A 56,182-nucleotide genomic window follows, 5' to 3' on the forward strand; every position below is an offset into this window, starting at 1 on the left:
TGGTTGGACAGCTGGTTCCCCCATGGGGGGTCGGTGGGATCCCCCCCTCCCCCAAAGGGTGGGGGGTGTGGGTGGCGGCCCTCTCCCTTTGGGGTCCTCGCCCCGCAACCAGCCACAGCAAACCCGCACCAACCCACCCGCCCCGGGACCTGGGGGCGGAGCCCCAGGGATGGGACGGGTAGGGGCGGCGGGGGGGCGAGGAAACCCCCCGGCCCCCCGCGCCGCGTCACCCGTGCGGCAGCACCACCGCACGCCCGCTGATCTCCCCGGCGTGCAGGCGCTCGTACGCCACCGGTGCCTCCTCCAGCGAGAACGTCTCCACGTGGGAGGTGACCAGCCCCCGCCGGGCGAGTTCGACGACGTCCATGAGTTCCGCCCGGCTGCCCCAGTAGGGGAACGAGGCGGACACCTCGAACGGGAGCCCGCCGCCGAAGCCGACCGCCAGCGTCCCCCCGCCGAGCCCGACGATCGTCACGTCGCCCTCCGTCGCCACCGACGCGGCGGCCACCGCCAGTGTCGGCTCTGCCCCCACGAAGTCCAGCACCACCTCGGCCCCCACTCCACCGGTGAGTTCCCGTACCCGCGCCGCCGCCCCGTCTTCGGAGAGCAGCGCCTCGTGGGCGCCGACGGATTCGGCCAGCTCCAGCTTCTCCTTGCTCACATCGAGGGCGATCACCCGCGCGGGCGTCAGCGCACGCAGCAGCTGCACGGCGAGATGCCCCAGACCGCCGACGCCGATCACCACCGCGGTGCTGCCCGGCACCAGCTTGGGCAACGACCGGCTGATCGCGTGATACGGCGTCAGCCCCGCGTCGGTGAGCGGGGCCGCCTGCACCGGGTCGAGCCCGTTCAGGGGCACCAGGTGGCGGGGCGAGTCCACCAGCATGTACTCGGCGAGGGCACCGGGGGAGCCGAGCCCGGGCGGCATGATGCCCAGCCCGGCGGCGTGCGGACAGCAGTTCTCCTTCCCCTCGGCGCACTTGCGGCAGTGCCCGCAGCCCCAGGGGCCGTACACCGCCACCGCGTCCCCCTCCTCCACGCCGGTGACACCGCTTCCCACGCCCGCGACCGTGCCGACACCCTCATGACCCAGTGTCATCGGCAGTGCGTAGGGAAACGACTCCTCGGGCCAGCCCATGACCGCCAGATCGGAGTGGCACAGCCCCGCCGCCGTCACCTTCAGCAGTACCTGGCCGGGGCCGGGGCGGGGCTCGGGCACCTCGACGACCTCGGGGGCCTGTCCCACCCGCCGGTATTGCACAGCCTTCATTTCTGAACCTCCTGCAGAGAGACGGGCACCGGGTTTTCAGTCGGCGGTGGAAGCACCGGTGCCGGTGGTCGATGAATTGACCTTCCGGCGGCGCAGCGATGCGGGCAGGGCGATCCGTCCACCCGTCAGGACCAGCGCGATGATGAGGACCGACCCGGTGAACAGGTTCGCGGCCCACTGCGCGCTGGTGGCGAGCCCGAGCCCCGTGATCCCCGTGCCGAGCAGCAGCACCGCCAGCACCGTGCCCCAGGCGTTGAACCGGCCCGCCCGTAGCTGGGTGGCCCCGACGAACGCCGCCGCGTACGCCGACAGCAGGTACGGTGTGCCGGCGGTCGGCGACCCGGACCCCACCGAGGACGCGAAGACGACGCCCGCGAATCCGGAGAGCAGAGCGGACGCCACGAGGGTCAGGAAGCGCAGCCGGTCGGTGCGCACACCCTGCAGACGCGCCGCGTCGGTGTTGAAGCCGGTCGCGTACAACCGGCGCCCGGTGGCGGTGTGTTCCAGCAGGAACCAGATGGCCACCGTGGCGAGCAACAGGTACAGCACCGGCAGCGTGATGCCGCCCGCGTCCAGCTGGGCGATGTTCGCGAACGGCTTGGCGAGCAGTTGGACACCGGTGATGGAGCTGTCGTTGGTGACCATGGTGATCAGGGACTGGATCAGCGCCCCCGTGGCCAGGGTGGCGATGAAGGAGTCGACCCGCAGCAGCACCACCACGACGCCGTTGACCACCCCGATCAGGAGTGCGGCGGTCATCGCCAGGGCAATCGCGGTACCGGGCCCGAGCCCGGCCGAGACCAGGAAACGGGCGGTCAGCACGCTGGTGAGCGACATGGTGTAGGCGACCGACAGGTCGAAGACGCGCGCGGCGAGCGGCGGTACGACGCTGAGCGCGACCAGACCCGCCACGGCGTTGCCGTTGAGTACCTGCTTCACCGTCGTGACGGTCGGGAACGTCTCCGGAACCCAGACGGAGAAGAGCACGACGATGAGCAGCCACACGTAGACGGCGCCGATGTTCCGGAACGACAGAGTGGCCGCCGTGCGCCGGGCCAGGGCCTTCGGGGCGGACGGCGCGGGCCCGTCCGGTGAGGACGGGCGGAGCTCCGCGGCCCGGGTCGGGGTGGAGGTCATGTCATTCGGTCCCTTCCATGGCGTGGACGAGCGCGCGCTCGGTGATCTGCCGGCCGCTGATCTCGCGGACGATCCGGCCGTCCCGCACCACCAGGACACGGGTGCACAGGGCGAGCAGGTCCTGGGTGTCGGACGAGGAGACGATGACGCCCATTCCCTCGGCGGCCTGGCGCTCGATGAGGTCGTACAGCTGGAGCCGGGTGCCGATGTCGACACCCGCCGTGGGTTCGCAGAGCACCAGCACCTCGGGACGCTGGGCCAGACAGCGCGCCATGACGACCTTCTGCTGGTTGCCGCCACTCAGGGTGGTGATGCGGGCCCCGCGCCCGGCCGCCCGTACCGCGACCCGCTCGATCCACTCGTCGGCGAGTGCGGAGTCGCGGCGCCGGCGCAGCCGTCCGGAACGGCCGCGGAACCGGTCGAGGAGAGGGAGGGTGAGGTTCTCCCCGACCGAGAAGTCCCCGATCACCCCCTCCCCGGCCCGGTCCGCGGGGACCAGGGGGAGACCGAGCCGGTGGGCGTCGCGCACGTCGGCCCACCGCTCGGACCGCTCCGGCAGCCGCAGCGTGCCGCGCACCGGCCCGGGGTACGCCCCGCACACGGCGTACGGCACGATCTCGTGGCCGGAACCCACGAGCCCGGTGATCCCCAGCCGTTCGCCCGGGGCGAGGTCGAAGCCGACGCCGCGCAGAGGGCCGGCCCACAGGCCGCGGACCTCCAGCACGGGTCCGGCGGAAGCGGACACGGCCGAGGGCGGCCGGTGGTCGGTCTCCATCTCCTCGCCCGCCATCAGCTCCGCCAGTGAGCGCGGAGTGAGTTCGGTGACCGGGCGGGTGGCGATCCGGCGTCCGCCGCGGATCACGGTGACCCGGTCGGCGAGCGCGAAGATCTCGTCCATCCGGTGCGAGACGTACAGGACGCTCGCCCCGGCGTCGCGGATCTCCCGCACGATGTCGAAGAGCCGGCCCACCTCGGCCGGTGGCAGAACGGCGGTCGGCTCGTCGAGGACCAGGACACCCCGCCGCCCCTCCCAGCCCTGCAGCGCCGCGGCGATCGCCACCACGGCGCGCTGGACGGGGGTGGCCAGGGACAGGGGCCGGCGTACGTCGATGCCGAGGCCGAAGCGCTCCACCAGCGCGCTCGTCCGCCGTTCCATCTCCGACCAGCGGATGTTCCCGAGAGCCGTACGGGCGAAGCCGCGGCTGAGCGCGAGATTGTCCGTGGCGCTGAGCTCACCCACCAGCCCCAGCTCCTGGTGGACGAAGCGCAGCCGGTCGTGCCGTGAGCCGGTGACCTGACCCAGGTCGAACGGCTCGCCGTCGAGTTCGGCGACCGCTCCCGGCTCGGCGTGGTGGTATCCGGCGAGCACCTTGATGAGGGTGGACTTGCCGGACCCGTTGGGCCCGATCAGGGCGTGGATCTCGCCGTGGGCGATCTCCAGGTCGACGTCCTTCAGCGCCTGGGTCCCGCCGAACCTCTTCGACAGCCCGGCCACGCGCAGCACCGGCCGGCCGGGGTCCGTCTCGTCGTGTTCCTGCCGTGTCTGTGTCGACGTGTCGGCACGCACCGTCTTCCCCTCCTTGTCCTCGGATGCGTCCATGACGCGGGAAGGGCCCGCCGGTGACGGTCGCCACCGGCGGGCCGGCCGGGTCAGCTCAGGCCCCACAGCGCCCTGAACTGCGCCTCGTAGGCCTCGACCAGCGGGAAGTCACCGTCGGCGGACGGGAGGTTGTCCTTGGTGACGAGCATGTTGGGCAGCACCGCCTTCTGGTCCACGGCCATCGACTGGCCGGTGAAGTGGCGGGCCAGCGCGTCGGCCTGGAGCCATGCCAGCTCGTGGGAGTTCAGTGCCATCGCGCCGTCGGTGAGACCGCTCTGGATGTACTGGTAGTTCTGCGCGTCACCGACGTTGACGGCGATGCTCTTGCCGGTGATGCCGGCGGTCTTGAGCGCCGCGGGGACACCCACGTTGAGCAGACCCAGCGAGAAGACGACGTGGGTCACCTTCGGGTGCGACCTGAGGTACGACGTCACCCGGTCCGGCATGTCCTTGCCGACCGCCGTGATCGGCACGTCGACGGTGTCCAGCGGGCAGCCGTCGCACCACTCCTTGTACTTGGCCGCGAACGTGTCCTTCACGGGCTTGAGGATCGTGTAGGCCGGCAGGTCGAAGTACACGGCGTTGGCCTTGGCGCCGCTGTCGGCGACGACCCACGAGGCGATCATCTCGCCCTGGATGGCGACGTCCTTCGGCCCGTTCTTCAGCAGGGAGACGCCGCCGCCCGTGATGTCGTCGGCGTTCGACTGGATGACGGGGATGCCGGCCTTCTTGAGCTTGGCCAGCTGCTTGGCGTACACGGCGCGCGGGAAGCCGGAGCCGATGACGGCGTCCGGCTTGTCGCGCACGGCCTGCTCGTAGGCGGCCTGGACGGACTCCGGCGTGCCCTGGGTGGCGATCCGCTTCACCTTCCAGCCCAGTTCCTTGGCGGCGGCCTCGAAGAAGTCGGCGAGGTCCTTGCAGGACTGCACGCCGCACAGAATGAAGTCGATCTCCTTGCCCTTGGGGATCTTCTTGCCCACGGGCTCGGTGACGGGTATCTGGGCCGGGCGCTCGGCGTACTTCTCCAGAGCCGCACGAGCCGCCGTGAGCCCGGGGGAGTCGGCCGCCGCCTGTGACGCGTCGGCGGCGGGAGTCGCGTCGCTGCCGCACGCCGCCAGGGAGAGCAGGGCGGTGACGGGGACGAGGGCGGTGAGGGCGCGGCGCACCGCGCGGCGGGGTCGGAAACTCATCGTCGAGTACTCCCGTGGTGTGGCGCCTGCGTGGCCGCGGGACCGCGTCGCTGGCGCGTCCGCGGCCTTCGGGATTCAGGCGGATCCGGTGCCGCCCCGGCCGGGACGGCACCCTTCGACATGTCAGAGGTCGGGTGAACCGCCGTCGTGGGGTACGGCGCGGGCCGCCGGTGTGACCGTGCGGCGCTGATGCTGGCGCGGGAGATCTCCGCGCCAAGGGCAGATACTTTTGAGGCACTACAGTCTCAAGTGGGTCGGAGTGTGACACGCTCCGGCGTGATTGGGGAGGGGGGAGTCGCAATGAATTCAAGGATGAGATGCGTACCTTCACGAGGGCCTCGGGTGGTGCGGGGTCCGGTCGTCGTCGTGAGTGTTGCTCCGGCCGGGGGCTGCTAACTACACTCGCTCTAAAGTTTCTGCCGGAGGAGAGATGATGGACGAATCGTCGGAGTGGGGCACGGCGCGGTGCCCGGGGCCCAGCGTCCAGGACTATCTCGACCAGGACAGCCGCCCCGTCCCCGCCGCCTTGCGGTACGACAGGAACGATCACCTCGGCAGCGAGGACATCGACGCGGCACGCTTCACCTCCCGTGAGTGGGCGGAGCGCGAGATGCGGCAGGTGTGGCGGCGTGTCTGGCAGTTCGCCTGCCTGGAGAGCGAGATCCCCGAGGTCGGCGACCACGAGATCTACGAGATCGGCGACGACTCGCTCATCATCGTGCGCACGGCTCCCGGTGAGATCCGCGCCTTCGTCAACGTGTGCCTGCACCGCGGCCGCAAGCTGCGCACCGGCGGCGGCAACGTCCGCGAGTTCCGCTGCGCGTTCCACGGGTTCGCCTGGAACCTCGACGGGACCATGCAGTCCCCGCCGTGTGCCTGGGACTTCCCCCATGTCAGCCCGGAGAAGTTCACGCTGCCGGAGGCCAAGGTGGCCACCTGGCGCGGCTTCGTCTTCATCAACATGGACCCGTACGCGGAGTCCTTCGACAGCTACCGCGGCACCTTCGACGACTACTACATCTGGCCGCTGGAGAACCGCTACAAGTCGCTGCACATCGCCAAGGTGCTGCCCTGCAACTGGAAGGTCGCCCAGGACGCGTTCATCGAGTCCTTCCACGTGATCGCGACCCATCCGCAGATGCTTCCGTGGCTCGCAGACGCCAACTCGCAGTACGACGTGATGGCGGACCAGCCGAACTGGAGCCGGATGATCAACATCCAGGGCGCTCCCAGTCCTCACGTGGCGGAGTCGGTCACGGAGGAGGACGTCCTGGAGACGTTCTACGATTCGCGTGCCTTCTACTCGGCGGCCCAGGGCCGTGACCTGGTGATGAGCGAGGGCGACGAACTGCCCGCCATTCCCCCGGGAGGCACCGCCCGCCAGGTCCTCGCCCAGCGGATGCGCGAGCAACTCGCGGCCGGCTCGGGCCAGGACTTCTCCCAGACCGCCGACACCGAGCTGCTGGACGCGATCAACTACCTGCTGTTCCCCAACTTCAACCCCTGGGGCGGAGCGAAGTCCAACATCATCTACCGGTTCCGGCCCAACGGCCTCGACCCGGACTCCTGCACCGCCGAGATCATCTTCATGTCGGCGCCGAAGGAGCCCGGTGAGATGCCCCCACCGGCGAAGATCCGCTGGGTTCCGGAGGACATGCTCTTCGCGGACATCCCCGAACTCGGTGTGCTCGGGCCCGTCTTCGACCAGGACTGCGAGAACCTGCCGTACGTCCAGCAAGGACTGAAGGCCATGCGCAAGCCGGGCATCACCCTGGCCAACTACCAGGAGAGCCGCATCCGTCACTTCAACCGGACGCTCGACGCGTGGATGAACCGGTGACCGTGACCCACCGGGTGGCCGTACGGCCCTCAGGCGCCGAGATCGACGTGCTCGACGGCGAGGACCTGTTCAGCGCCGCCCAGCGGCTCGGCTACCGCTGGCCCACCGTCTGCGGCGGCAAGGGCACCTGCCGTACCTGCTACGTCCAGGTCGAGGAGGGCGTCGAGAACTGCTGCCCGGTGGGCCCGTTGGAACGCGAGGGAATCGAAGCCCTGCGCAAGCCGGTGGACGGCCTGACCCGGCTCGCCTGCCGGCTCCGGGTCGCCGGTCCGGTGACCGTGACCAAGCGCGGCGTACGCCGCCCAGTGCAGGAGTGAGCGCCCATGTCCAAGCAAGTGATCCACCCGCTGACCGGGCACGTGTACCGGCTCACCGAGGACGGCCTGGTCGAGGTGACCGACCCCGCGACCGGCGCGCAGGGCATCTTCGACTTCCAGGCACGGTGGCAGTCGGGCGAACTGCGCCACGCCGACCTCCAGATGGCCGGCTGGGTCGGCAGACTCGCCCAGCGGCGCACCACCCGGCAGCCGGAGGAGTGACCGGTGGGACCGCGTACCACCCGCGTGGTCTGTCTGGTGCGCCGCCCCGACGGAGAACCGGCCCCCGGTGACTTCGCCGTCGAGGAGCGCCCGTTGCCGCCGCTCGGTGAGGGGCAGTTGCTCGTCCGCAACCTCTACATGAGCGTCGACCCGTCCATGCGCGGCCGGCTGGAGAGCACCGAGAAGCACTACACGCACAACTTCACGCCCGGATCACCGCTCGACGGCCGGGCCCTCGGCGTCGTCGAGGAGAGCCGCTGTGCCTCCGTGCCGCCGGGCACGTACGTACGCCACCAGCTCGGCTGGCGGGAGCGGGCCGTGCTCACGGCCGCGGACACCGACGGCGCGGGCCGCATCGACCCACGGCTCGCCCCGCTGCCCACCTGGCTGGGGCTGCTCGGCCAGACCGGCTTCACCGCGTACGTCGGCCTCACCAGGATCGCCGAACTCCGCGCCGGCGACACCGTGTTCGTGTCGGCGGCGGCCGGGGCGGTGGGCGGTGCCGCCGGACAGTTCGCCCGGCTGCTGGGGGCGCAGCGCGTCGTGGGCACCGCGGGCGGACCGGACAAGTGCGCCCTGCTGGTGAAGGAGTTCGGCTACGACGCCGCCGCCGACTACCGGGCCGAGCCCGTGCGGGAGGCGCTGGCCCGGCTGGCGCCCGAGGGCCTCGACGTGTACTTCGACAACGTCGGCGGCGAGCAACTGGCCGCCGCCCTGCACGCGTTGCGGACCGGCGGCCGAGTCGCCCTGTGCGGCATGATGTCGCAGTTCGGCGCCGAGCGGCGGTCCGCCGACATCAACCAGCTGATCCAGGCCGTCCTCAAACGCCTCACGCTGCGCGGCTTCATCGTCCGCGACCACGACGACCTGCGGCCGGAGTTCGAGCAGCGGGTCGCCGCCTGGCTGCGTGAGGGCCGGATCACCGCGCGCGAGACGGTCGTCGACGGCCTGGAGAACGCCGCGGGCGCGCTGCTGTCGCTGCTGGACGGCGGCAACGTCGGCAAGATGCTGGTCCGCGTGGGCGACTGACCCCGCTGAACGGCGCCCGGCCGGCGCCTGCCCGACGATTCCCGTCTGCCTCGCGACGCCCGGCACGCCGAGAACACGCACCGGACGCCGCTCCTTCTCCCGCGGAGATCCAGCGGAGGAGATCCATCAGAAGGGCCCTGGGCCCGAGGGCGCCGTTCAGCGCATGGGACGCGACACCGCGACCGTGTGGGCCTCCAGCGAGACCCCGACCCGGGTCAGCCCGGCCGAGGCGGCCCGGAAGTCCTTGATGTGCGGGGTGGCGAAGTGCTCGTCGAGGGCGCGCTGCGACGTCCACCGCTCGTACACCCGGATCCGCCGCTCGTCGGCGGGGTCGGCCGTCATCGCGTAGTCCAGGCAGCCGGGTTCCTCCTCGCGGGTGCGCCGGCCGAGCTCGACGAGATGCCGCAGCATCGTGTCGCGGTCGCCGGGTGCGTAGTCCATCCAGCCGGCGACAATGATCTGCTCCGACACGTCTGTCATGGTGTTCCCTTCCACAGGTCATGACCGCGGGCCCGCCGCTCCCGGGCAGGGGGAGCGACGGGCCCGCGGCGTTCTCAGACGCCCAGTGCCGCCGGGACGCCGTCCACGGTGACCGTGCCGTTGTCGCCGTCGACCGTGATCACCATGCCGTCCCGCAGCCGCTGCGTCCCGCCCTCGACGGAGATGACCGCCGGGATGCCCAGCTCGCGGCAGACCACCACGGCGTGGCTGTTGAGCGCGCCCACGTCCACCACGGCCGCCCCGGCGACCAGGAACAGCGGGGTCCAGGCCGCGTCGGTGATCGGCGCGACCAGCACCTCTCCCGGCTCCAGGGCCTCGCACGAGGCCGGGTCGGTGACCACCCGCACCCTGCCGGTGTACGTGCCGTGGCTGCCGCCCACACCGCTGAGCACGTCGCCCTCCACGGCCGCCTCGGTGCGCCCTCCGGCGCGCCGCGGCCAGGCGTCGATCTCGGTCTGCGCGTCCTCGGCCACGAAGAACGGCGGTTCCAGCTCGTGCAGTCCGGCGTACTCCGCGAGCCTCTGCGCGATGACCGGGCCGAAGGACTCCGGGGCGGCGACGTAGTCGTCGAGCTCGGTGTCCAGCAGCATCATCACGTCCTCGGGCCGTGCGAAGCGCCCCGCCTCGACCCCGCGGCGGCCGAGTTCCCGGATCGCCATGCGGATCTCGTTGACGACGGTCACGCAGTTCGCCTTGGTGCGCTCGCGGGCCGGGATCCACACCTGGGAGGCGTGCATGCCGGCGTCGAACATCGGCTGGGTGTCCTCGGGCAGCGCGGCCCGGATCTCCTGCGCCGTCCGCTCGCGCCGCTCAGTCAGCCGGGCTCGCCTGGCGGCCGGCGAGTCGTCGTCCGGGCTGTGCCGGATCCGGTCGACCAGGGTCAGCGCCTGGAGGGGAGCCGCCTCCCAGGACAGGGCGTGGATGTCCCACTCGTTGGGGCCGCGGTCGCCGGACTCGGCCAGGAACTCCTCGAAGGAGTCACGGAACGCCTTCACGTCCCCGATCGCCCCGTCGAGCGCCGACTCCACCGCGGCCGCGCCCTGGTCGAAGAGCGCGGTGAGCTCCGCCGAGGCCGCGACCTGCCGGGACAGCGTCCACAACCCGGCCGACGGGGACGCCGAGTCGACGTCACCGAGGCCGCCGATGAGGTCGAGCATGGCGTCGGGACGGCCCACGCTCGCGCACAGCGGGCCGAGGATCGCCGGCCCGACGGACGCGGGCAGCGACGACTCGACGTGCCGCTGGAAGGTCGTCTCCACCTCGTCGAGCAGGGAGCGCGCGTGGGCCACCAGCTCGGCGTCCGGCAGACCCGTCAGGTCCGGCCGGTCGCGGCGCAGCCGCCGCAACCGCTCCTGGTCGGCATCGGCCTCGGGGAAGTTGCTCTGGCCCAGCATCCGCTGGAGCGTCGCGCCCGCCTTGGCCGTGAGTTCCCCGTCCTGGTCGTCCGGGTGCGCCACGTACGCGGGGGTGTCGGAGCGCTGGCCGACGAAGGCCGCGTCGATCTGGTCGGCCGTCTGGCCCATGCGGATGCCGAACAGCCGCATGTGCGACAGGTTGAGGTAGAAGTAGCCGCCGAACATCCCGACGAACGGCGGGCGGGGGCCGGCCACCTCCTCGTCGCGGTAGATGCCGAAACCGACGAAGCCCTTGCGCCAGCCCTGCAGACCGCGCCCCCAGACCAGGGTCCAGCCCAGCGGGCTGGCGGGGTCCGGCAGGGTCTCGCCCGCGTTGGCGCGGGTGTAGTGCGGCAGGCGCTCACTGCGCTGCCAGTCCGTGATCCAGCTCTTCATGGCCGAAGGTCTCCCGCTGTCCGTCCCGGCGTGGCCGGGGCCTACCACTGTGCCGTTCCGCCGTCGACGCTGATCAGCGTGCCCGTGATGCCGGCGCCGGCGTCGCTCGCGAGCAGCGAGGCGACGGCCGCGATCTGCTCCACGGTGGTGATCTGCTTGGTGGCCGCGTGCTCGGCGAAGCGGTTCAGCCACACCTCGTAGGAGATGCCCTCGGCCTCCGCCGCGGCCGGGCCCGCGGCCCGCATCAGGTCGGTGTCGACTGCGCCGGGGCAGATGGCGTTGCAGGTGATGCCCTGGGTGCCGTACTCGAAGGCGGTCGCCTTGGTCAGTCCGTGGATGGCGTGCTTGTTGGTGATGTAGTGGCTGATCGCGGGCTTGTTGGCCTGCTTGCCCTCCACCGAGGAGATGTTGATGATCCGGCCCCAGCCGCCCGCGAGCATCTTCGGCAGCGCCCGGCGGGTGCCGTAGAAGTAGGCGTTGAGGTTGAGTCTGAGGGCGTCGTGCCAGGCCTCGTCGCTGAGTTCGTGGACCGGGGCGAAGCCCGAGGTGCCGCCGACGTTGTTGACCCAGATGTCGAGCCGGCCGAAGCGCTCGGCGGCGAAGTCGGCGAGGCCCTCGATGTCCTCCTGGCTGTTGGAGTCGCAGGGGTGGAAGACGGCCCGGTCCCCGGCGCCCATCTCCTCCAGGGCCTGCTTGCCCTTGACCTCGGAACGGCCGCTGATGACGACCGTGGCACCGTCGGCCAGGAACTGTTCGGCGATGGCGCGGCCGATGCTGCGCGTGCTGCCCGTGATCACCGCGACACGTCCGTCGAGGCTGCCCGAAGCCACCATGTTGTTCTCCCGCGAGTGTTGTTGGCTGGTCACCTGGCGGCTCTGGGTGCGCTTGTGTCCAGGTGCTGGTGAATGGTGCGGTGGAAGTGCTGGAGTCCGGGCTCGTTGCGTCCGAAGACGAAGTCGGTCCCGTTCAGGGCGGCGAGGCCCTGCTGGACTCCGTAGGTGGTCGCGTAGTCCTCGTCGCGGACCACCTCGTGGAACCACTCGCCGAACCGGTCGGCGGCCCGGCGTTCCTCCTCGGTGACCGCCGGCTCCCGCAGCAGGATGATCTGCTGCGTCACCGACTCGGTGGCCGTCCGGGGAAGGACCAGGGAGACAGCGATCTTCTGGCGCCAGCCGCCGGCGATCGCCAGCCCGGGGAAGAGCCAGTAGATGGGGCCGACGCAGTCCCCGGGGTCGCGCTGGTCCGGGGGCAGGTCGACGGCCTGCGCGATGGGGCGCAGGGCCGGTGCGATGCGCTGGTGGGGGCCCCAGGTGTCGTGCGCCATCATGTTGGAGAGGTTCGTCTCGAACACCGTCTTCGGGTGCAGCGAGGCGAAGTGGTACGTCTCCAGGTACCCGTCGAGCGTGACCTTCCAGTTGGGGCTGGTCAGCTCGCTGGTGGAGTAGTGGTGGCAGTCCGCCAGCCGCAGCCCCTCCAGCAGCGGCCCCAGGTCGCCGAGCCAGGCGTCGAGGTCGGGTTCGGCAGCCGGGTCGAGGGAGACGAACACGATTCCGGCACGCTCCCCGGCCGGGAGCCTGACCAGGCTCCGGCCCTCACGGGGCACGTCACCGAAGGTCTTCTCGGCGTACACGCCGCGCAGCTCCCCGGCGAGGTCGTACGACCAGGAGTGGTACGGGCAGGTGAGCCGCCTGGAGACTCCGCAGCCGGGTTCGAGGAGCTTGGCCCCCCGGTGCCGGCAGGCGTTGATCATCGCGTGTACGGCGCCCTGACGGTCCCTGGTGATCAGAACGGGGACGCCGAGGACGTCCATCGCCTTGTAGGTGTTCGGTCCGGGCAGCTCGCAGGACATGGCGAGCGGCAGCGGGACGCTGCGGTGGACGGCGTCCATCTCCCGTTGCCAGCGGTCGGCCTCGAGATAGTGCGCGACGGGCTCCGTCCACTGGCCGTCCGCCTCGTGCGTCGTGTTGTCGCGGTAGTGCGCCACCACGCGCTCGACGAGTTCGGCCGCCTCGCGCCGCATGGTCACGGATGCGGCGTCGGTGGACCGGTCCTGGCTGATCCACGAGGAGTACTCGGGGGCCGAGGGCGGGGTGCGCTCGGCGTCCGTCTCCCGGATCGCCGGCGAACTGGTCTGGACCACGATGTCCTCACAATCCTCCCAGCCGCGAGCCGGTTGAAAGGGCTTCGGATGCGACAGCTGGGCTGTGTCCGAAACTGCAACAGGACTTAGTGTTGTCTGTCAATAGAAAGTGTCGAAGTTGCCGCTCGGTGTCCCCTGGGGGTGGGTGCGATGGTCATGACCCGGCCGTTCGAGGCGGGTGTGGTGGTGCGGGACCTGGGGCTGATGGAGCGCTTCTACCGCGAGGGGCTCGGCTGCCACGCCGTGCACCGGTCGCTGGTGCCGGAGTCCGTCGGCGGTCCGGCCGGGCTGGGCGGCGAGCTGACCGTCGTCTGGATGCGGGTGCCCTCCGGTGGGTGCGTCAAGTTGATCCTGCCCTCGTCGGCTCCGGTGCCGGCGCACGGGGCGGCCTGGTCGGCGGGGCGCCTCGGGCTGTCGTACCTCACCTTCCACTACGACGACGTGGACCCGGTGGTGGCGGCGCTGCCGGCCGCCGGTGCGCGGCCCCTGTCGGTCCCCGTCGTCGTCCCCGCGCGCGGTCGGCGGATCAGCTTCTGGGCCGACCCGGAGGGCAACGTCGTGGAGTTGGTGGACGAACGGGGACATGGCTGAGTCAGAGGCGTAGTAATTAGAGATTCCCTTCAGTAAGGTGCCCCCACTGGTTACTGTAGACCGGCACTAGAAAGTCCGATTGGTTGACAACCTCCCTCGGGCGAAGGGGCGGACGATGGCTCAACGAGCATCAAGGGCTTCACAGACATCCTCGCAGGTCATCAGGGACCTGCACGAGCGCATGGTGCGCATCCGGCTGTTCGAGACCGAGGCGGGAAAACTCATGGAGGCAGCGAAGCTGCCCGGTTTCCTGCACCTCTACGTCGGCCAGGAGGCCGTGGCCGCCGGCGTGATGGCGGCCCTGCGCGACGACGACCAGATCACCTCAACCCACCGGGGACACGGGCACGCCGTGGCCAAGGGCGTGGGCTTCCGCGAGATGTACGCCGAGCTGTACGGCAGGGTCACCGGCGCCTGTCTCGGCCGCGGCGGCAGCATGCACATCAACGACGTCGGCGTCGGCATGCTGGGTGCCAACGGCATCGTCGGCGCGGGCGTCCCGATCGCCGTCGGCGCGGCCTTCGCCGCCCGGTACAAGGGCGAGGACAGCGTCGCGGTGACCTTCTTCGGCGACGGCGCCACCAACATCGGCGCCTTCCACGAGGCCGCCAACATGGCCGCCGTCCTCGGCCTGCCCGTCGTCTTCGTCTGCGAGAACAACGGTTACGCCGAGTTCACCCCCCAGTCCCGGCACATGCTGCTCACCGACGTCGCCGACCGGGCCGCCGCCTACGGCATGCCCAGTGTGATCGTCGACGGCATGGACGCGGTCGCCGTGCACGGTGCGGCCGTCGACGCCGTGAAACGCGCGCGGGCGGGCGAGGGCCCGATGATGATCGAGGCCAAGACCTACCGCTACTTCGACCACCAGGGCGTCAAGGGGCTGCGGCACCCGTACCGCTCCGAGGAGGAGGTCGCCGAGTGGAAGGCCCGCGACCCCATCGACCTCATCGAGGCACGGGCCGTGGCCGACGGCACCGTCACCCGCGCGGAGCTGGACGAGGTGTGGCAGCGCACCCGCGACGAGATCGCCGACGCCATCGCGTACGCCGAGGCGAGCCCGCTGCCCGACCCCGCCGACCTCCTGCTCAACGTCTACTCGGGATGACCGCCATGACCACCATGACCCCCGCCACCGGAGCACCGGTCGCCGCCCCGGACGGCACGGCCCGCAAACTCACCTATGTCAAGGCCTTCAACGAAGGACTCGCCCAGGCCATGCGCGAGGACGAGAACGTCTTCGTGGCCGGCGAGGACGTGGCCGGGTACGGCGGCGTCTTCCGCATGTTCGACAACCTGCTCGACGAGTTCGGTCCCCGCCGCATGATCGACACCCCCATCTCCGAGGCGGCACTGGTCGGGCTCGGTGTGGGAGCCGCCGCACGCGGCCTGCGGCCCGTCGTCGACCTGATGTTCATGGACTTCATCGGCGTCTGCCTCGACCAGATCGTCAACCAGGCCGCCAAGATGAAGTACATGTTCGGCGGCGCCGTGTCCGTGCCGCTCACCATCACCACCGCCTCCGGCGCGGGCCTGGGCGCGGCCGCCCAGCACAGCCAGAGCCTGGAGGCCTGGCTCGCCCACGTGCCCGGCCTCAAAGTCGTGATGCCGAGCGACGCGTACACCGCGAAGGGCCTGACCGTCGCCGCCATACGCGACGACAACCCGGTCGTCGTGATGCTCAACAAGGTCCTGCTCGGCAGCGCCGGCGAGGTGCCCGAGGAGATCTACGACATCCCGCTGGGCCGGGCGCACACCGCGCGGCCGGGCTCCGACGTCACCGTCATCGCCCTGGGCCGCATGGTGGGCGAGGCCCTCGCGGCGGCCGACGACCTGGCGGCGGAGGGCGTGGAGGTCGAGGTGATCGACCCCCGCACCGTGCAGCCCCTGGACACCGCGACCATGATCGCCTCCGCCCGCCGCACCAACCGGGTGCTCGTGGTGCACGAGGCCGTCACCTTCGGCGGGCTCGGCGCGGAGATCGCCGCCCAGATCCAGGACGAGGCCTTCGACTACCTGGACGCGCCCGTGCTGCGGATCGGCGCCCCCTTCTCCCCGGTGCCCTTCTCACCCGTCCTGGAGAAGGCGTACGTCCCCGATCGCGCCCGCATCGCGCAGGGCTGCCGCCGGCTCCTCGAAAGGTCGTGACGACGTGGCGGTCGAGGTTCTGCTGCCGAAGATCGGCCTGACCATGCAGGAAGGCACGATCGACGAATGGCTCGTGCCCACCGGTTCCGCCGTCGCCGAGGGCGACGCCCTGCTGCGGCTGGCCACCGACAAGGTCGACGTCGATGTCGAGGCGGAGGCCGGGGGACTGTTCCATCCCGCGGTCCCGGCCGGGACGACCCTTCCCGCCGGGGCCCTCATCGGCTGGCTTCTGGCCGAGGGCGAGCAGCCACCGGCCCCGGGGGATACGCCGGTGCCCGCCGGGCCCGGCACGGCCGCGCAGCCCACCCCGAACGGAAGCGCCGGCGCGGATACGGCCGCGCAGCCCACCCTGAACGGAAGTCCCGGCGCCGTCGGCGGCGGGGGCCGGCTCCTGGCCTCACCGAACGCCCGGCGGGTGGCGGCCGAGGCCGCCGTCGACCTCACCGCCGTGCGCGGCACCGGGCCCGGGGGACGGATCGTCTCCGAGGACGTGGAGGACTTCCTCGCCGCCGGGCCCCTCACACCGGTCCCACCGCTCCCGTCGGGCCACTCCGTCTCACCGCTGGTCCGCAAGCTGGCCAAGGAGCGGGGCATCGACCTCTCCGGGGTGAACGGCACCGGCCCGGGAGGCCGGATCCGCAGATCCGACCTGGACGCCGTCACCGGGGTTCCCGCACCGGCTCCCGCACCTGCTCCGGCGGCCGTACGCCGGGGCGCCGTACCCCGGGCGGGAGACGTCCTCCCGCTCACCGGGATGCGTGGCACCATCGCCCGCCGCATGCACGCCAGCCTCCAGGAGATGGCGCAGCTGACGCACGGCTACGAGGTGCGGATGGACGCCGTGGTCTCCCTCAGGAACCGGCTGAAGGAGGAATGGGCGGACGGCGACCTCCCGGTGCCCAGCCTCAACGACTTCCTGCTCAAGGCCGCCGCGCTGGCCCTGCGCGAGCACCCGCTGCTCAACGCGACGGTGCTGGACGACGGAATCCATCTGCTCGACGGCATCCACGTCGGGTTCGCGGTGGCCGTTCCCGGCGGCCTGATGGTCCCCGTGATCGAGGACGCGGCCACGCTGCCGCTGCCCGCGATCGCCCTCCGCACGAGGGACTTGGCGCAGACCGCGCGCGAGGGCCGGATCTCCCCGGCCGCGCTGGAGGGCGCCACCTTCACCGTCACCTCACTGGGCGGCTACGGCGTCGACTTCTTCACCCCGGTGATCAACCCCGGCAACGTCGCGATCCTCGGCGTCGGCCGGCTCCGGGACGGCGTCGAGTGGGTGGACGAACGGCCGCTGCGGACACGGGTGCTCACCCTGAGCCTGACCTTCGACCACCGCGCCGTCGACGGCGCACCCGCGGCCGAGTACCTGCGCACGGTCGGGGAGTTGCTGCGCCGGCCCCTGCGCCTGCTGGTGTGAGCCGGGGCCGGATGTCCGTAACAGGATGCCCAGTGCCGCGACGGGGCGAACGGTGCCTGTCGCGGCACTAGGTGACCGGGTCGGCGATCCGCTCGGCGAGCCGGCCGACCTCACGCACGAAGTCACGGTGCCCGAGCGACCGGTAGACGTCGTCGCCCCGGACCTGGGAGATCGCCGAGGTCTCCAGCAGCGCCAGCAGACCCAGGGCGATCACCGCCGCCTCGGCCTCGGACAGCGACGCGTGGGCCTTGCGCAGCAGCCGCACCAGTTCCGCCAGCAGCTCCGTACGGCTCTCCTGGCGCAGCGCCTCCGCGTCCTGGCTCATACCGGCCGAGGACACGAAGAACACGGTGGCTGCGGACCGGTGTTCGCCCAGCCAGGCCACCAGCGCGGTGACGGCGGGACCGATGTCCGATCCCGGCGCGTGGGCCTCCGTGAGCGCCTCCATCTGCTCGCGCAGCGCGGCCGCGAACACCCGCATGCCCTCCACCAGGACCTGGTCCTTGGAGGAGAAGTGGTAGTACACCGCTGCCGAGGTCATCTCCGCGCGGGCGGCGATGTCGGCCACCGTCACCTCGTCCGGCGGCTGCGTGGCGAACAGCTCCGTGGCTGCCTCGATCACCCACTGCCGGCGCGAGGGGCGGTGGGCGGCGCGGGTTGCGGATGTCGTCATGATGTCAAGTATGCCGGGAACCGGATGCTCTGACGGCACACGTGCATCAGGAATTATGGCATCGGGCGGATGGAGTTACTGGATAGCATGGTCAGTACGCAGGGTCCACGGACGAGGGTTCACGGCAGCCGCCAGGGAGCATGATGGCCACCACGCAGAACGGCAAGCAGCCGGCTCATCGGCCCTCGCGGCGGCAGCACATCATCGCCGCGGCCGTGCGGGTGTTCGGCCGCAACGGATTCGCCGAGACGAGCATCCAGGACATCGCGGACGAGGCCCAGGTGGTGCCCACGGCCGTCTACTACCACTTCGACGGCAAGGAGGAACTGCTCGAACTCGCCATGCGGCGGGTGTTCGACCAGTTGAACGCGGTCGTGGAAGCGGCTCGGCCCGAGTCCGAGCCGGGCAGCGAGGAAGGTCTGCTGCGCGTCATCGACGCCGTGTGGAACTGGGTGGAGCAGAACCCGGATGAGGCCCGCCTCTACCAGGTGCAGATCGCCTCCGCGAGCGGCAGCCTCAAGGCGCTGCGGGACGAGTTCGAGCAGCGCCACGTCCAGCGTGCCTACGACTATCTGCCCGAGGGCACCACCCGCAGTCCCCGGGCGGCCAAGTCGCGGCACGCGGCGCAGGCACTCGCGGTGCGCACCCTGATCAGTACGACCATGCTCGTCACCGCGCTGCGGGCGGAGGGAGGGCCCTTGTCGCAGTTGCCCTCCCAGGCCGTGCTGGAGGCCGTCAGGTCGCTGGCGTTGCGCATCGTCGCGGGCGAGCAGAAGCCGAGCACGGCGTCCGCCTGAGCAATGCAGGCGCGGGATGCCCGCCGAGGGTCTCGGCGGCGGGATTCCGGCTGCGGGAGTTCACCAGGGCAGCGGCCCGCGGTCCGCGAACAGCCCGCCCGTCGTCCCGTCGCCGTCGGGCAGCGTCGCCAGCCAGACCGGGGTGTCCGCACCGTCCCGAGGACCGCGCGGGGCGGACGGCCCGCCCATGCCGCTGCGGGTCCACCCGGGGTCCGCGGCGTTGACCAGGACGCCCGTGCCGGCCAGTTCGGCCGCGAGCATACGCGTCAGGGCGTTGAGCGCCGCCTTCGAGATCCGGTAGGCCGGGTGCCGGCCGGAGTCCATCAGCGCCAGCGAACCGTACGAGCTCGTCACGTTCACCACCCGCCCGTAGCCGGCCCGCACCATGCCCGGGACGACGGCCTGGGCCAGGCGCCAGGCACCCGCGAGGTTCGTGTCCAGGGTCGCGCGCAGGACCTCTTCGTCGAAGTCCGGCGGCCGCAGGTCGCCGTCCACGGACACGCCCGCGTTGTTCACCAGTACGTCGATCCCGCCGGTCAACTCCCCGGCCCGCCGTACCGCTTCGGCGACGCTCCGCGCCGAGGTCACGTCCAGGGCCAGGGGCAGCGCCGACGGGCCGATGGCGCGGCACACCTCCTCGGCCGCGTCCAGGGCGCGGGCCCCGACCAGGACCCGCAGCCCACGCTCCGCGAGCTGCCGGCTGATCTCCACGCCGATTCCGCGTGCGCCGCCGGTGACCAGTGCGGTTCTCCTGCCTTCCGCCATCGCGCCCGCCGGCTCAGACCGTCAGCACCGAGCAGGCGCTGATCCCCGGTGCGCCGTACACATGGGTGAACCCCACCCGGGGAGCGCCCGGGACCTGCGCGCCCGGCGCGCGGCCCTGCAACTGCCGTACCACTTCGTGGAACTGACGCAGCCCCGAGGCACCGACGGGCTCACCCCCGGCGAGGCAGCCGCCGTCGGTGTTGACCGGCAGCCGGCCCGTCGGATCGGTGTGCCCGCCGGCCAGCAGTTCCTCCTGCTCACCGTGCCCGCACAGTCCTGTCTCCGCCAGGTGGATCAGTTCCGAGCCGCTGTCGGTGTCCTGCAGTTGGGCCACTTGGACATCCGCGGGGCGCACCCCGGCCGTACGGAAGGCCGCTTCGGCGGCGTCCGTGCTCGGGCTGCGGTGCGGTCCCGGCGGCAGCCAGGGCGAGAACACCTCGAACGAGCCGAACCGCCGGGTGCGGAAGGCCAGGGACGCCAGCCTGACGGGACGTTCGCACAGGTCGAACGCGCGGTCACCGCGTGCGAGGACCAGCGCCACCGCGCCCTGTCCCGGTGAGCAGAACATGTACTGCGTGAGGGGCGGACTGACCTCGGCGGAGTCGAGGATCTCCTGCTCCGTCAGCGGTGTGCGCCGCCAGGCCAGAGGGTGCAGCGACCCGTTGCGGAAGGCCCGCGCGGCGACCCTGGCCAGCGCCCGCTCGGAGATCTTGTGCTCGTACAGGTACCGCCGGGTCTTCAGGGCGAAGAACTGGGTCGTCAGCATCATGCCGCTCTCGGCGTACCAGTCGCCCAGCCCGTAGCGGGCCGCCGAGGCGTTGAACGCGCCCCGTTCGTGCTTGTCGAAGCCCACCGCCAGCCCGAGCGAGGCCTCGCCCGCGCGCAGCGCGTTCGCCACCGCGAGCACGGTCGAGGCGCCGGTGGCGCAGCCGTTCTGCACGTTGACGAACGGCACACCGGTCAGGCCCAGGCGACCCACCAGTGTGTCGGGCTTGCCGGACACGTCGGAGCCGCCCGCCGCGTAACCGATGTCGTCCCAGCCGACACCGGCGTCGGCCAGCGCCTCGCGCACCGCCCGCTGGGCCATGTCCATACCGGTGACGCTCTCGTCGCGGCCGAAGGGATGCCTGCCGCAGCCGACCACGTAGACCTCGTCGGACCGAACCACGGTCATCGCTCCTCTTCCGGTTCCTCGTCGGGGCAGAACGCGAAGGTCAGCACCTCGGTCCCGTCCTCGTCGCGGTACGCGGGCACCGTGGTCAGCCGGACCGGCAGACCGATCCGTATCTCCGTGCGGGGCACCTCCAGCCGGGCCTCGACCAGTACCTCACCGAGGTCCACATAGCCGAGGTGGTACGGCTGGTAGCCGCCGGCCGGCGCACGGTACGGCGGCTTGGGCGGGAACGCCTGGAGCGTCCACGACCACACGCACCCGCGCACCGGCAGCACGTGCCCCGACATGGCCCCGCCGGAGCACTTGGGGCACGCGTCCTGCTGGGGGAAGACGACGGTGCCGCACCCGGAGCAGCGCGCGCCCGTGAGGCGCGGTGGGTCGGTGGAGTCGAACAAAGCCTCGTCGATGAGTCTGGTGGTCATGCCGTCCCGCCTTCCACGTCACCAGCCGAGTAGTCCGGCCAGCCGCTCCCGGTGGTGTGCCGCGCCGCCCAGCAGGACGGCGTCGGACTGGGCACGCCGGAAGTACAGGTGGGCGTCGTGCTCCCAGGTGAAGCCCATGCCGCCGTGGAGCTGGACGCACTCGGCGGCGACGGACAGGAACGCCTCGCCGCACCACGCCTGGGCCACCGCCGCCGCCTCGGCCGCCGCCGCGGGTGAGCCGGCCGCCCGGACCGCGCGCACCACCGCCGACCGTGCCGCCTCCACCTGGAGCAGCATGTCGGCGCACGTGTGCTTGACCGCCTGGAAGCTGCCGATGGACCGGCCGAACTGGGTGCGGTCCCGCACATGGGCCACCGTCATGTCCAACGCGGCCTGCGCGCCGCCGAGTTGCTCGGCGGCCAGTGCGACCAGCGCCACGTCCAGGGCACGGCTGACGACCTCCGTGCCCTCGCCCCCGGCGGTCAGGGCCCGTGCCCGCGCACCGGAGAAGCTCACCACCGCCTGCCCCCGGCTCAGGTCCAGCGTGGGCACCCGGCGTACCGTGACGCCCGGCTCCCGCGGATCGGCGAGGAAGAGGTCCACGCCGTCGGCCCCGGTGGCGGCCACGACCAGCGCCGCGGCGTCGGCGCCGTCGAGGACGAACGGTGCGGTGCCGTCCAGGACCGGGACACCGCCCCGCCAGGTGACGGCCACCGGAACGGCGTCCGGCCGCCACACCCCGTCGGCCGCGGCCACCGCCAGGGCGTGCACGGAGCCGTCGGCCAGCTCGGCGAGCGCGTCCTCGGCCGTGCCGCAGCCGGCCAGGACCTGCCCGGCCAGCACGGTGGAGGACAGCAGCGGCACCGGTGCCAGCGTCCTGCCCAGCTCCTCGCAGACGGCGGCGATCTCGGCGAGGCCTCCGAGACCGCCGGCCGACTCCGGCAGTCCGAGGGCCGCGAGTCCGACCTGCCGGCCGAGGGTGTCCCACAGCTCCGTGTCGACGCCCAGGGAGTGCTCGGGCAGCCGGCGCACGGCGGCGGTGCCGCCCGCGTCCGCGCACACCGACCGCACGGTCGCGCGCAGGTCGTCCAGTTCGGCGTCCGACAGGGCCGGGCCGTCGGTCATGGTGCTCGTCATGGTCTGCTCCCGCTGTCGTCGTGCTGCTCCCGCAGGGCACTGTGCGCGGCCGCCATGCGGGCGACCGGCACGCGATGCGGGGAGCAGGAGACGTAGTCGAGTCCGAGTCCGTCGCAGAAGGCGATCGACTCCGGGTCCCCGCCGTGCTCACCGCACACCCCGAGCTTGATCCCAGGCCGTACGCTCCGTGCCCGCTGAGCCGCCAGGGCGACCAGGGCACCCACCCCGTGCGGGTCGAGCCGGGCGAACGGGCTGGCCGTAAGGAACCCGCGGTCCCGGTACGCGGAGAGCACCTGGCGTTCCACGTCGTCCCGGGAGAACCCGTACGTGAGCTGGGTGAGGTCGTTGGTGCCGAAGGAGAAGAACTCGGCGTGCTCGGCGAGTTCCCCGGCCAGCAGCGCGGCCCGTGGCGTCTCGATCATCGTGCCCAGCCGGTACGGCACCTCGACGCCGGTGCGGGCGGCGACCGCGTCGGCGGCCCCGCGTACGTACGAGGCGGCGGCGGCCAGTTCCTCGGGGAGGCTCACGAGCGGGATCATCACTTCCAGCTCGGGCCGCAGACCGGTGGCCGCGGTGACGTCGGCCCACGCGGCGAACAGCGCCTCGGCCTGCGCCGGGTACAGCCGCTCGTGCAGCAGGGCCAGGCGCACACCGCGCAGCCCGAGCATCGGGTTCGCCTCGCGCAGCGCGGCGGCCCGGTGTTCCTCGGCGGCGTCCTGGGCCTGCCCCGGGGCGGGCAGGAACTCGTGCAGCGGGGCGTCCAGCAGCCGTACGGTCACCGGGCGGTCCCCGACGGCGGTCAGCAGGGCGTGGAAGTCCTCGTGCTGGGCCCGTTCCAGCGCCGACAGCGCCTCGTCGCGTGCCGTGGCGTCGGCGGCCAGGATCACCCGGCGGATCAGCGGCAGCCGGTCGCCGAGGAACTGGTGCTCCGTACGGCACAGCCCGACCCCTTCCGCTCCCAGGGCGACGGCGGTGTCCACCTCGGCGGCGGTGTCGGCGTTGACCCGCACACCGAGCCGGCGCGCGCCGTCCGCCCACCCCAGCAGGGTGGACAGTTCGGGCGGCGGCCCGGCGACACTGACGCGCAGCGTGCCCGCGTAGACGGCGCCGGTACGGCCGTCCAGGGAGACGGGATCGCCCTCCCGCAGCAGACGGTCCCCGATGCGTACCGTGCCGGCGGCCCGGTCCACGCGCAGTCCCTCGGCACCGCACACCGCCGGCTTGCCGGCGCCGCGTGCCACCACCGCGGCGTGCGAGGCGATGCCGCCGCTGCCGGTCAGTACGGCGGCGGAGGCCAGCATCCCGGGGACGTCGGCCGGAGTCGTCTCGTGGGTCACGAGCACGACCGGTGTGCCGTCCGCGCCCAGTTCGAGGGCACGTTCACTGGACAGGACGATCGCGCCGGTGGCCGCGCCCGGGGAGGCGGGCAGCCCGCGTACCAGCAGGTCCTCGTCGCCGGTCAGCCGGAGCTGGGGGTGCAGCAGTTCCTGCACCTGGGCGGGGCTGATCCGGCGTACCGCCTCCTCGGGGCCGAGCGCCCCGTCCCGGGCCAGGTCGGCGGCCAGACACACCGAGGCACGCAGCGGCGGGCGGGCCTGCGCCGAGGCGGCGAGCAGGGAGATCTCGTCGTCGCGCACCTCGAAGTCGACCGAGACCGGGGCGTGCAGATGGCGTTCCAGGGTGAGCAGCGAGTGCTCGAGGAGTGCCGCCGCGCCCCCGAGCCGGTCCAGTGGTTCGCCGGCGTGCGGCGGCGGGGCGCTGCGGCGCACACCGCGGAAGAACGAGCCCTGGGGGGAGAAACGGCCGGTCTCGGGGTGGCGGCTGACCGCCGTGCCGTAGCCCGAGTGGTCCGCCGGCCCGATGCGCAGCGCCTGCACGTGCAGGGCGACGGCCAGATCCGCGGGGAGCCGCTGGGCGCGGCGCGAACGTTTCGCCCGAGGTGAGTCCCAGCGTTGGAGCAGCGCCCGGGCGGCCAGCGCCAGCTGGTCCGCCGGGTCCTCGGGGAAGGGGCCGGCGCCGTGCTCCGCGACCAGGGACAGCAGGGCCTCGACCCGCTCCCGCGGGTCGGTCGTGTCGAGGAGGGCGTCGTCCAGCACGTGCGCCGGTACGTCGAGGGCGTACTCGGCGATCATCCGTACGGTGGCGCCCCACACCTCGTACAGCGCCTCTTCGCGCCCGATGACGGCACACAGGGCGTCGGCGTCCGCGGGGGTGACCCCGAGGCAGGCCAGGTCGGGCGGAAGCCCGGCGATCTCGGTCGGCGCGCTCGCCGACAGACGCAGCAGCAACGGCCGGCCCGCGTCGCCGATCCGCCGCCCCGAGAGCTGTTCGACCAGCTCGACGGCGGCCCGGGCGGTGCCCGGCTCGCACAGTGAGGCGGAGGCGCCGGCGGGCACCGTGAGTCCCGGGACCACCGGCAGCCCGAGGGCCACCAGCCGGTCCATGGCCGTGCCGTGCGCGCCCAGCTCGTCGGAGTCGAGCCCCCGGATGCGTCCCTGGCCGTAGGGCACCAGCACCCGGCCGGGCGCCTCGGACGCCGCGAGGGGACCCGCCTCGCGGTCGGTGACGCTCAACCCCGGCTCCTTGCGACCAGCTTCTCCTCGAGAGCCTCGTCCTCGGCCCGGCTGATCCCCAGCACCAGCAGCAGTTCCTGGTGCAGCCGCATCCAGACCGTGTGGTACGAGTCGCACAGCGGCGAGGCCAGCCACTCCACCGCGCCCTCGTCGAAGCGGTCGAGGGCGGCCTCCAGGTCCGTGAGGTAGCGTCCGCTGCCCTCCAGCACCCGCTCCAGCCTCCGCAGCACGGGCTGGATGGCCTCGTGCACGTCCTCCAGCGACTCGCGCACCCCGGCGTCGTAGACGCTGTCGGAGTGGTCGTTGGCGGTGCCGTCTGGGCGGCACTGCCATGCCGTGCACACCTCGCGGATCTTGCGGTTGACCGGCAGGAACGCCTCGTACGCCGCGGTGATCTGCTGTTCCTGCGCGGATCCCGCCGAGATCCGCAGGGCCTGCGCGGCGACTGTCCTGGCGCGCTCGGTGGGAAGCACCATGGGGCCCTTCACCATGGCCAGCCCGGCGTCCGCCAGGAAGCGGTACTCGGACTCCGGCCTGCCGCGCCACATGCCGCGCAGAACGAGGTCCACGACGGCTTCGGTGAGGGGCTCGTCGAGAGAGTCCGTCCCGTCCACGGCAGCAGATCGCATCGCCACACCTTTTCCCCGGCGCTGTGGTGCCCGGTGCCTCGGTTCTGTGTTGCCCGGAGGTTACGCTCCGGCGGGCCTGTTAGTGAAGAGGAAATCAAGAAACACTTTCCGGCTGCCTGGGCCCGGCCGGGCCGTCGCCCGCTCGGGATCGGCTCCGGGCGGACAGGAAGGACGCCATGCGGTCCTGCGCCTCCCGGCCGTCCGCCAGGGCGGCTATCAGCCGGGCCTCCTCCTCCAGGTGACGGCGCAGCCCGTGCCCGTCGTCGCCGCGCAGCAGGCCCTTCGCGGCGCCCAGCGCCTGGGCGGCGCCGGCCGCCAGTTCCGCGGCGACGCCGTGCGCGGCCGCGTCCAGCTCGCCGTCGTCGACGGCCCGCGAGACGAGACCGTACCGCTCCGCGTCGTCGCCGGTCAGGACCCGGTTCGTCAGGATCAGGTCCGAGGCGAGACGGGGGCCCGCCAGGCGTGGCAGCAGCCAGGACGCGCCGCAGTCCGGGGTGAGTCCGATCGCGGTGTACGCCAGCCGGAACCGCGCCGACCGGGCGGCCAGCACGAGGTCGCCGACGAGGGCGAGGCCGATCCCGCCGCCCGCGGCCGCGCCGCGCACGGCGGTCACCACCGGCACGGGCAGGCCGTGCAGCGTCAGTACCGCCGCGTGCGCCGCGGTCGCCACGGCGTGCACGTAGGCGCCGGTCTCCGTGCCGCGCCCCGCGAAGGCGCGCAGATCGCCGCCCACGCAGAAGTTGGCGCCCTCCGCCCGCAGCAGCACCGCGCCGCCCGGATCCGCGGCCACCTGGGCGGTCATGTCCCGCAGCGCCTCGGCCGTCCGCAGGTCGAGGGCGTTGCCCCGGCCGGGATCGGCCAGTCTCAGTTCGACGACTCCGTCGCGGTGGCGGACGACCCGGACCGGGTCGGTGTTCGTGGGACGGCTCATGGGCGCGCAGCTCCCGTCGTTCTCCGCCTCACAGGACGGGCGCTCAGCAAGATACTGAAGACGCTGTACAGTTTCTAGGACGCGGCGGGCGCCGGTGCCCGTACGCCCGTCGGCGGGAGGTCCCGTGCCCATTCAGTTCGACGTCGATCCAGCCGTCGCCCAACTCGCCAAGGCCACCACCGCGTTCGTACGCGACGTGGTGATCCCGGCCGAGCGCGAGTGCGGCGGGTCCGTGCACGACGCTCCCGCGGCGCTGCGTGAGTCCCTGCAGAAAGCCGCCCGGGACGCGGGCGTGTTCGCGCCGCACGTGCCCGTGCGGTGGGGCGGCCACGGGCTCGACCTGCGCGGACAGGCGGCGGTGTTCGAAGCCGCCGGGTACTCGCTGCTCGGTCCGCTGGCGCTGAACTGCGCCGCCCCGGACGAGGGCAACATGCACCTGCTGGAGCAGGTGGCCACGGAGGAACAGAAGGAGCGCTATCTGCGTCCGCTCGCCGCCGGCGACACGCGGTCCTGCTTCGCGATGACCGAACCGGCCCCGGGAGCCGGTGCCGATCCCCGGTCGCTGCGCACCACTGCCACCAGGGTGCCGGGCGGCTGGCGCATCGACGGGCACAAGTGGTTCATCAGCGGAGCCCGCGGCGCCGGCTTCGCCATCGTCATGGCCCGCACCTCGGGCAGCCCCGGGGACCCCGGCGGCGCCACCATGTTCCTGGTCGACGCAGGCACCCCCGGCATGCGCATCGTCCGCGACATCGAGACCCTGGACGAGGGGCTCTTCGCCGGGCACAGCGAGATCGTCTTCGAGGACTGCGTGGTGGGCGAGGACCAGGTGCTCGGGGCGGTGGACGGTGGTTTCGCGGGCGCCCAGGTCCGGCTCGGTCCCGCCCGGATGACGCACTGCATGCGCTGGCTGGGAGCCGCGCGCCGCGCCCAGGACGTCGCGCTGGAGCGGGCGGGGAGCCGCACGGCGTTCGGCTCCGTCCTCGGAGACCTCGGCATGGTGCAGCAGATGCTGGCCGACTCGGAGATCGACATCGAGGCGAGCCGGGCCCTGATCCTGCGTACCGCCTGGGAGCTGGACACGGGGTCCGCCGCGGCCTCCCAACTCACCTCCATCTCCAAGACCTTCGTGGCGGAAGCGGTGAACCGGGTCGTCGACCGCGCGGTGCAGATCTGCGGAGCGCTCGGCATCTCGGCCGCCGACGCCCCGCTGGCCCGGCTGCTCAGGGAGGTGCGGCCGTTCCGGATCTACGACGGCCCGTCGGAGACACACAGGTTCGCCATCGCGCGCCGCGCGGTACGGCCCTACCGGCAGCCGCGCACGCACGGGGAAGAGGCAGCCCTGCGGGGTGACTGACGCGGGAGCGGCGGCTGACGCGGTCCCGCCCTCGGAGAGGTGGACGGGCAGGGCGACGTGGTGTCGCCCGGAGGGTCCGCCGGAGCCGAGCAGCCGCCGCCGTGGCCGCGCTGCCCGGCCGCACCGGTGCTGAAGGCGCCCCAGGAAGATGGCCACCGCGGTGGCAGCCCGCTCAGCGGCGACCGCCGGGTTGTACGGCTCGGTCGACCCGGCTCGCTGGGTGTGCGGCTGCGCGAGCACGCGTGAGTTGGCTCGGTCACGCGCCCTTGACCGTCTCGGCAAGCAGGATGCTCGCGAAGACGGTATCGACAAGGCTGCGGCCATGCGTGGTGCTCGGTGCCTTGAGGTCATCGCTGATGATCAGCCCGTCGAAGGCGAGCGACCCGCGCATGAGGTCCACCCCATGCCCCGTACAAGGCGTCCCAGGCGCCGTCGTGGCCCGTCACAGCAGCTTGTCCTGGGTGAGGGGCAGGTCGCGCACGCGCTTGCCGGTGGCGTGGAAGACGGCGTTGGCGATGGCGGCGGTGACCCCGGTCATGGGGGTCTCGCCGAAGCCGCGGGCGCCCAGGGCGTCGCTGGCCGGGTCGGGCTCGTCGATGAACTGCACCTGGATGTCGGGGACGTCGGCGTTGACCGGAACCAGGTAGCTGGAGAGGTTCGAGTTGGCGATCCTCGCCGTCGCGGGGTCGACGAGGGTGTGCTCGAAGAGCGTGAAACCGATGCCCCAGATCACGCCGCCCAGGACCTGGCTGCGCGCGGTCTTGCGGTTCAGGACGGTGCCCGGGTCGTAGCAGCCGGCCACGCGGGTCACCCGGACCCGGCCGAGGAGCGGGTCGACGCGGACTTCGACGAAGACGGCGCCGATCGAGTAGCCGAGCGGGGTGTCGACGGGTTCGACCTGGAAGGTCAAGGGCTTGCCGCCGTGACCGACCACCGAGCGATAGCTCACCCGGGTGCGCGGGTCGGCGGTATCGAAGAGATGGCCGTCAGCGGTGTCCACGCGGTCGGCGGGGACGCCGCGCAGCGGGGAGCCTGGCTGAGCCACGGCCATGCCGATGACGGCCCTGCGGGCGGCGGTACACACGCGGTTGACGGCGCTGCCGACCCCGGGCGCGGTGGTGGAGGCGCCGGAAGCGTAGCTGAAGGGAAAGGCGCTGTCGCCGAGTTCGAAGGTCACGTCGGAGACGGGCACGCCGAGCACCTCTCCGGCCATCTGCGTCATGATCGTGTACGTGCCGGTGCCGTTGTCCTGGGTGCCGACCTGGATGAGCACCTTGCCGTCGGTGCCCAGCGTCATCCGGGCACCGGCACCGGGCCGTCCGCCCGCGGTGTGCGCGGAGGTGGCCATTCCCCAGCCGATGAGTTCACCGCCGTCGCGCATCGAGCGGGGTCGGGGGTCGCGCCGGGACCAGCCGAACATCGACGCGGCGCGGCGGTAGCACTCACGGAGGTGGTTGCTGCCCCACTTCTCGCCGTTCTCCATGTTCCGCGCGCTCCAGTTGCGTACGCGCAGCTCGACCGGGTCCATGCCCAGGGCGTACGCGAGTTCGTCGAGCCCCGCTTCCTGGGCGTGGCTGGTGCACGCTTCCGGAGAGCGCATGAAGCTCTGGGTGGCCAGATCCAGGCGTACGGCGTGCTGCTCGTTGGACAGGTGGGGGATGTCGTACAGCATGCGGATCGGCTCGCTGCTGTTGAACAGCGCGACGTCCTCGCGGGTGACCTGCTGGGTGATGACGTGGTTCAGCGCGGTGATACGGCCGTCGCGGCGTGCGCCGAACTCGATTCGCTGGTGTGTCTGGGCGCGGTGTCCGTTGGAGGTGAACATGTGCGCGCGGGACAGCACGAGCTTGACCGGGCGGCCGAGCGCGCGGGCGGCGGCGCAGGTCAGGACGGTGTGCGGCCAGACGGGGCCCTTGGAGCCGAAGCCGCCGCCGAGGTAGCGGGAGATGATCTGGACATCGGCGAGGGCGACCCCCAGGGCCTGGCTGACGACCTGCCGGGTGCCGTCCACTCCCTGCGTGGTCTCGTACACCGTCACCTTCGGACCTTCCCACGCGGCGGTGGTGGCGTGGGGCTCGATGGGGTTGTGGTGGTGCATGGGGATGGTGTACTCGGCCTTGATCCGAACGTCGGCCTCGGCCATGCCGGCCGCCGCGTCGCCGCGCCGGAAAGTGTTGGGACCGTCCGGCCCGGAAGGCGGTCGGAACACCTCGCCCATGGCCAGTTCGCCCTCGGGTGCGCCCGATTCCTCGTATTCGGTCTTGATCAGTTCCGCCGCCCGCTGTGCCTGTTCCAGGGTCTGCGCGACCACGAAGGCGACGGGCTGGCCCGCGTGGTGGATCTCCGGAGTCTGGAGGGGAATGAACGACTTGAAGTAGCCACGGTAAGTGGGCTGCGTCAAACGCGGCATGGTCTCGTGGGTGTAGACGGCGATCACGCCGCGCACCGCTTCGGCGGCCTGGGTGTCGATCCGGGTGATCCGGCCGCGGGCGATGGTGCTCATCGCCAGGTACGCGTGGGTCAGGCGGGGTGGCCTCACGTCGGCGGTGTACTCGGCTGCGCCTGTCACCTTGAGCCGGGACTCGACGCGGGACAGGGGGCGGCCGACGACGTCGGTGCTCATCGGGAACCTCCCAAGAAACGGCCGAGCGTGCCCTGGAGCGCGCGCTGCACCAGCTCGACCTTGAACTCGTTGTCCTCTCGTGGCCGGGCGTCCCGGACCAGAACGTGTCCGGCAGCCGCGATGCTGCGCTCGGTCAGTGCCCGGCCCCGCAAGGCGGCTTCCGCCTCGGAGGAGCGCCAGGGGCGGGTGGCGATACCTCCGAAGGCGAGACGGGCCTCCTCGACGGCCCGGCCGTTCAGACGGAGCACGGCGGCGACGGACACGACCGCGAACTCGAAGGAGGCGCGGTCGCGCACCTTCAGATAGCGCTGACGGCTACCCGGGGCCGGCAAGGGCACCTCGACCGCGGTGATGAGTTCGCCGTGCCGCAGCGCGTTCTCGATGTGCGGAGTGTCATCCGGCGCGCGGTAGAGGCCGGCCATGGGGATGGTCCGTGCGCCGTCCGGGCCGAGCGTGTGGATCGTGGCGTCCAGGACGCGCAAGGCGACCGCGAGATCGGAAGGGTGAACGGCGATGCAGTGGTCGCTGCCGCCGAGGATCGCGTGCCGGCGGTTACGACCCTCCAGTGCGGCACAGCCGCTTCCTGGCTCGCGTTTGTTGCAGGCGAAGTCCTCTCCGCGAAAGTACCAACAGCGGGTGCGCTGGAGCAGGTTCCCCCCGATCGAGGCCATGTTGCGGATCTGCGGGGAGGCTCCGGCGAGCAGCGCCTGGGACAGCACGGGCAGACGCTTGCGGACCACCGGGTGCAGGGCCACGTCCGCCATCCTGGCCAGGGCGCCGATACGCAACCTGTTCCCCGACTCCTCGATGTCATGGAGCGGCAGGCGGTTGATGTCGACGACCAGGTCGTGCTCCTCGGCGCCGTCCTTCATCAGGTTGAGCAGATCCGTGCCGCCGGCGACGAAAGTGGCGTGGGCACTGCGGGCGACGAGTTGTACGGCCTCAGCGGCCAGGTTCACGCGGGCGTAGGCGAAGTCCCTCATCGCCGCCCCGCCTTCGCCACGTCGGCCACCGCGTCGACGATGTTCGGGTAGCAGCTGCACCGGCACAGGTTGCCGCTCATCCACTCCCGGATCTCGTCCTCGGAGTTGGCGTGGCCCTCGTCGATGCACGCCACCGCGGACATGATCTGTCCCGGTGTGCAGATGCCGCACTGGAAGGCGTCCCGGCGGATGAACGCCTCCTGCACCGGGTGGAGTTGCTCCCCCTGGGCAAGTCCTTCGATGGTGGTGATGGAGCGGCCTTCCTCCATCATGGCCAGGGTCAGGCACGATTTGGTGCGCCGGCCGTCGACGAGCACCGTGCAGGCCCCGCACTCCCCCCGGTCGCAGCCTTTCTTGGTGCCGGTGAGTCCGGCGTGCTCGCGCAGCGCGTCGAGCAGGGTGACACGGGCCTCGACTCCTGGAAGCCGGTGTTCGGTACCGTTGATCTTGAGCGTGAGGTTGCCGGCCGTTCGGGGCTGTGCCGCTCGCGGGGCCGCGGGCAGCGCGGTGGCCGATTCGGTTCCCGAAAGGGGAACCATCACTGCGGCCGCTGCGACGCCTCCGGATCTCAATACGCTGCGCCTGCTGTGTGGGGACATGGATGAGTTGCTCCTTGTGTATCCCGGGTCGGCGAGACTGAATCGAGCCTGACCCGAAGAGAAAGCAGTCGTCCAACGCAAAGAGAGCATGCGGGCCATGTGCTGAGCGCATGACGTGCTCCGGAAGCAGGGACCTTTATGCGTTGCCTGCATGGAACTGCATACGCTGTGGCCATGTCACATCTGCGGAACGCGGATCTGAACCTGCTCGAAGCACTCGCGGTGTTGCTGGAGGAGCGGCACGTCACGCGAGCCGCCGACCGTTTCCATCTGAGCCAGTCGGCGATGAGCCGCGTCCTGCATCGACTCAGGGAGACGTTCGGCGACGAACTCCTGGTGCGCACGCGGGGCGGGTACGAACCGACCCCACGGGGACAGCAGATTCAGTCGGAGCTTGCCGAACTCCTTCCTCGCCTGGAAGCGCTGCTGCGCGGAGGAGATGCCTTCGATCCCGCGACGGCGAACGGCCACTTCCGCGTTCACTGCACCGACTTCGCCACATCGCAACTCGGTCCGATCCTCTTCCCGCGCTTCTTCCGCGAGGCCCCAGGTATCTCGCTGACCGTGGCACCCCTGAGTGATCAGTCCTTCGCCGATGTCGAGCAGGGCCGCGCGGACATGGTCATCTCCGGTGTCGTGGCACCGCGTGCGCTGCGGTGGGAGACGTTGTTCGAGGAGGGCTTCGCCTGCCTGCTGCCCCGCGACCATCCCCTGACCGGGAACCAGTTGTCCATGGACGACTTCATCGCGTATCCACACGTCGTAGTCGACCTCTTCGGCATGGGCCAGGCCATGGTCGAGCGCCGACTGGACGAATACGGGCTGCGCCGCCCTGTGGGTCTGCGCGTGCCCTTCTTCTCCGCGGCGGCGGCCGCACTGCCGGGCACCGAACTGATCGCGGTCCTCCCGCGCCGCGCCGTCCTCGCGTACGCCGGCGACCCTGCCTATCGCGTCGCCGAAGCCCCGGAGGAACTTCCGCCCTTCCCTTACGGCATCGCCTGGCATCCCCGGGTCGACGGTGACCCGGCGCACCGGTGGCTGCGGCGAGTGATGCGGGAGACCGCCATGCGGGTTACCGGGCGTGGGCGGTGTGAGGAGGGTGACGTCCCAGTGCCGGCTGATCGCTGAGTCACACCAATGCGTCAGGCTGCCGCGGGGAGCCGACGTCACACGGCGGCCGCGCGCCGGAGCAGCTGACCGCATGGAGTTCCTCAGCGCCGTGGTGGCTCCGGACACGGCAGCGCACAGGATGGCGATCACGTGGACGCGCCAGAACGCGGTGCGTGCTGCTGCGCCTGCGCAGCCGCCTGGAGACCTGGAACAGCCCGACAGTGAGGGACTGGGCCCCCGTGACGACGTCCGGGGTTCTTCCTGCTACGGCGGCCAGTCCCTCTGTCCACGGCCGGCGGCGTCGCCGGCGCACCGAGCGTACCGATGTCGTGTGGTCTGCCCAGCGCGATGCGCGCCCGGCGCGTGCGCACCGCTCGCACCGCGCGCGCCGAGATCCTTCCCTGTGCCGGGTACCTAGTCGCAGCCGGGGCCGTCACGCCACAGGCGGTCCGCTGTGCCGGCCGCGAGGTGCCGGGCGTAGATCTCGACCTTGGTACGAATGACGTCGAGGGCTTCCTGCAGGTCCGCCATCTGCTGCTGCACCTTCGCCTCGTGTCGCCGCAGGATCTCGAAACGCTGCGGCACGGTACCGTCGCCTTCCTGCGCCAGCTGGGCGTATTGGCGGATCTCCGGCAGTGGCATGCCGGAGGAGCGCAACTTCACGCACACCTTGAGCCAGGCCACGTCCTCATCGGTGAAGACGCGCTGCCCGGCCGCGTTGCGCCGTACGGCGGTGAGCAGTCCCTCCTGCTCATAGAAGCGCAGGGTGTGTGCTGGCAGGCCGGTGAGTGCGCTGACCTCACCGATACTCAGGACGGATGTCTCGGCATTCGTCATGCTCACCACCTTACGAGCTTGCCCTCAAGTCGACTTGAACTCCTAGCGTGGGCGTAATCGATGAAAGGAGCACCATGTCAACCACATGGTTCATCACCGGCACTTCCTCGGGTTTCGGGCGCCTGCTCACCGAGGACCTGCTGGCCCGCGGCGACCGGGTCGCCGCGACCGTGCGCCGGCCCGAGACGCTGGACGATCTGCGTGCTCAGTACGGTGAGCGCCTCTGGTCGGCCCGGCTCGACGTCACCGACGCCGCGCAGGTCCGCCGGGTCGTGGCCAACGCCTTCGAAGCGCTCGGCACGATCGACGTGGTCGTCAACAACGCCGGCTACGGCGTCTTCGCCTCGGTGGAAGAGGCCACTGACGCACAGATCCAACGCGTGATCGACACCAACCTCGTCGGGTCGATCCACGTCATCCGCGCAGCCCTGCCCCAGCTGCGCGCCCAGGGGCACGGACGCATCATGCAGGTGTCCACCGCCGGCGGTCAGACCACCTACCCCAACTTCGGCTACTACCACGCTTCGAAGTGGGGACTCGAAGGCTTCTGCGAGACGGTGGCTCGCGAGATCGCGCCGTTCGGCATCGGCCTGACCATCGTCGAACCCGGCGCGACACCGACCGGATTCGCCAGTGCCCTCGACACCGCGCCAGTGATGCCGGAGTACGAGAGAACCCCGGCAGGTGAGGTGCGGCGCGCCATCGCATCGGGCGCCTTTCCCCTGCCGAACGACCCGCACAAGATCACGCAGGCCATGATCGATCTCGTCGACTCCGGAGCCACGCCGCTGCGCCTCCCCCTCGGGTCCGACACCTACGAAGACGTACGGGCATCGCTCGTCGCCCGACTCGCCGAGCACGACGCGCATCGCGACACCGCACTCGCGGTGGTGCACGGGGACTCTGGGTGACGGGCGTGGAACGACGTGAGTGTGACCGTCGCTTCTTGGGAGGCGGCGGTCTTGCCGCAGGTGGGCCGCGATGCTGCGGAACAGGGCCTCGTTGCCGGCCATCTCGTACCCCGGCACCGAGTGATCTGGCAGGTCATCGGTGATCTCGGTCTCGGGCGCCTGTGTACGCAGTTCCTCGATCACCTCCGCGGTCAGGGCGGCGACGTCCATGGAATCGGCGTCGTACTGTACCTGGCCCGGCGGCGAGTTGGAGGAGTGCGTCGGGTCGGCTGCCGCGACCTGGAGGATGGCTCGGTCGGTGGCGAGCGGGGTGAGGAGTTCGTGTGCTTTACCTGACGTAACTTCTGCGCCCAGAGCCGAGTTGGAGCCAGGTTGAAGGAGCTCACTGGGCAGTCGGAAGCGTATTGGGCTTGCCGTCGGGAATCGTCAGGGAATCATCAAGTAAACGAGTACCTGTGCAAGGTGCTCACGGTCGGACATGATGATTTCGCTGCGTCAGTCGCTGTGTCGGTGACGTACTTCACGGCTCCGGCGCTGTCATCGTTCGCAGGGCCGGCGCCGGCCTCTTGATCAGGGGCGTCATGGCAACTGGTGCCGCCCATTCGCCTTCCGCATGTGCCGATTGCCTCTGTCCTCGCCCGGCCAGGTCCCGGATTTCCGATCCACGGATGCATGTCCGTCAACGAACCGGCCCTCCGGCGGTCACCGTGCCTGGGAGAGGAGCTGCTTGCACTCTTCAAGCAGCGGCGTTGGGCCCCGCCTGGGATGTAGGTCAGCGGCGGGGGACCACCCCCAGCTCGATCATGCTGGCGGCGGTGTCGAGGACAGCCTCGGACGGCGGCCGGCAGGTCCAACCCAGTTCCTTCTCTGCCTTGGCAGCGCTGCTGCGATCCATACGCCCCCAGAAGGTGAGTGCCAGACGGCTGCTCCGATCGAAGCGGGAGACCAGCCACATCAACCAGTACGGCATCGTGCTCGTCCCGATCCGGTAGCCGCGCGGCCTATAGAGACCCGCCAGTACGGACGCCATCTCGCGGGCCCACATGAACTGCCCGGCGGCGATGTACCGGTTGCCTGCCGCCGAAGGCGTCTCCATGGCGAGCCGGTGCAGGCGAGCCAGGTCACGGACGTCCACGATGTCCCAGCCGATCCTCGGGAGGAACGGCAGCGTACCCCGCATGATCCGCCGGATCAGCTCCACCGAGGTGTTGACATCGGCGTTCAGTATCGGTCCGAGTACGGTGCTCGGGTTGAGTACGACCAGCTCCAGTCCGGACTCGCCGGCGAAGTCCCACGCCGCCTTCTCGGCCAGTGTCTTGCTCTTCGCATACGGGCCTGCCTTGCTCAGGTCTGTCCAGTCGATCTCGGTGAAGATGCGGTCGTCGTCATGCCCGTGGTGCACAGCTGCCCCCGAAGAGGTCAGCACCACGCGGCGGACAGAGCCACTGGACCGGGCGGCCCGCAGCACCCGCAGTGTCCCGTCGACCGCGGGGCGGATCACCTTGTCCTCGTCCCTGGGGACGCTGGTGGGAAACGGCGACGCCACGTGCCAGACGTACCCGCACCCCTCGACCGCCTCGGTCCAGCCGGCGTCGTCGGTCAGGTCGGCCTCGACGAAGTCCAGCTGGCCGGCCGTCTGCGCGGCGAGCGCACGCAGATGGGCGAGGTCCGCGGTGCGGAGGTTGCGCACCGTGCCGCGTACGGAATAGCCGTGGGTCAGAAGCTCGGCGACACAGTGTCCGGCGAGGTATCCGGTGGCGCCGGTGACCAGAACCTTCATGAGCACACTCACCAATCTAATCGCTGTTTAGAATGTAAGCACTGTATAGATAGGCGGGCTCTAGACTCAAGAGGTGTCTTCCAGCGAAACCAAGTCCAGCTACCACCACGGTGCCCTGCGCGAGGAGCTGATGACCGCCTGCCTCCAACTGATCGAGGCCGAGGGCATCGGCGCGGTCAGTCTCCGGCGGGTCGCGCGGGAGGCCGGGGTGAGTCCTGGGGCGCCGTATCACCACTTCCCCGACCGTGCGGCGCTGCTCCATGCCATCACCGCCCGGGGCTTCGATCTCCTGGTCACCGAGTTGCGCGCGGCTCACGACAACGCCGGTACGCCGGTCGAGGCGCTGGGAGCGATGATTGAGGCGTACGTGCACTTCGCCCGCGTACACACCGGGTATGCCCGGCTGATGTACCGGCCGGAGCTGTCCCAGACGGCCAAGGACCCCACGGCCGAGGCGTTGGCGCAGGAGGGCATACAGCTGGCCACCGACACGGTGCAGGCCGCCCAGCGCGACGGCACCGCGCCGCAGGGAGACCCCGCTCCGCTGGTCACCATGGTCTGGTCGCTGGGAGCCGGGCTGGCCATGCTCGCCATCGACGGCCCCCTGGAGGCGATGTCGGCCGCGTGCGGTTCCAACGCCACCGAGCTGACAGCCCAGGTTGCGGCACTCTTCCAGCAGATGCTTCGAGCCGCCCCAAAGGTGGACTGACGCTTTCCGAGGGCCTCCGGGTGACGATGCAGGCGTCCGCCACGCGCAAGGCTCCCGTGCCGCTGATGCAGGTGTGCGAGCCTCGCTGGCCTCCGGCGACACGGGCCGGGCCGCCCGACGCCTTGACCAGCTCGTCGATCAGCTGGTCGTTCACGGCCTTCGCGGACACCACCGCTGCCGACGGGACAGCCTCGTGCTCGGCCAGGTTCTCACTGGTCGTCGATGCGTCTTCCATGATCGGGAGTTACATCGAACGATGTGCGGTCCCGTCCACGCGAATGCCTGGGTGGTCGGGCCGGGCGTCAGGCTGCCCACGTCGGCGCGGTCGCGTCTTCGTGCCGGCGCCCGCACTTCTGGGGGCGAGTGGGCCCCGCGGACAAGGCATCGTGGGTGGCCGGCTCAGCGTTGTGCCGGCGCACGAAGCGGACCCGGTGTGATGGTGCGCGGCGACGACTCAGCGGTCGGCGGCGTCGTCGCGGCTCATGAGGCGTAGGTGCGGTGCGGCGAGTGGGGGCACCTCCCACGCCCTCAAGGCAGTGGGGGGAGCGTGCCCGGCGTCGCGCGGCAGGAGGGGCTGTGCGGACACGGCCTAGCGGCCCAAGGCCCTGAGCACGTCCCCCAGTTGCCGGACCGGCTCGGGACCGGCCATCCGCAACACGACCGTGCCCGCACCGGCCTCCGCCAGCTCGCGGACCCGTCCGGCGGCCTCCGCCGCCCCGCCCGACACGGTGAAGACCTGCTCGGGCGGGCGGCCCAGCCAGGCGCCCTGCCCCTCGACCTGAGGCCGCAGGGCCCGCGCCACCTGGTCGGCGTCGTCGCCCACACAACAGAAGGCCAACACCGTCAGGGTGTGGTCGGCGGTGGCGCCGGCCTTGTCGATCAGAGCCCGAGCGCTCTGAAGGTCGCGCGGCCCGTGCCCCTCGGCGATCAGCGTGCCGTCCGCGACCCGCCCGGACAGCTCCAGTGAGCGGGGCCGCACCACACCCGCGACCAGGGGCGGCGGTTCCGCGGGCGGATGCACCAACGAGATGCCGTCCAGGCGCACTTCGCGTCCGTCCAGTTCGACGCGCTGCCCCCTCAGCAGCGCGCGCACGGATGCGATCGTCTCCTCCAGCAGAGCGAGGGGTGACCGCGCCGCGACGCCGACCGACGCCATCCACTCCGGCACCCCGTGCCCGATGCCGGCCACGAGCCGCCCCGGGAACACCCGGGCCAGCGTCGCGATCTCCATCGCCAGCAACGCCGGACTCCTCAACGGCGCGGGCATGATGCCGATGCCCACCCGAAGCCGCTGCGTCGCCCCGAGCGCGACGGACGCGGCCGACACACCTCCGTTCCACCCGAGATCCTCGACCACCCAGAGGTCGTCCGCGCCGAGCGCCTCGACCTCCCGCGCGAACCCGGGCAACTCCTCCGGAGCCCAGTCGCGGTCGTACATCACACCGATCCGAAGATTCGTCATGCACGGAAACCTATGCCCGCGCGGGCGAGTGATCAACGGTGTCGCGCGGCGGCGGCTGACGTCACGTCACGTCACGTCACGCCACGTCGGGTCAGGTCAGTGAACAGGGCGAGCCGTTGAGGTTGAAGGCGCTGGGCGTGGGGTTGGTGGTCGACCGGGTGGCCGTGAAACCGAGGGTCACCGAGCCCGCGGGCGGGATCGTCGCGGTGTACGAGGCGGAGGCGACGCCGACCTCGGCGCCGCTCTGCGTCGCGGTGCCGCCCCACAGGTTGGTGATGCGCTGGCTGTCGGGGAACGTCCAGCGCAGCGTCCAGCCATTGATCGCCGTGCTGCCGGTGTTACGGACGACGATCTCGCCCTGGAAGCCGCCGGGCCATTCGTTCGTCACCCGGTAACCGACCCCGCAGACGGCCGTCGATCCGCTGGAGGCGGTGGTGACGGTCACCGTGCCCGAGCGCGGCGAGCGGTTTCCGGCGGCGTCGCGGGCGTAGACGGCGAAGGTGTACGAGGTGGACGGGGTGAGACCGGTGACGGTGGCGGAGGTGGTGGCCGTGCTGGTGGCGGCGGTCTCGGTCGTGCCGCTGACGCGCACGACGTCGTAGCCGGTGACCCCGGTGCCGTCGGTGGCGGCGGCCCACGTCAGCCTGACGGACGAGGAGGTCACCGCGGAGGCGGTGGGTGTTCCGGGGGCGGTCGGGGGAGTGGTGTCTCCTCCGCCGGAGGAGTAGACGGTGGCTTCCTTCGAGGTGGCGGCGATGCCGTTGGCGCCGTGGAAGACGCGCCGGCCCCAGGAGCTGAGCCGCGTCGGGTCGAAGCCGGTCGCCAGGTCGAGGACCGGGTCGGTGTTGCCGCTCCAGGACCAGGCCAGGTAGCCGAGCCCCAGTTGCTGCGCGACGGCCATCATGGTGTCCTCGTCCGGGTCGCCGTACTGGTCGGGCGGGCCCCCGAACTCCCCGATGAGGATCGGCAGTTTCGCGTTGACGAAGGCGTTCAGGTAGTCGGTGATCTCCTGCGCGGTGTCGTAGACGCTGTACATGTGGATCGAGAAGATCAGGTTGCCCGTGGGGTCGGCGCTGTACACGGACTGGGCGTTGTCGCGCATGACGCCCTGCCAGTCCTGGCCCCAGTTGGGCGCGTCCACCATGATCGTGTGCGCGAACCCGGCGCCGCGCAGCTTCTTGACGGCCGCGATCGTGGGCTCGGTCCAGCCGGCGGGATTGGTGTTGCCCCAGGGCTCGTTGCCGAGGTTGATGATGACGTGGTTCTCCTGGCCGGTGAGCACCTCCTTCAGGCCGATCCAGTAGTCGGCCGCGTGGTCGAGGGTCCCGGCCGCGGCCTCCTCGCCGTAGCCGGTGGTGTCGTGCACCTCCAGTACGCAGATGAGCCGGTTGGCCTTGCACTGGGCGATGACACCCGCCACGTCCTGGGCGCTGTTCTCGGTCCAGCGGTGGCCGTCCGAGAGGACGACGCGGACGGTGTTGGCACCCAGCGCTTTGACATCGGCCAGCGACTGCGTTTCGTTCGGATACCAGGTGTGGGCGTGGTTGACTCCGCGCATCACGAAATCGTTCCCGTTCGCCTCCAGCAGCCGGCCGTTCTCGATGCGGAAGCCGGTGGCCGCCGCCTGGGCGGGTGCGGCGAGGGACAACAAGGGGACGAGGAGGCCCAGGAGGGCGGCCAGGACGAGGGCCACTCGGGGGGCGCTGCGGGTGCGGGATCTCATGGCGGCTCCGAAGGGTGAGATGGGTGACGGTGCGTCAGGAAGACGCGGTGCGCGCCGTGCAACTGACAGTCGCCGACGGGACGCCAACCGTTGCCGGGGTGCCGGCGATGAAGCCGAAGGTGGTGCTCGCGCCGGGGGCCGAGGCCGCCGTTCCACGTCCCGTGGGTGACGGTGGCCGTGCCGTCGGCGGCCCGTGGTGGGGGCCGATCCTCGGGCTGTGGGAGCGCTCCCACGCCCATCAAGCCACTGTTGGCATTTGCACGTCAAGCCCCTCGTCCGGAGCCGCCCCGCCCGGCGCCTCGTTGTACGGAGCGGACCGCACCGACCGCACCCGCACCCAGGTGGGCTGATGCGCCGAGCAGAGGTCACGGCCGGGGGCGGGGAAAGTTCTCCAGGGCCCGGGCGAGGCCCGCGGCGTCGGTGCCGATCTTGCGGTAGACGGAGGATAGCAGCCGCGTCACGCCCTGCTCGGTGACGCGCAGTTCCTTCGCGACCACCGAGCCCGGATGTCCCTGGGCCGTCATCTCGGCGGCCCTGCGTTCCTGAGCGGTGAGCGTGTCCGTCTGCGGGTAGCGCAGGGGCAGGGGCCGCAGCCCGGCCGCCGAGAGCTCCTCCCTGGCCCGCGCGGCCAGGGCCTCGGCACCGCAGTGGACGGCGCCTTCCTGGCCCTGGTAGAGCCGGTCCGCGCCTTCCTGCACACGGCCGTTGCGGGCCAGCGCGGCGCCGTAGCCGACCAGCGCCCGGGCCAGCTCGTAACTGGCGGGGGAGCGCTCGAGATGGCCGACGGCCTCGGCGTACAGGTCGAGCGCCGCCGGTCCACCGGTCACCTCGGCCTCGGTGCGGAGCGCCTGGCCGATCGCGGAGGCGGCACCGAAGTCCCGGGCGGCCTTGGCGGCGTCCCGGGCGAGGCGGATCGCCCGGTCGGGAGCGGTGGGCGCGACAGCGGAGGCCAGGTCCAGCTGCCAGGGGCACCAGGTCGGGTTGCGCCAGGCCTTCGACGCCAGCCAGTCCCCGACCTCGGACAGGAGCTCCTCCGCCTCCTCGTGCCGTCCCTCGGCCAGCAGCAGTTCGGCGTACACCGTGCGGGGGTCGGGGTAGATGACGGCGTTCGGAACCCTCTCGCCGTAGCGGTAGGAGTCGGCGAGCCGGCGAGCCTCCCCCGTCCGCCCACGGGCCAGCAGGGTCTGGAGGAGGATGCCGATGGCGAACCACTGGGCGGGCACGGCGCCTTCCACCCGGTCGGCGATGCGCAGACCCTCGCGTGCCATTTCCTCGGCCTCGGCGAGGCAGCCGCGACGGTAGCGGATGTAGCCGAACAGGGTCTGGCCCAGGGCCAGATGGGAGCCCCGCCAGCCCTTGGCCTGGCACTCGGCCATCCCCTTGGTGAACAGTTCCTCGGCCCGGCGCGGCTGGTCGCAGTACATGTAGACCAGGGCGACCGAGACGGGCACCTCGAAGCCGCGGTGTTCGTCGGTCCAGCTCAGCCGCCCCTCCAGCGCCTTCTCGGCGCAGGCGAGGGCGGCCCGCCGGGGCTCTCCGCGCATCATGGCGTCCCAGGCCCGCAGGCCCAGGATGTACCGCTCCTCCAGACTGCGGCCGGGCAGCCGCCCCGCCAGCTGCGCCAGCCTGCGCGAGCGGGCGGACGAGTCGGGCTCGTCCGTGCGGAACGCGCTCCACACGAAGTGATCGGCCTGCATGCGCAGGCGGATCCGCGCGTTGGCCGCCCGCCGCACCTCGTCGGCGGCCACCTCCGCAGCTTCGGCCACCCGGTCGATGTGGGCCAGTGCCTGGGTCAGCCGGTACACGATGGAGGCGCGCAGATCGGGGTCGACGCCGGGCTCCGCCAGAGCCGCCCGGAGGTGGCTGACGGTGGCCGCGGGTTCGATCAGGAAGGTCGCGCTCGCGAGTTCATGGAGGAGCGCCGCGCGATCCTGCCGAAGAGGCGGCTCCTGCAGCGCCCGGGTCAGGGCACGCCGAGCGGCCTCCGGAGCGCCGGCACGGAGGAACTCACGGGCGGCCGCACGCAGACACTCGACCGCTTCGGGCCTGCCGTCGCAGGGGACCTCCAGCAGATGCCGGGCCGCGGCGGTGGGGCCGAGCCCCGCCGCACGAACGGCCACAGCCGCCGAGTTGTGCAGCCCGACCCTGAGGGCCGCCGGAATGTCCTGGTAGACCGCCGTGGCGATCGTCGGATGGACGAACTCCAGGCTGCCCCCCGGCCCGGGGGTGTCCGCGAGGATCCGCGCGGCGCGCAGCTTTCCGGTCGCGCGGGCGGCCTCCTCGCTGCCGATCACCGCGAGGGCGGCGGCGAGCTCCGGCGAGATGGACGTGCCGAGGACGGCGGCGGCCCACGCGAAGTGGACGGTGGCCGGGTCGAGCCGGTGCAGTCGTTCCAGCAGCCCGGGTCCTTTCACGGCCGAGGCGAGGTCCTGCATCGCGGGCAGCTCCTCGCGGGTGCCCGTCAGCCGTTGTTCGCCGAGCCGGATGGCGAGTTCCACGGCCTCGAACGGGCTTCCGCCGGTGACCGCCCAGCACTCGTCGCAGAACGCGTCCTCGGCTCCCTCACCCACCTCGTTCCTGACGATCCGCGCGACAGCGGCGCGGGACAGGGGCGTCAGGACGTACGGGCGGCTCGCATGACGTCCCGGGAGCGCGCGGAAGGCGGGCGGCTCGGCCGGGAGTTCGTCGGGCCGGTAGGCGACGACGATCAGCAGCGGCAGGTCCTCCGCTCGCGAGGCGAAGGAGGCGAGCCAGCTCATGGACTCGGCATCGGCCCAGTGCATGTCGTCCAGCAGCAGCACGACGGGCGCCTTCATCACCGTCAGGCGCGTCATGACCCAGTCGAGGCCGTCGCGCACCCCGGACGGGTCCGGTACCCGGGCGGGGCCGGTCGCCTCCAGCCCCAGCGCGGTGGCGACGATGTCGTACCAACTGCCCAGGAGAGCCCGCCGTTCGGTCTCGTCCATGGCGGCCAGGGTGGGTTGCAGGAGCTGGCGCACCACACGGAAGGCGAGCTCCCGCTCCTTCTCGCCGCCCTTGCCGGAGAACACCGTGAATCCGTGTGCCGTGGCGCGGGCGCGGGCCTCCGCCATGAGAGTCGTCTTCCCCAGCCCGGCCGAGCCGGTGAAGGCGAGCACCCCGGTGTGCCGCGCCCGCGGCACACCGCCGACGGCATCGCTGAGGCCCGCCAACGCGTCGTCGAGCGCGCGGAGTTCCTCCCGTCGCTCGAGCAGCAGACGGTTCTGGGTGATCGGTTGCCGCAGCCCAGGCGTCATGTGCCGTACCGCTTCCTGTCGTTGCCCGTCGGAAGACAGCGCAGAGCGTACGCCTTTATGGAGAGCCGCTGGTCGTATGGAGAAATGAAAGCACAGGAAGGGCGAATCATTCACCGGGGCGGTTTGCGTGCGGCCCACTCGGGTAAAACTCTCCGGCTTCGCCCTTCCTGGCGGAATTCAGCCAGTCGACACCGCTCCCGCGCCCGCGTACCGCGGCACCGTGCGGGACCAGTAGTAGCACCCGCGGATCCAGCCGGCCATGCCGTCCACGTAGCCGATGGCGGAAGGGCTCAACTCCGGCCTGATCCCCTCGTAGAGTTCCTCGAACTCGCGGATCGTGCTGTTGATCCGCCGGATGGCCAGTGTGACGGCCACCGGCAGGGAGCAGTGGTGCGCGCGCTGGTACGCGAGGGCCAGATTGATCAGTTCGCCCGCCTGCTGCTCCTTCACCGTGGAGAACAGGTCCGGTATCCACACGGCCGCGTCGGCCGACAGCCGGGCCAGGCGCTGTACGACGGGATGGTGGAGCTCCTCGGGTGCCAGCTCGCCCGGCTGTGCCGCCTCGCAGAGGGGGTGGAAGGGCTCGACCCCTGCGGTGAGCGAGCGAATGGAGCCGCACACCCCGAGACGCAGCGGGAAGGGCTGGGCCTGGGCGACCGCTTCGTACATCAGGCCGTGCACGTACTCGCGGCTGTTCCACGCCCAGCGCGCGGCCTGTGCGGGTGTGCACCGCTCCCGGACCTGTCGGTGGAGGTCGGCCAGGGCCGCGCCGAGAGCGCTGCTGGGCGGTTGGCCGTCCCGCAGGATCGCGACGCTCTCACACAGCATGGGCAGGAGACGGCCCGGCCACCGCCGGCCGATGTCTTCGGCACGGTCGTCGAAGATGAACTGGTAGGCGATCTGGTTGGCCACGATCTGCAGCAGATCGGCGTCCATGGCCGGGCCGTTGCAGGACGCCAGTTCGGCGGGACGGGTGGCGGCGATCATCGCCGCCACCACCGGATCGTCGGTCAGCCCCAGGCGGCGCAGCCACGTGGCGACGCCTGCCTCCGCCTCGGACTCATGGGGATTGCGCTGGAAGGGGAAGGGCATGTAGAGGCGGGCGTCGATCAGGTCCCTCAACGTGTCAGCCGCCATTCCGCCTTCGGATCCGCCTTCGGATCCGCCTTCGGAGGCAACCGCTGCTTCCTCATGTGTCGTCGGCACCGTTGCCACCTGCCGATCGGGAGTCCTGTACTCGTGGCGTCCCGGTTTCCCGGGGAGCGCGGTGACGAGGCGGTGTGCGCTCCGGCCTGCCCGCCCGCGGTGCGCAGATCATCACCAGCGGCCTCGGCCCCAGTGTCACCGCGGGCCGGGGCGACGCCAGGGCTCCGGGCGCATGGCGCAGACTCCAGTGGGCGGCGATGGTGGCGAGGACCACCGTGGTCTCCGCCATGGAGAAGGTGTCACCGAGGCACTTGCGCCTGCCCGCGGCGAACGGGATCATCGCGCCCTGCCGGACGTGCGCCTCCCGCCCCGGCAGCCAGCGCTCGGGGAGGAACCGCTCGGGTTCGTCGAACGACGCCGGATCGCGGTGCAGGAGATAGGGGCTGTACAGAACGGTGCTTCCCCGAGGGAGACGGCACCCGGCGAAGTAGGTCTCCCGGGCGGTCACGCGGGTGAAGAGCCAGCCGGGCGGGCGCAGGCGCAGCGTCTCCGTGATGACGCTCCGCGTGTGGACGAGCCGCGGCACATCGGCGGGTTCGAACCGCTGCCGTCCGTCCAGAACGGCGTCGGCCTCGGCGTGCAGGCGGCGCTCCACCTCCGGATGCCGGGCCAGGAGGTCGAGCGCGGAGGCCAGGCACATGGAGGGACTCTCCGCCCCGGCCAGCAGGAGGGAGACGAGCTGGTCGTGGACCTCCTGATCGGTGACCGCCTGTTCGTCGCCGTCGTCGCGCGCGGCGTCCAGCAGGGTTCCCAGGAGGTCGTCCCGGGCAGCGCTCCGGCGACGCTCGGCGATGGCCGCGTCCACGATCGTGTGCAGACGGCCGACCGCGTGCCGGTAGCGGCGGTTGGCGGGGGTGGGCACCCTGAACAGGGCGTCGACCGGCAGAGCCGTGCGGACGAACAGGCCGCGGACCACGGCGGCCAGACAGGCCCTGAACTCCGCGGCCGTCGCGGCGTCCAACGAGTCGCTGAAGAGGACACGGCTGATCACCTTCGTCGTCAGGCCCAGAAGATCCGCGCTGACGTCGGCCCTGCGGCCGGCCCGCCACTCGTGGCACAGGGACTCGGCTTCCTCGGCCATGAGGGCCGTGTACTCGGCCATGTGGGCGGGGCGGAAGGCCGGCTGGACCATCCGGCGCTGCCGCTGGTGCTCCGCGTCGGTACAGGTGACGACGCCGTCGCCCATCACCGCGCGGAGCCTGTCGTACAGCGGGCCGCCCTTGTCGAAGGTGCGCGAGTCCCTGAGCATCCGCCGGACCAGCTCCGGATGACACACCACCCACGCGGGCCGGGGACCCAGGCGTATCTCCACCAGATCCCCGTGCGCGGGCAGAGAATTCAGAAAGGCCAGCGGCTGCCGGAACAGCGCGATACCGTGGCCGAGGAATGGGAATATGCCTGGCGCAGTACCCACCGACCACTGACGCTCCGACGCTTCGGGTGCGGTGCCGCTCATCGAAAACCACCTGCCTCAGTCGACACACGTAAAACGGTGAACGTTCCAGGCTTGGTGCTTGAGTTCTGCCTGCCCAGTCCAACCGCTGTCGGCCCCCGGGACGTGTTGTCCCCGGGGGCGCACAGAAGCACAAAGAGGCATTCGATGAACCAGTGTTGATGCGCTCTACATCGGCTGGTAATTACTCGTCATTCGAGTGGTTTTTCGGAGCGGCCATCGGAGTGGACACCTTCAGGTTCCGCAGCCGTCCGGTGTTGTCGAACGATCCGAAGCCCACCCTGCCGGAGGCCAGCGTGGTGTCGACAGCGGTCATCAGCGGACGTTCCGAGCCGTCGACGTAGACCGCGATCTCACCGCTGCTCGCGCAGCGCACCACCCGCACCTTGTGCCACTGGGTGTCGGTGATGGCCGCAGGCGCGCCCGTCCTGCCGTTCCACTGGTCCTCGACGCGGAGCCGGTCGGCGTCGTCGACGACGAAGATGCCGTTGTGCGGATAGGTGGTGTTGTCCGAGGACAGATGGACGTACGAGAACCTGGTGTCGGACTGGTGGTCGAAGACGATGATCACGTCGCGGTTGGTGATCTCGACCGGCGTGTCGATCCGCACCTCGGCGTCGATCCGCACGTCACCGTACTCCCGGCCCGCGGTCAGCACGGCGTACTCGAACGGACGGCGCGGGCCGGGGCGTTGGGCCCCGGCCTCGGCGAGGACGGCCTCGCGGCCCGGGAACCGCCACTTGGACGGGGTGACGGGTGCCCAGTTCTTCCCGTCCATGACGTGGGTGAGCCGGGAGCCGTCGGTGTCGCAGGACGCGAACGTCCGGGTGCCGGTCACCTTCCAGATCTTCCCGTTGGCCTTGGAGAGCAGATACAGCTCGCCCTCGGCGTCCCGCCCGAAGCGCAGGTCCACCCGGGTGTCCCCGGCCAGCATCGCCATGGTGACGCGGCGGCCGCTCTCGTCGTACAGCATGAGGTCGTACAGCTGGGCGAGTTCCTTGCCGCGCCGCATGTCCTTGGTGTCGGCGAAGAGCAGACGTCCGTCGACGAGATCCCCGAAGACGTACTTGCCGCGCAGTCCGGGCAGGTCGCGGCCGCGGTAGACGAAGCCGCCGACGACGGCCCGGCCCACGTCGGAGCGGCAGTTCCAGTCGGCCGGCGGGTCGTGGTCGTAGGCGGCGACGGGGTAGGTGTAGCCGTACTTCTCGTCGTCCTCCGGGAGCGGGAGTATCTGCGCGCAGGGGTCGGTGGCCGTCTTGTCGAAGACGAAGGCGGCTTCGCGCTCGCTCCAGCCGAAGTTGTCGCCCGCCCGTACCTCGTAGACGGACTCGACGGCGTGCTGGCCGATGTGGCCGAGGTACATGCGGTGGCTGCCGCCCGGGTCCCAGCTGAAACGGTGCGGGTCGCGCATGCCGTACGCGTAGATCTCGCCGAGTGCGCCGGGTGTCTTGGTGAACGGGTTGCGCGCCGGGATGCCGTACTTGCCGTTGGCGCTGTTGGTGCCGCGCGGGTCGATGCGCAGGATCTTGCCGTGAGGGAGGGAGAGATCCTGCGGCTCGGTGTTCCTGAAGCCCTCGGCGCCATCGCCGACGGCGACGTAGAGCAGGCCGCGGTCGGGGTCGTGGGGCCGGGCCGTGGGGTTGAAGTCGATCTGCTGGATGCCGTGGACCGTGCCCGCGAAACCGATGCGCAGGATCTCGCGGCGGGTGCCTGAGAAGGTGTCGGCCGAGGGGTCGTCGGCGGTCCACTCGGTGATGACGCCGTGGTAGTTCGTCGTGGCGGCCTGCCGGAAGTCGGGTACGACCGTGGTGCTGGAGGCACGCTCGGTGTGGACGGTGTAGAAGCGGCCGTTGCGCCGGAAGTCCGGGTCGAAGGTGACGAACCCGAAGCCCTGGCCGAGGCCCCGGCTGGCGAAGAACTGCGGGGCGAAGGCGGCGGCGACATCCAGGTAGACCTGCGGGCTGCGGCCGTCCTCGACGAAGTAGAGCTTGCCGTTGAGGTCGGGCACGGCCTTCCGGCCGGAGCGGTCGGGGAGTTCACTCAGGTAGTTGACGCGGGCGTGCCGTACGAGCCGGGGATCGGTGACCGGGCCGGGCGGCGGCTCGGTCTTCGGGAAGGCGGCGTACTCCTTGACGGTCAGCCCGATCCCGGAGGCGGCGGGCCGCTCGGGGATGGGGTCGGTGATCGGGGCGGTGGCGACGGCGTGCGCCGTGCCGGGGAGGGCGACGAGGGCCGGCAGCAGCAGGGCGAGGACGACCAGGAGGGTCGGTAAGAGGGCTCTCGGTCCCAGGGAGGGGGAGGGAGAGGGGGGCATGGGGGTCACTCCTTCGTGACGTGCGTGACGTGAGGTGACGCGGAGGGAGGTGGGTCGTCAGCGGCCGGTCGTCAGCCGGTACTGGGCCCGTATGCGCTTCTCGTCGAGCGCCGTGTTCAGCAACATCAGGCTGTCCGTACGGCAGTCGCAGGGATTGCGCTCCAGGGTGTTCTGCGGGAAGCTGCCGCCGATCTTGATGCCACGCGGGTCGGTGGGCGAGGACCGGTGCGGACCGGGCCCCGAGAGGTCCCAGGGGTCGCCGGGAACCGTGTAGAAGCCGTCCAGCCGCCGCCCGTCGCGGTACAGCGCCATGGCTCCGGTGCCGAAGTCGAAGGTGGCGGCGAGGAAGACCCACTCGCCGTCCGGCAGCAGGGTCCGCCAGTCCTGGGAGGCGGCGAAGGTCTGCGAGGCCGCCCCGTCGACGCGCCGGCCGAGGGCCACCAGCCGGAGCTCGCCGTCCACCTCGATGATCTCCAGCAGGGCGCGCACCGCGTGGCCGTCGGAGTTCCCCGACAGCACCCCGGCCAGACCGACGGCGCCGTAACGGTCGTCCGGGGCGGGCGTGTTGCTGTTGAGGGCCGGGTTGGGGCCGGTCATCTTGAACCAGCCCATGACGGTCATTCCCTCGACCGCGTTGAAGGCATGGAGCGTCGAAGCACCGGAAGGCCCGTGGACGCCGGCCTTCCAGTCGTCGTTGCCCTTGGTCTGCGGGTTGACCTGCCGCACCTGGAGCGAGGTCCGGCTGCCACGGTGCGCGCCGTCCTTCGTCCGCGCTGCGGCTCCGCCGTTCACCAGGTCGATGTCGGTGCCGGAGAAGCCGAGGTCCCGTTCCTTGGCCGGGTTGCCCTGTAGGGGGTGCTCGAAGTCGTAGTACGCGGCGAGGTGCTTCCGCAGGGAGGGGTGTACGGGGGCGGGGTGCGCCCCGGCTTCGGCGGGGGCCGTGGCCAGGGTGGTCAGGAGGGCCGTGGCCCATGCGAGAGCTGTGATGGTGTGCCTTCGTCGTAAGAACATGCCACTCACTCCTTTGCCACGGGGTGCACTCGGGGGCGTGGCCGGACCGGTGTCGTCTGCCGGTGGCCGGCTGCCAGTTCGCTGTGGTTGATCGCGCAGTTCCCCGCGCCCCTTTCAGGGGCGGCCCCCGAGGTACAGCTCTCCCAGTCGGGAGTCGGCGAGCAAGTCGCCTGCGGGGCCGGAGACATGGACTCGGCCCAGATCGAGGACGCAGCCGGTGTCGGCGGCCTCCAGGGCGCGGCGGGCGTTCTGCTCGACCAGGAGCACGGCTGTCCCCGCGTCCCGCATGCGCACGATCTGTTCGAAGACCACCCCGGTGGCCTTGGGGTCGAGGCCCATGGACGGCTCGTCCAGCAGCACCACCCGGGGGCTGACCATCAACGACCGCGCGAACTCCACCTGCTTCTGCTGGCCGCCGGAGAGCAGCCCCGCGAGGTCCGTCCACCGCTCGGCCACGACCGGGAAGAGGTCCCGCACGAACGCGGTCCGCTCGGCGACGGCCGCCTTGTCCCGCAGGGTGTAGCCGCCGAGCAGGACGTTCTCGGCGACCGTCATCTCACGGAAGACACTGTGACCCTGCAGGACGTGGGCCACCCCGGCGGCCAGCATGCGCTGGGGGCCGCGGCCGGTGACGTCCTCGCCGTCCACCAGGATCCGGCCGGAACGGGGGGTGAGGAGCCCGCTGGCCACCTTCAGGACCGTGGACTTGCCCGCACCGTTGGGCCCGACGAGGCAGACGATCGCCCCGGCGGGCACCCGGACCGTCAGCCCGCGCAGGACCAGGGCCGCCCGGCCGTATCCGGCGCGGATGTCGTCGAGTTCGAGGAGGAAGCCGGAGCGGGAGGGGGAGTCAGACGCCAAGGTACGCTCCGAGGACTCGTTCGTCGGACTGGATCACCGAGGGCGGGCCCTGTGCGATCGGCCGGCCCCGGTCGAACACGACGACGTGGTCGCTGAGGCTCATGACCAGGTCCATGTTGTGCTCGACGATCAGGAACGTCCGTCCCTCGGTGTTGAGTTCGCGGACCAGATCGCAGATGCGGTCGATCAGAGCCGGGTTGACGCCGCCCGCCGGCTCGTCCAGCAGGACCAGCTCCGGCTCGCTCATCAGCACACCCGCGAGTTCCAGCAGCTTCTGCTGTCCCCAGGACAGTTGACGGGCCTCCGCCCGCTCCAGGTGCTCGATGCCCATGCGGGCCAGCCAGCCGCGGGCCCGTTCGGTCTCCTCCCGTCCGCCCGCGCGTGCGAGCTGCCCGGCGAGAGAGCCGGGACGCACGGCGGCGAGCAGGTTCTCCAGCACGGTCATCCGGGGGAAGACACGGCAGAGCTGGAAGGAGCGGCCGACGCCGGCGCGGGCGATCCGGTGCGGGGGCCTGCCGGTGAGGTCGCGGCCGCGGTAGGTGACACGGCCCGCGTCCGGGCGGATCATTCCGGTGACACAGTTGAAGAAGGTCGTCTTGCCCGAACCGTTGGGGCCGATCAGGGCGTTGACCTTGCCGTGGTGGAAGGCCACGGTCGCGGAGTCGAGCGCGGTGACCCCGCCGAAGGCCTTGGTGAGTCCCACGGTCGCGAGACTCGGCTCGGGCACGGCCTCAGGCGCCCCTTGTGGTTCGCTCACTGTCTCTCACCTCCGTTCCCTCGCCACGTTCCCGCCGTTCCCGCCGTTCTCGCAGCTCGGCGGCCGTCACCTCGCGGATGGACGTCTCGCCCGCCCCGCGGAACCGGCCGATCAGGGCACCGACGGCCGGGATGACCCCGTCCGGCATGAACATCACGACGACGAACAGGACCAGCCCCGCCACGACCAGGTGCAGCGGAGTGTCCCCGTACTCGACCTTGGCGTACTCCAGCGCGTACCCGACGGCCACGGCCCCGAGCAGCGGCCCGTACAGATGGCGTACGCCTCCGAGCAGGGCCATCAGCACCATGTACGCGCCGCTGAGGATGGAGAACTGGAAGACGGGGTCGAGGTCGCCGAACCACAGCGCGTACAGCCCGCCCGCCAGCGCCGTGAAGGCGGCGGAGACGACGAAGACCACCAGCTTGTACGTGTAGGTGGGCGTGCCGAGGGACTGGGCCTTGTCCTCGTCCTCGCGGATCGCCTTCAGGCCCATGCCGAACCGCGAGCGGTCGATGACCCACCAGGCCAGCAGGGCCGCGGCGAGCAGCGCCAGGAAGAGGAAGTAGAAGGTCCGGTGGTGCTCGGCCCGCAGCATCCCGGGGAAGGGCCGCGGCACGACCAGGCCCCGGGAGCCGCCTGTGAAGGAGGCCCAGCTCTGGAAGACCAGCAGCAGGATGAGGACGAGGGCGATGGAGACGATGACGAAGGAGGCGCCCCGCACCCGCAGGGCCGCGTAACCGACCGGGACGGCGACCGCGGCCACCAGGACGGCCGCCAGGAACAGCGCGGCGAACGGGGGGAGTTCGGCCTTGGCGGTCAGCAGCCCCGTCCCGTAGGCACCGAGTCCGGCGAACGCCCCGTGCCCCAGGGAGATGTATCCGGTGAAGCCGCCGACGAAGTTCCAGGACGTGGAGAGCACCGCGTAGTTGAGGATGGCGATGCCCACGGTGATCTCGTACGGGCTCGGCGCCATGGAAGGGAAGGAGAGGGCCACGGCGACGGCGGCCAGCAGGGCGCCGAGGTGCAGCACCCTCCCGGTACGGGACGGGGACGACGGGGATTCAGAATCGCTGCGCAAGCCGCCCCCCGAAGAAGCCCTGCGGCCTGACCGCCAGGGTGGCGAAGAGCGCGACGTAGAACACGGTCTGCGCCCAGGTCGTGGAGAGTTCCAGTTGCAGCAGGCTCTGCAGCATGCCCAGCGTCATGGCGGCGATCGCGGCGCCCGGCACGCTGCCGAGGCCGCCGACGACGATGATGGCCATCAGCGGGCCGATCCAGTGCCAGTGCAGCGATGGGTAGATGGTGGTGTCGAGGGACAGTGCCGTGCCGCCGACGGCCGCTGTGGCGAGGCCGAGCCCGAAGCCGTACCCGGCGATCCGGTCGGTGTCGATGCCGAGCAGCTGGGCGGCCTCGCGGTGCTGGATGGTGGCCCGCAGCGCCTGCCCGAACCGGCTGTGCTTCATCAGGACGTAGAGCCCGAGCAGGGCGAGCGCCGCCATGCCGAAGGCGATCAGTTTGACCACCGCGACGCGCGCCCCGAAGAACTCGATGCTCGCTGAGCTGTAGCCGAGCCGGATGCGGCGCTGGGTGCCGCTGAACGCGTAGCCGAGCACACCCTCGATGACCAGCGCCACCGAGAAGGTCAGCAGCACGGACATCATGGTGAGCGTCACCGGGCGCAGGCGGGTCAGCAGCAGCCGCTGCATGGCGACCCCGGCGGCGAAGAACAGCGGCACGGTGACGACCAGGGTGAGCAGCGGGTCCATGCCGGTCTCCCGGTGGGCGTACCAGGCGAGGTAGGCGGCGAGGATCAGGAAGGCGGAGTGGGCGATCATCACGACGCGCATGACGCCGAAGTAGAGGGTGAGGCCGGCGGCCAGGAGGGCGTAGAGCCCGCCCAGCAGCAGACCGAGGACGACACTCTGGAGGACGAGGCTCGCGGAGGGCACGCCCGCATCACCACTTCGGCTTCGGATAGACCAGTTCGGCTTCCTTCTGCGCCTCGGGGAGCACGATCTGGATCTCGCCGCCGACCCACTGCTGGATCATGTGCGCGCTCTGCGGGCGCCCCTTGTCGTCCCACTTCAGCGGACCGACCACGGTCTCGACCGTGTTGCCGCGCAGCCACTTCACCAGCTTGCCCTGGCAGTCCGGGTCCTGGGAGGCGCACCCGGCCGCCTCGACGGCGGCGGCGACGACCTGACCGGTCGTGTAGGCGTTGGCCTCGTCCTCCTCGGGGGCCTTGCCGTACTGCTCGGTGTACTTCTGGACGAACTCCTTGTTGCTCGGGTAGTCCGCCTTCTGGGTGTAGCCGGTGGGCGCGAGAATGCCCTCGGTCTTGTTGCCGATGGCCTTGGCGAACTCCGGTTCGGTCGGCGCGGTGGAGAAGGCGGCCATCTTCGGCTGGTAGTCCAGCTGCTGGAGGGCGACGATCAGGTTGACGCCGTCCTGGTACTGGGTGCCGCCCACCACCATGTCCGCCCCGGAGTCGGCGATCTTGGCGGCGATGTTGCCGAAGTCGGTGGTGTTGGGCGGGTAGACCTCGTCGGCGACGGTCCTGACACCGGCCTTCTCCAGCTTGTCCTTCAGCCCGTAGGCCGTTCCCTGGGCGAAGGGGTCGTCCATGGCGGCGTACGCGACCGTCCTGGGACGCTCGTTCTCCGGCATGGCGAGGATGTACTCGGCCAGGTGGTCGTAGTGGTCGTTGGCGACGGCCGGTGCGGCGTAGAAGAGGTTCTCGAATCCCTGGGCGAAGACCTCCGGTGCCGCTCCGGCGGGCTCCACGAAGAGCATTCCGTACTCCTCGGCCACCCGCGCGGAGGGGACGACGAGCCGGGTGGAGAAGGGACCGAAGACGAGGTCGACCTCGTCCCTGCCGATCAGTTGCTCGTAGTCGGAGACGACGCGGTCGGCGTTGGACTGGTCGTCGAGGATCTTCAACTCGACCTCGCGGCCGAGGAGTCCGCCCTTGTCGTTGACGATCTTCGCCCAGGCCTTGTAGCCGCGTTCGACGCCCTTGCCGGGTTCGGAGAAGTCACCGGTCAGGGGTAAGGAGACGCCGATCACGATGGGGTCATCGGACGATTCCTGAGAACCTGAGCCCGAGCCGCAGGCGCTGGCGGTGAGCATCAGGGATAACGTGGCGAGGGCGATTCTTCCTTGCAGACGTTGCGTTTTGGTCATCGCTGGACACCCCTCGTCGGCTGGACACCCGTCATGGGTCGGCCAGCAGTGCGTGGTGCGTGAAAGCGCATACCTCGGATGCTTTCCCCATATGAAAGCCGCACCGTGCCGAGCCGGACAACCGTTGTGCAGGCACCAGTTGTCCTTGAAGTGACCGGCCAGCCCGGTGACCTGTGGCGCTGAGTGGATGCGAGTCGCTGACCTGTGTAGAGCTCGGCACCCATGCCGCCCGCGGCGTAGCGGCCAGCGTCGACGCCCTCACCGGAGCCCTGACCGACCTCGCCGTACCGGCTGGAGGTCCCCGGAGCTGCCGGACAACGTCGTGCTGCAGACCCACTGCCACGAGTACGCCACGTTCAAGGCCACCACCCGCGCGACCTGCTCGGCCGCCTCGGCGTGACGAAGGTCGACGAGACCAAGGGCCGCTGCGGGGTCAGCGGCGACTTCGGCTTCGAGGAACAGCACTACGACACCTCGATGACCGTCGGGGATTTCGCGCTGAAGCCGCGTCTCGACGGCGTGGACCCGTATGCACCGGCGGTCGTCGTGGCCGACGGCCTCAGCTGTGCCGCCCAGATTGACCACCTCGCCGCAGACCGGGGCATCCGCGTCTTCGCCGTCACAAGGGTTGTCGGGCCCGTACGCGTGAGATAAGTTTCAGGCTGGAACTGAAACAAAAAGAGTGTGCGGCTGAAGCGGCCGCGAGATGCAAGCCACGAAGGAGGGGATCTGCCGATGACTTCCACGCTGAGTCGAGCGCTGGCCAACTACCCCAACCGGTTCGACCCTGCGGCGCTCGGAGGCCTGCCTGAGGGATTGCGGTCCACCGTCAAGCGGCGAAACAGTGTGCTGGGCCCTGGTTACGCGCTGAACTACCGGGAGCCGGTCGAGTTCGTCTCCGGCCGAGGCGCTCACCTGTTCGACCCGGAGGGCAACGACTACCTTGACGCCTACAACAATGTGCCGTGTGTCGGTCACGCACACCCGCACGTTGTCGAGGCCGTGTCCCGGCAGATGGCGGCGGTCAACACCAACACGCGCTATGTGCAGGAATCACTCGTCGACTACGCCGAGCGCCTTGTCGCGACCATGCCCGAAGCGCTCTCGAGGGTCAGCTTCGCGTGCAGCGGGTCGGAGGCGAACGACCTGGCCATGCGCGTGGCTCGCTTCCACACGGGCGGCGAAGGAATCGTGGTGACTCGCTGGGCTTACCACGGTCTCACTCGCGAGGTTGCGAGCTTCTCGCCGACCCTCGGCGCGGGGTCACCGCTCGGGCCGAATGTGCGGGTCATCGATGCTCCTGATCCGCGACTCGTCCCGCCGGGTTCATCGCTTCCCGAGTACATGCGAAGCCAGGTGCGCGGTGCGATCAAGGACCTCGAGCGCCACGGCTACAGGCTGGCGGCGCTGATCACCGACTGCGCGCACTCCAGCGACGGCATCTTCACCGATCCCGTCGGTTACCTGCGTGACATGGTCGAGGAGGTGCACGCCGCGGGCGGCGTGTACATCGCCGACGAGGTCCAGTCGGGATTCGCCCGGCTCGGAGAGTCGATGTGGGGCTTCAGCCGCCATGGGGTGCTTCCGGACATCGTCACGATGGGCAAGCCCATGGGCAACGGTATGCCGATCTCCGGCGTGGTGTTCAGGCCCGAGGTGTGCGAAGAGTTCGGACGGAACGTCCGTTACTTCAACACCTTTGGCGGCAGTTCGATAGCGATTGCCGCCGGTG

The 56,182-nt window shown here is 71.0% G+C and carries 51 protein-coding genes (1 of these 51 cut by a window edge); 17 read left to right on the forward strand and 34 right to left on the reverse strand.

Annotated elements, in window-relative coordinates:
- Nucleotides 1–226 precede the first annotated feature (226 nt).
- The 4 genes from ACZ49J_RS14805 to ACZ49J_RS14820 are packed head-to-tail and all read right to left on the reverse strand — an operon-like array spanning nt 227 to nt 5,197.
- Entirely contained in the window at nt 227–1,270 is a 1,044-nt protein-coding gene (locus ACZ49J_RS14805) for an NAD(P)-dependent alcohol dehydrogenase (protein ID WP_467448133.1), read from the reverse strand.
- Nucleotides 1,271–1,306: 36 nt separating this feature from the next.
- Nucleotides 1,307–2,407 carry an ABC transporter permease gene (locus ACZ49J_RS14810; RefSeq protein WP_467448135.1) on the reverse strand — a complete coding sequence of 367 codons (1,101 nt, stop codon included), beginning with the start codon at nt 2,405–2,407 and terminating at the stop codon, nt 1,307–1,309.
- A gap of 1 nt (nt 2,408) precedes the next feature.
- Entirely contained in the window at nt 2,409–4,007 is a 1,599-nt protein-coding gene (locus ACZ49J_RS14815; protein ID WP_467448139.1) for a sugar ABC transporter ATP-binding protein, read from the reverse strand.
- A 50-nt stretch (nt 4,008–4,057) separates the two neighbouring features.
- Entirely contained in the window at nt 4,058–5,197 is a 1,140-nt protein-coding gene (locus ACZ49J_RS14820; RefSeq protein WP_467448142.1) for a substrate-binding domain-containing protein, read from the reverse strand.
- Nucleotides 5,198–5,627: 430 nt separating this feature from the next.
- Here ACZ49J_RS14820 and ACZ49J_RS14825 point away from each other — a divergent pair, with 430 nt between their 5' ends.
- From ACZ49J_RS14825 to ACZ49J_RS14840, 4 genes are read left to right on the forward strand one after another with little or no spacing between them, the layout of a single operon-like run.
- Nucleotides 5,628–7,037, forward strand: a complete 1,410-nt coding sequence (locus tag ACZ49J_RS14825; RefSeq protein ID WP_467448144.1) for an aromatic ring-hydroxylating oxygenase subunit alpha — start codon at nt 5,628–5,630, stop codon at nt 7,035–7,037.
- Nucleotides 7,022–7,354, forward strand: a complete 333-nt coding sequence (locus ACZ49J_RS14830) for a 2Fe-2S iron-sulfur cluster-binding protein (protein WP_467448148.1) — start codon at nt 7,022–7,024, stop codon at nt 7,352–7,354. Before ACZ49J_RS14825 ends, ACZ49J_RS14830 begins: the two co-directional genes overlap by 16 nt.
- Nucleotides 7,355–7,360: 6 nt before the next feature.
- Complete coding sequence (locus ACZ49J_RS14835) at nt 7,361–7,576, forward strand: transposase (protein WP_467448150.1); 216 nt, start codon at nt 7,361–7,363, stop codon at nt 7,574–7,576.
- A 3-nt stretch (nt 7,577–7,579) separates the two neighbouring features.
- Nucleotides 7,580–8,605: an NADP-dependent oxidoreductase gene (locus ACZ49J_RS14840; RefSeq protein ID WP_467448152.1), complete on the forward strand. Its 1,026-nt coding sequence runs from the start codon at nt 7,580–7,582 to the stop codon at nt 8,603–8,605.
- A 156-nt stretch (nt 8,606–8,761) separates the two neighbouring features.
- Here the strand turns inward: ACZ49J_RS14840 and ACZ49J_RS14845 are convergent, their stop codons facing one another.
- The 4 genes from ACZ49J_RS14845 to ACZ49J_RS14860 form a co-directional block, all read right to left on the reverse strand.
- Complete coding sequence (locus ACZ49J_RS14845; RefSeq protein WP_467448154.1) at nt 8,762–9,085, reverse strand: putative quinol monooxygenase; 324 nt, start codon at nt 9,083–9,085, stop codon at nt 8,762–8,764.
- A 74-nt stretch (nt 9,086–9,159) separates the two neighbouring features.
- Nucleotides 9,160–10,896 carry a PEP-utilizing enzyme gene (locus ACZ49J_RS14850; RefSeq protein ID WP_467448155.1) on the reverse strand — a complete coding sequence of 579 codons (1,737 nt, stop codon included), beginning with the start codon at nt 10,894–10,896 and terminating at the stop codon, nt 9,160–9,162.
- Between the two features lie 41 nt (nt 10,897–10,937).
- Entirely contained in the window at nt 10,938–11,762 is an 825-nt protein-coding gene (locus tag ACZ49J_RS14855) for an SDR family NAD(P)-dependent oxidoreductase (protein WP_467448158.1), read from the reverse strand.
- The gene (locus ACZ49J_RS14860) at nt 11,759–13,036 is read right to left on the reverse strand and encodes an aromatic ring-hydroxylating oxygenase subunit alpha (protein WP_467448159.1); all 1,278 of its coding nucleotides are present in this window, start codon (nt 13,034–13,036) and stop codon (nt 11,759–11,761) included. Before ACZ49J_RS14860 ends, ACZ49J_RS14855 begins: the two co-directional genes overlap by 4 nt.
- A gap of 156 nt (nt 13,037–13,192) precedes the next feature.
- Here ACZ49J_RS14860 and ACZ49J_RS14865 point away from each other — a divergent pair, with 156 nt between their 5' ends.
- The 4 genes from ACZ49J_RS14865 to ACZ49J_RS14880 all read left to right on the forward strand — a co-directional run bounded on the left by ACZ49J_RS14865 (nt 13,193) and on the right by ACZ49J_RS14880 (nt 17,192).
- Nucleotides 13,193–13,627: a VOC family protein gene (locus ACZ49J_RS14865; protein ID WP_467448161.1), complete on the forward strand. Its 435-nt coding sequence runs from the start codon at nt 13,193–13,195 to the stop codon at nt 13,625–13,627.
- A 115-nt stretch (nt 13,628–13,742) separates the two neighbouring features.
- Entirely contained in the window at nt 13,743–14,735 is a 993-nt protein-coding gene (locus tag ACZ49J_RS14870; protein ID WP_467448163.1) for a thiamine pyrophosphate-dependent dehydrogenase E1 component subunit alpha, read from the forward strand.
- Nucleotides 14,736–14,740: 5 nt separating this feature from the next.
- Nucleotides 14,741–15,775, forward strand: coding sequence for an alpha-ketoacid dehydrogenase subunit beta (locus tag ACZ49J_RS14875; protein WP_467448164.1), 1,035 nt, complete (start codon nt 14,741–14,743; stop codon nt 15,773–15,775).
- Between the two features lie 4 nt (nt 15,776–15,779).
- Nucleotides 15,780–17,192: a 2-oxo acid dehydrogenase subunit E2 gene (locus ACZ49J_RS14880; protein ID WP_467448165.1), complete on the forward strand. Its 1,413-nt coding sequence runs from the start codon at nt 15,780–15,782 to the stop codon at nt 17,190–17,192.
- 67 nt (nt 17,193–17,259) lie between these two features.
- Here ACZ49J_RS14880 and ACZ49J_RS14885 read toward each other — a convergent pair whose 3' ends face one another.
- Complete coding sequence (locus ACZ49J_RS14885) at nt 17,260–17,865, reverse strand: TetR/AcrR family transcriptional regulator (RefSeq protein ID WP_467448166.1); 606 nt, start codon at nt 17,863–17,865, stop codon at nt 17,260–17,262.
- 143 nt (nt 17,866–18,008) lie between these two features.
- Here ACZ49J_RS14885 and ACZ49J_RS14890 point away from each other — a divergent pair, with 143 nt between their 5' ends.
- Nucleotides 18,009–18,662, forward strand: coding sequence for a TetR/AcrR family transcriptional regulator (locus ACZ49J_RS14890; protein ID WP_467448167.1), 654 nt, complete (start codon nt 18,009–18,011; stop codon nt 18,660–18,662).
- A 60-nt stretch (nt 18,663–18,722) separates the two neighbouring features.
- Here the strand turns inward: ACZ49J_RS14890 and ACZ49J_RS14895 are convergent, their stop codons facing one another.
- The 7 genes from ACZ49J_RS14895 to ACZ49J_RS14925 form a co-directional block, all read right to left on the reverse strand.
- Nucleotides 18,723–19,427 carry an SDR family NAD(P)-dependent oxidoreductase gene (locus tag ACZ49J_RS14895; protein ID WP_467448168.1) on the reverse strand — a complete coding sequence of 235 codons (705 nt, stop codon included), beginning with the start codon at nt 19,425–19,427 and terminating at the stop codon, nt 18,723–18,725.
- 13 nt (nt 19,428–19,440) lie between these two features.
- On the reverse strand, nt 19,441–20,601 hold the full coding sequence (locus tag ACZ49J_RS14900) for a thiolase family protein (RefSeq protein ID WP_467448169.1): 1,161 nt from the start codon (nt 20,599–20,601) through the stop codon (nt 19,441–19,443).
- Nucleotides 20,598–21,023 carry a Zn-ribbon domain-containing OB-fold protein gene (locus ACZ49J_RS14905; protein WP_467448171.1) on the reverse strand — a complete coding sequence of 142 codons (426 nt, stop codon included), beginning with the start codon at nt 21,021–21,023 and terminating at the stop codon, nt 20,598–20,600. The genes ACZ49J_RS14900 and ACZ49J_RS14905 overlap by 4 nt, the downstream gene beginning before the upstream one ends.
- An 18-nt stretch (nt 21,024–21,041) precedes the next feature.
- Nucleotides 21,042–22,160 carry an acyl-CoA dehydrogenase family protein gene (locus ACZ49J_RS14910; protein WP_467448174.1) on the reverse strand — a complete coding sequence of 373 codons (1,119 nt, stop codon included), beginning with the start codon at nt 22,158–22,160 and terminating at the stop codon, nt 21,042–21,044.
- Nucleotides 22,157–24,733 carry a putative PEP-binding protein gene (locus ACZ49J_RS14915; protein WP_467448176.1) on the reverse strand — a complete coding sequence of 859 codons (2,577 nt, stop codon included), beginning with the start codon at nt 24,731–24,733 and terminating at the stop codon, nt 22,157–22,159. Before ACZ49J_RS14915 ends, ACZ49J_RS14910 begins: the two co-directional genes overlap by 4 nt.
- Nucleotides 24,730–25,362 carry a hypothetical protein gene (locus ACZ49J_RS14920; RefSeq protein WP_467448177.1) on the reverse strand — a complete coding sequence of 211 codons (633 nt, stop codon included), beginning with the start codon at nt 25,360–25,362 and terminating at the stop codon, nt 24,730–24,732. Before ACZ49J_RS14920 ends, ACZ49J_RS14915 begins: the two co-directional genes overlap by 4 nt.
- Nucleotides 25,363–25,456: 94 nt before the next feature.
- On the reverse strand, nt 25,457–26,293 hold the full coding sequence (locus ACZ49J_RS14925) for an enoyl-CoA hydratase/isomerase family protein (RefSeq protein WP_467448179.1): 837 nt from the start codon (nt 26,291–26,293) through the stop codon (nt 25,457–25,459).
- Nucleotides 26,294–26,417: 124 nt separating this feature from the next.
- Between ACZ49J_RS14925 and ACZ49J_RS14930 the strand changes: the two genes are divergently transcribed.
- On the forward strand, nt 26,418–27,650 hold the full coding sequence (locus ACZ49J_RS14930; protein ID WP_467448181.1) for an acyl-CoA dehydrogenase family protein: 1,233 nt from the start codon (nt 26,418–26,420) through the stop codon (nt 27,648–27,650).
- A 256-nt stretch (nt 27,651–27,906) separates the two neighbouring features.
- On the opposite strand, the gene ACZ49J_RS14935 is transcribed toward ACZ49J_RS14930, so the two are convergent.
- The 4 genes from ACZ49J_RS14935 to ACZ49J_RS14950 are packed head-to-tail and all read right to left on the reverse strand — an operon-like array spanning nt 27,907 to nt 31,795.
- Nucleotides 27,907–28,050: a hypothetical protein gene (locus tag ACZ49J_RS14935; protein WP_467448182.1), complete on the reverse strand. Its 144-nt coding sequence runs from the start codon at nt 28,048–28,050 to the stop codon at nt 27,907–27,909.
- Nucleotides 28,051–28,092: 42 nt separating this feature from the next.
- Nucleotides 28,093–30,273 carry a xanthine dehydrogenase family protein molybdopterin-binding subunit gene (locus ACZ49J_RS14940; protein WP_467448183.1) on the reverse strand — a complete coding sequence of 727 codons (2,181 nt, stop codon included), beginning with the start codon at nt 30,271–30,273 and terminating at the stop codon, nt 28,093–28,095.
- Entirely contained in the window at nt 30,270–31,256 is a 987-nt protein-coding gene (locus ACZ49J_RS14945; RefSeq protein WP_467448184.1) for an FAD binding domain-containing protein, read from the reverse strand. The genes ACZ49J_RS14940 and ACZ49J_RS14945 overlap by 4 nt, the downstream gene beginning before the upstream one ends.
- The gene (locus ACZ49J_RS14950; RefSeq protein WP_467448186.1) at nt 31,253–31,795 is read right to left on the reverse strand and encodes a (2Fe-2S)-binding protein; all 543 of its coding nucleotides are present in this window, start codon (nt 31,793–31,795) and stop codon (nt 31,253–31,255) included. Before ACZ49J_RS14950 ends, ACZ49J_RS14945 begins: the two co-directional genes overlap by 4 nt.
- A gap of 234 nt (nt 31,796–32,029) precedes the next feature.
- On the opposite strand from ACZ49J_RS14950, the gene ACZ49J_RS14955 reads away from it, so the two are divergent.
- Complete coding sequence (locus ACZ49J_RS14955; protein ID WP_467448187.1) at nt 32,030–32,983, forward strand: LysR family transcriptional regulator; 954 nt, start codon at nt 32,030–32,032, stop codon at nt 32,981–32,983.
- Between the two features lie 396 nt (nt 32,984–33,379).
- Here ACZ49J_RS14955 and ACZ49J_RS14960 read toward each other — a convergent pair whose 3' ends face one another.
- Entirely contained in the window at nt 33,380–33,802 is a 423-nt protein-coding gene (locus tag ACZ49J_RS14960; protein ID WP_467448188.1) for a MerR family transcriptional regulator, read from the reverse strand.
- A 74-nt stretch (nt 33,803–33,876) separates the two neighbouring features.
- On the opposite strand from ACZ49J_RS14960, the gene ACZ49J_RS14965 reads away from it, so the two are divergent.
- Nucleotides 33,877–34,713: an SDR family oxidoreductase gene (locus ACZ49J_RS14965; protein WP_467448190.1), complete on the forward strand. Its 837-nt coding sequence runs from the start codon at nt 33,877–33,879 to the stop codon at nt 34,711–34,713.
- 15 nt (nt 34,714–34,728) lie between these two features.
- Nucleotides 34,729–35,049 carry a hypothetical protein gene (locus ACZ49J_RS14970; protein ID WP_467448191.1) on the forward strand — a complete coding sequence of 107 codons (321 nt, stop codon included), beginning with the start codon at nt 34,729–34,731 and terminating at the stop codon, nt 35,047–35,049.
- A 436-nt stretch (nt 35,050–35,485) separates the two neighbouring features.
- Here the strand turns inward: ACZ49J_RS14970 and ACZ49J_RS14975 are convergent, their stop codons facing one another.
- The gene (locus ACZ49J_RS14975; RefSeq protein WP_467448294.1) at nt 35,486–36,493 is read right to left on the reverse strand and encodes an SDR family oxidoreductase; all 1,008 of its coding nucleotides are present in this window, start codon (nt 36,491–36,493) and stop codon (nt 35,486–35,488) included.
- A gap of 73 nt (nt 36,494–36,566) precedes the next feature.
- Here ACZ49J_RS14975 and ACZ49J_RS14980 point away from each other — a divergent pair, with 73 nt between their 5' ends.
- Nucleotides 36,567–37,202, forward strand: coding sequence for a TetR/AcrR family transcriptional regulator (locus ACZ49J_RS14980; RefSeq protein ID WP_467448192.1), 636 nt, complete (start codon nt 36,567–36,569; stop codon nt 37,200–37,202).
- Nucleotides 37,203–37,791: 589 nt separating this feature from the next.
- Here the strand turns inward: ACZ49J_RS14980 and ACZ49J_RS14985 are convergent.
- Together ACZ49J_RS14985 and ACZ49J_RS14990 are read right to left on the reverse strand one after the other, a co-directional pair.
- Nucleotides 37,792–38,664 (reverse strand): LLM class flavin-dependent oxidoreductase, encoded by an 873-nt coding sequence (locus ACZ49J_RS14985; protein ID WP_467448194.1) that lies wholly within the window; start codon nt 38,662–38,664, stop codon nt 37,792–37,794.
- 91 nt (nt 38,665–38,755) lie between these two features.
- On the reverse strand, nt 38,756–40,387 hold the full coding sequence (locus ACZ49J_RS14990; protein ID WP_467448196.1) for a cellulase family glycosylhydrolase: 1,632 nt from the start codon (nt 40,385–40,387) through the stop codon (nt 38,756–38,758).
- A 23-nt stretch (nt 40,388–40,410) separates the two neighbouring features.
- Here ACZ49J_RS14990 and ACZ49J_RS14995 point away from each other — a divergent pair, with 23 nt between their 5' ends.
- A complete protein-coding gene (locus ACZ49J_RS14995) occupies nt 40,411–40,737 on the forward strand; it encodes a hypothetical protein (RefSeq protein WP_467448197.1) in 327 nt (108 codons plus the stop codon).
- A gap of 15 nt (nt 40,738–40,752) precedes the next feature.
- Here ACZ49J_RS14995 and ACZ49J_RS15000 read toward each other — a convergent pair whose 3' ends face one another.
- From ACZ49J_RS15000 to ACZ49J_RS15045, 10 genes are all read right to left on the reverse strand, one after another.
- Entirely contained in the window at nt 40,753–43,662 is a 2,910-nt protein-coding gene (locus ACZ49J_RS15000; protein WP_467448198.1) for an ATP-binding protein, read from the reverse strand.
- Between the two features lie 177 nt (nt 43,663–43,839).
- On the reverse strand, nt 43,840–44,799 hold the full coding sequence (locus ACZ49J_RS15005) for a (-)-alpha-amorphene synthase (protein ID WP_467448199.1): 960 nt from the start codon (nt 44,797–44,799) through the stop codon (nt 43,840–43,842).
- A 52-nt stretch (nt 44,800–44,851) separates the two neighbouring features.
- The gene (locus ACZ49J_RS15010; protein ID WP_467448201.1) at nt 44,852–46,324 is read right to left on the reverse strand and encodes a cytochrome P450; all 1,473 of its coding nucleotides are present in this window, start codon (nt 46,322–46,324) and stop codon (nt 44,852–44,854) included.
- Nucleotides 46,325–46,505: 181 nt separating this feature from the next.
- Complete coding sequence (locus tag ACZ49J_RS15015; protein ID WP_467448203.1) at nt 46,506–48,635, reverse strand: PQQ-dependent sugar dehydrogenase; 2,130 nt, start codon at nt 48,633–48,635, stop codon at nt 46,506–46,508.
- 57 nt (nt 48,636–48,692) lie between these two features.
- Nucleotides 48,693–49,646, reverse strand: a complete 954-nt coding sequence (locus tag ACZ49J_RS15020) for a LamG-like jellyroll fold domain-containing protein (RefSeq protein ID WP_467448205.1) — start codon at nt 49,644–49,646, stop codon at nt 48,693–48,695.
- Nucleotides 49,647–49,760: 114 nt separating this feature from the next.
- On the reverse strand, nt 49,761–50,507 hold the full coding sequence (locus ACZ49J_RS15025) for an ABC transporter ATP-binding protein (protein ID WP_467448206.1): 747 nt from the start codon (nt 50,505–50,507) through the stop codon (nt 49,761–49,763).
- On the reverse strand, nt 50,497–51,234 hold the full coding sequence (locus ACZ49J_RS15030; protein WP_467448209.1) for an ABC transporter ATP-binding protein: 738 nt from the start codon (nt 51,232–51,234) through the stop codon (nt 50,497–50,499). The genes ACZ49J_RS15025 and ACZ49J_RS15030 overlap by 11 nt, the downstream gene beginning before the upstream one ends.
- Before the next feature lie 4 nt (nt 51,235–51,238).
- The gene (locus ACZ49J_RS15035; RefSeq protein WP_467448211.1) at nt 51,239–52,345 is read right to left on the reverse strand and encodes a branched-chain amino acid ABC transporter permease; all 1,107 of its coding nucleotides are present in this window, start codon (nt 52,343–52,345) and stop codon (nt 51,239–51,241) included.
- Complete coding sequence (locus tag ACZ49J_RS15040; protein ID WP_467448212.1) at nt 52,329–53,216, reverse strand: branched-chain amino acid ABC transporter permease; 888 nt, start codon at nt 53,214–53,216, stop codon at nt 52,329–52,331. Before ACZ49J_RS15040 ends, ACZ49J_RS15035 begins: the two co-directional genes overlap by 17 nt.
- Nucleotides 53,217–53,223: 7 nt before the next feature.
- A complete protein-coding gene (locus ACZ49J_RS15045; protein ID WP_467448214.1) occupies nt 53,224–54,396 on the reverse strand; it encodes an amino acid ABC transporter substrate-binding protein in 1,173 nt (390 codons plus the stop codon).
- A gap of 450 nt (nt 54,397–54,846) precedes the next feature.
- On the opposite strand from ACZ49J_RS15045, the gene ACZ49J_RS15050 reads away from it, so the two are divergent.
- Both ACZ49J_RS15050 and ACZ49J_RS15055 read left to right on the forward strand, forming a co-directional pair.
- Nucleotides 54,847–55,104 (forward strand): hypothetical protein, encoded by a 258-nt coding sequence (locus tag ACZ49J_RS15050; protein WP_467448215.1) that lies wholly within the window; start codon nt 54,847–54,849, stop codon nt 55,102–55,104.
- Between the two features lie 81 nt (nt 55,105–55,185).
- Nucleotides 55,186–56,182, forward strand: partial view of an aspartate aminotransferase family protein gene (locus ACZ49J_RS15055; RefSeq protein WP_467448218.1) — the 5' portion only. Its footprint extends 353 nt past the window's final position; the window shows 997 of its 1,350 coding nt (coding positions 1–997); it begins with the start codon at nt 55,186–55,188; its stop codon lies beyond the right edge, outside the window.

It is taken from the genome of Streptomyces sp. NPDC030840 (genome assembly GCF_055572015.1).

What these genes read in the sequence shown, in the direction of transcription:
- ACZ49J_RS14870 (WP_467448163.1), top strand. Translation starts at nt 13,743, where the DNA reads ATGGCTCAACGAGCATCAAGGGCTTCACAGACATCCTCGCAGGTCATC.
- ACZ49J_RS14975 (WP_467448294.1), bottom strand. Translation starts at nt 36,493, where the DNA reads ATGAAGGTTCTGGTCACCGGCGCCACCGGATACCTCGCCGGACACTGT.
- ACZ49J_RS14805 (WP_467448133.1), bottom strand. Translation starts at nt 1,270, where the DNA reads ATGAAGGCTGTGCAATACCGGCGGGTGGGACAGGCCCCCGAGGTCGTC.
- ACZ49J_RS15045 (WP_467448214.1), bottom strand. Translation starts at nt 54,396, where the DNA reads ATGCTCACCGCCAGCGCCTGCGGCTCGGGCTCAGGTTCTCAGGAATCG.
- ACZ49J_RS15005 (WP_467448199.1), bottom strand. Translation starts at nt 44,799, where the DNA reads ATGGCGGCTGACACGTTGAGGGACCTGATCGACGCCCGCCTCTACATG.
- ACZ49J_RS14940 (WP_467448183.1), bottom strand. Translation starts at nt 30,273, where the DNA reads ATGAGCACCGACGTCGTCGGCCGCCCCCTGTCCCGCGTCGAGTCCCGG.
- ACZ49J_RS14825 (WP_467448144.1), top strand. Translation starts at nt 5,628, where the DNA reads ATGATGGACGAATCGTCGGAGTGGGGCACGGCGCGGTGCCCGGGGCCC.
- ACZ49J_RS14950 (WP_467448186.1), bottom strand. Translation starts at nt 31,795, where the DNA reads ATGGTTCCCCTTTCGGGAACCGAATCGGCCACCGCGCTGCCCGCGGCC.
- ACZ49J_RS14985 (WP_467448194.1), bottom strand. Translation starts at nt 38,664, where the DNA reads ATGACGAATCTTCGGATCGGTGTGATGTACGACCGCGACTGGGCTCCG.
- ACZ49J_RS14910 (WP_467448174.1), bottom strand. Translation starts at nt 22,160, where the DNA reads ATGACGAGCACCATGACCGACGGCCCGGCCCTGTCGGACGCCGAACTG.
- ACZ49J_RS14815 (WP_467448139.1), bottom strand. Translation starts at nt 4,007, where the DNA reads ATGGACGCATCCGAGGACAAGGAGGGGAAGACGGTGCGTGCCGACACG.
- ACZ49J_RS14960 (WP_467448188.1), bottom strand. Translation starts at nt 33,802, where the DNA reads ATGACGAATGCCGAGACATCCGTCCTGAGTATCGGTGAGGTCAGCGCA.
- ACZ49J_RS14820 (WP_467448142.1), bottom strand. Translation starts at nt 5,197, where the DNA reads ATGAGTTTCCGACCCCGCCGCGCGGTGCGCCGCGCCCTCACCGCCCTC.
- ACZ49J_RS14900 (WP_467448169.1), bottom strand. Translation starts at nt 20,601, where the DNA reads ATGACCGTGGTTCGGTCCGACGAGGTCTACGTGGTCGGCTGCGGCAGG.
- ACZ49J_RS15015 (WP_467448203.1), bottom strand. Translation starts at nt 48,635, where the DNA reads ATGCCCCCCTCTCCCTCCCCCTCCCTGGGACCGAGAGCCCTCTTACCG.
- ACZ49J_RS15000 (WP_467448198.1), bottom strand. Translation starts at nt 43,662, where the DNA reads ATGACGCCTGGGCTGCGGCAACCGATCACCCAGAACCGTCTGCTGCTC.
- ACZ49J_RS14955 (WP_467448187.1), top strand. Translation starts at nt 32,030, where the DNA reads ATGTCACATCTGCGGAACGCGGATCTGAACCTGCTCGAAGCACTCGCG.
- ACZ49J_RS14925 (WP_467448179.1), bottom strand. Translation starts at nt 26,293, where the DNA reads ATGAGCCGTCCCACGAACACCGACCCGGTCCGGGTCGTCCGCCACCGC.
- ACZ49J_RS14875 (WP_467448164.1), top strand. Translation starts at nt 14,741, where the DNA reads ATGACCACCATGACCCCCGCCACCGGAGCACCGGTCGCCGCCCCGGAC.
- ACZ49J_RS14920 (WP_467448177.1), bottom strand. Translation starts at nt 25,362, where the DNA reads ATGCGATCTGCTGCCGTGGACGGGACGGACTCTCTCGACGAGCCCCTC.
- ACZ49J_RS14835 (WP_467448150.1), top strand. Translation starts at nt 7,361, where the DNA reads ATGTCCAAGCAAGTGATCCACCCGCTGACCGGGCACGTGTACCGGCTC.
- ACZ49J_RS15010 (WP_467448201.1), bottom strand. Translation starts at nt 46,324, where the DNA reads ATGAGCGGCACCGCACCCGAAGCGTCGGAGCGTCAGTGGTCGGTGGGT.
- ACZ49J_RS14885 (WP_467448166.1), bottom strand. Translation starts at nt 17,865, where the DNA reads ATGACGACATCCGCAACCCGCGCCGCCCACCGCCCCTCGCGCCGGCAG.
- ACZ49J_RS14865 (WP_467448161.1), top strand. Translation starts at nt 13,193, where the DNA reads ATGACCCGGCCGTTCGAGGCGGGTGTGGTGGTGCGGGACCTGGGGCTG.
- ACZ49J_RS14845 (WP_467448154.1), bottom strand. Translation starts at nt 9,085, where the DNA reads ATGACAGACGTGTCGGAGCAGATCATTGTCGCCGGCTGGATGGACTAC.
- ACZ49J_RS14890 (WP_467448167.1), top strand. Translation starts at nt 18,009, where the DNA reads ATGGCCACCACGCAGAACGGCAAGCAGCCGGCTCATCGGCCCTCGCGG.
- ACZ49J_RS15020 (WP_467448205.1), bottom strand. Translation starts at nt 49,646, where the DNA reads ATGTTCTTACGACGAAGGCACACCATCACAGCTCTCGCATGGGCCACG.
- ACZ49J_RS14965 (WP_467448190.1), top strand. Translation starts at nt 33,877, where the DNA reads ATGTCAACCACATGGTTCATCACCGGCACTTCCTCGGGTTTCGGGCGC.
- ACZ49J_RS14945 (WP_467448184.1), bottom strand. Translation starts at nt 31,256, where the DNA reads ATGAGGGACTTCGCCTACGCCCGCGTGAACCTGGCCGCTGAGGCCGTA.
- ACZ49J_RS14990 (WP_467448196.1), bottom strand. Translation starts at nt 40,387, where the DNA reads ATGAGATCCCGCACCCGCAGCGCCCCCCGAGTGGCCCTCGTCCTGGCC.
- ACZ49J_RS14850 (WP_467448155.1), bottom strand. Translation starts at nt 10,896, where the DNA reads ATGAAGAGCTGGATCACGGACTGGCAGCGCAGTGAGCGCCTGCCGCAC.
- ACZ49J_RS14810 (WP_467448135.1), bottom strand. Translation starts at nt 2,407, where the DNA reads ATGACCTCCACCCCGACCCGGGCCGCGGAGCTCCGCCCGTCCTCACCG.
- ACZ49J_RS14895 (WP_467448168.1), bottom strand. Translation starts at nt 19,427, where the DNA reads ATGGCGGAAGGCAGGAGAACCGCACTGGTCACCGGCGGCGCACGCGGA.
- ACZ49J_RS14905 (WP_467448171.1), bottom strand. Translation starts at nt 21,023, where the DNA reads ATGACCACCAGACTCATCGACGAGGCTTTGTTCGACTCCACCGACCCA.